The organism is Paludibacter jiangxiensis (genome assembly GCF_001618385.1).
GTDB classification, from domain to species: Bacteria; Bacteroidota; Bacteroidia; order Bacteroidales; family Paludibacteraceae; genus Microbacter; species Microbacter jiangxiensis.
Genome location: NZ_BDCR01000004.1, coordinates 922,744 through 980,414 on the forward strand (window position 1 = coordinate 922,744; position 57,671 = coordinate 980,414).

The window sequence follows — 57,671 nt, forward strand, 5'->3', positions numbered from 1 at the left end:
ACTCCCGTTTCAAACTACCGGCTACCGAGAATACACTATCGGTTGGCGATAATCTGAAAGATACAATCCACACGGTAGTACTTTGCAAATGCACCGAAACCAACATCGGTTACATTCAGTTCAATGGAGTAACCTGCCGTGAATTACTGCAACACCCCACCCCACCTAAACGCAAGATCGAATGTTTCGGCAACTCCATCACCTGCGGAACAGGCAGCGACCAGAGTCTGGTGGCTTGCGGTAAAGGCGACTGGCAGGATCAGCACAACGCCTATCTCAGCTACGGGGCATTGACAGCAAGGGCGTTGAATGCACAATATCACCTCACCTCTGTTTCCGGCATTGGATTGATCCATAGTTGTTGCGACATGGATATAGTAATGCCGCAGGTGTACGACAAAATCAGTCTGAGGGAGAATAAACTCACATGGAATTTTGCTCTTTACCAGCCGGATGTCGTTACCATTTGTCTGGGCCAAAACGACGGCATCCAGAACAAAGAGAAGTTCTGCATCGCGTATATTGACTTAATTCAAAAATTACGAAAAGTGTACCCCCGCACCCGGTTCGTTCTTCTTACAAGTCCGATGGCTGACGACAAATTGCTTCCGGTGTTAAAGGATTACCTTACTACGGTTGAGAATGCGATGCATAAAAGCGGTGACAAGAGAGTGACAAAATTCTTCTTCAGCCGGAGCTACAACAGCGGTTGCGATGCACATCCAGACTTGAAAGAACACGAGTTGATCGCCAAAGAACTAACTGATTATCTGCGACAACTGATGCACTGGCAATAACACATGAACGATGACCAATTATTTAAACGACATAAAAACTCTACTGGATCAAAAAGCCGCACAATACAATTGTCTGGATTTTATCGACACCGATCCGATCCAGATTCCGCACAGGTTTAGTCTGAAAGAAGACATCGAAATCGCAGGCTTTTTCACGGCCACCATTGCCTGGGGACAACGCAAAAGCATCATAAATAATGCCAACCGACTGATGCAGTTAATGGACAATGCTCCATACGATTTTGTGTGTAATGCTCAGGAAAACGACCTTGCTAGTCTGGAACAGTTTGTGCACCGAACTTTCAACGGACGCGACTGTCGTTTTTTTATTCAGTCGTTACGAAACATTTACCTCAACCACAACGGAATGGAGTCGGTTTTTACGAAAGGATTTCAAGATGAAGGAAACATTTTCGGCGCCTTAAAACATTTCCGTGAAGTGTTTTTATCGACTCCACATGAGCAAAGAATAAGGAAACACCTGTCGGACGTGGCGGCCAATTCGAGCGCCAAACGATTGAATATGTTCCTCCGCTGGATGGTAAGACAAGACGAAGCCGGAGTCGATTTCGGACTATGGAGGGACATTCCGATGTCGGCGCTGATGCTGCCGCTCGACGTGCATACCGGCGATGTGGCTCGCGCTTACGGACTGCTCGCGCGCAAGCAAAACGACTGGAAAGCCGTTGAAGAGATCACAGCCATCCTCCGGCAATTCGACCCTCACGATCCTATCCGTTACGATTTTGCATTGTTCGGCATAGGAGCGTTTGACAATCAGGGAATCGGCTAATGCGGCAAACTATCTGACAGGATTGTATTTCACACTAATCTCTCTACCCCATCCGTTGAGGATTTCAAGCACAGGCAAAACAGAATCCCCCATTTCTGTGAGCTTATATTCTACTTTGGGCGGAACGGTAGGATAAACAATACGCTCCACCAGTCCGGAAGTTTCAAGTTCCCGCACGGTTTGGGTAAACATCTTGTTGGTAATTCCCCTTAAACTCCGTTGCAATTCACCCGAACGCATCATCCCATCTTTGAGATGAAACAACACAATCGGCTTCCATTTGCCGCCAATCATGTCCATCACCAACTCCAGAGAACAGAAATATTCCTTCCCCTTAAAAATATATTTATTTATACGCCCCTCATTTCCCATAATTTACTCCTTTTGGTAACTATACCACCTTTTAGTAAGTACTTGCACATTCGGCATTAATCGCCGAAATTTGCAGCACAAAAGTACAAAAAAGAACATAACCCACTAAACAGATTAAAAAAATGCGAGTTGTAGCTATTAACGGAAGTCCTCACAAAGAAGGCAACACCTATCATGCGCTAACGATGGTCGGCAAGCAACTGGAACAAAACGGTATTGAACTGGAGATTGTGCATATCGGCAACAAACCCATCAGAGGATGTTCGGCCTGTGGCATGTGTTTCAAAAACAAAGACGAAAAATGTGCCATGAAAGATGATGGCGTAAACGATGCTATCCAAAAGATGAAAAATGCTGACGGAATCATTCTGGCCTCACCTGTTTATTATGCAGGAATTGCCGGCACCATGAAATGTTTTCTCGACCGCGCTTTTTACGTTTCAGGCAGTAACGGAGGTCTTTTTCGCAATAAAATTGGAGCTTCAGTAGTAGCTGTACGACGCACGGGAGGTTCGTTCACCTTCGACAATCTCAATCATTATCTACTCTATTCGGAAATGATGATCGCCTCTTCTAACTACTGGAACATCATTCACGGACGCACTCCCGGAGAAGTCCACGAAGATGCGGAAGGCGTTCAGATCATGGAAATACTGGGCAAAAATATAGCATGGCAAATTAAAATGAGAGAAGCTACTAAAGATACAATCCCAGCTCCCACCCCCACTAAAAAAGTAATGACCAGCTTCATACGATAGCCAACGCTTTGACACCAAAACAATCCATCTTTATCCCGCAATGATAGAGATGGATTTGTTTTAAAACCCGAACTCCTCTTTTTATTACCCATTCACATCTTATTTCAAGGTCCTTAGCAAGCCATATAAAATTCTAAAGAATATTAAGATTCATGGCTACAATTTGCAAAACACACCTCCGCAAATTACTTTTGTATCACTAATCAAAACACACAGCCTCTGACACACCTTTACTTTTCTTTATAACTATCTATGTAACAAAAACTTTGTTACTTTTCCAATATCTTAATTCAGTATAACATGGTAAAGAAAAGTTTATTCATCAGCTTTGTTTCAATGTTCATCTTCCTGACTGCGTCATACGGTCAACAATGGCAACATAGCTGGAACGAAACAACATCTCTGTCTCAAAAAGAGCACAAACACATCCTTCTCAATTTTTCAGGATCCGACTGGTGCCTGCCTTGTATGCGCATGCATAAGAATGTTTTCGGGTCAAATGAATTTACGGCTTTTGCGTCTCAAAATCTGGTTATGTACAATGCCGATTTCCCCCGCAACAAGAAAAATCAGCTCAACAAAGAGATCGAAAAGCAGAACAACGCTTTGGCCGACCTGTATAACAAAGAAGGCCACTTTCCTTTCACCGTCCTGTTAGATTCAAACGGCAAAGTTCTCAAACAATGGAACGGACTTTATACGGGAAGTGTGGAAAACTTCATTGCTGAAATAAAATCTCTATAAACACTAAGGCATCAAAACACCGAAAATGCGGTGAATTGCTAATGCTATATCTCTATGGCCAGGAAAATTGTACACAAACGCGGCATGAAACTGATGGGCAACCACTTCGAAATATCGGTGGTAGCTGCAGATGCTTATTGGGCGAGGCAACGCATCGATGCCGGAGTAAAAGAGATCAAGCGCATCGAAGCTCTGCTCACCACCTTTAACGACGAAAGCGAGACCAACAAAATCAATGCGTTTGCCGGTATCCGCCCTGTTGTGGTTAGTCAGGAAATAATACAACTAATCGAGCGGTCGAAACGAATATCGGAGGTAACACAAGGTGCTTTTGACATAACTTACGGTTCTGTTGATAAAAGTCTCTGGAACTTTGATACGCACATGACCTCGCTTCCGGATAAAAAGACTGCCAAAAAAAGTGTACGCCTGATCAGTTACAAAAACATAGAGATAGACACGACCAACTCAACGGTATTTCTGAAAGAGAAAGGAATGCGTATCGGATTTGGTGGTATTGGGAAGGGTTATGCTGCCGAAATGGCCAAAAACCTCATGAAACGTCAGGGAGTAGAAAGTGGTGTGGTAAATGCTTCGGGCGACCTCACCGCGTGGGGATACCAGCCGGACGGCATGCCATGGACTATCGGCATTGCCAATCCGAACCTTGCCCAGGAGATCTTTTCGTACATGAACATCACCGATATGGCTGTGGCAACTTCGGGCAACTATGAAAAGTTTGTGATGATTGACGGGAAACGCTATTCTCACACCATCGACCCCAAAACAGGCTTGCCAATTAACGGCATCAAAAGCGTGACTATCATCTCGTCAAACGCAGAAATTGCCGATGCCATGGCTACCCCGGTAACTATTATGGGGGTCAAAGCCGGGCTTCACATGATTAATCAAATCAAAAACATCGAAGCCATCATCATTACCGACGATGACAAACTCTACACGTCAAAGAATATCAATCTGATTATGTAACACCTAACAACATATTAATCAAAATGAAGCATTCAAAAACAATTATATTTTTTGCACTGTCAGTGCTATCTCTTAGCTCCTGTGTTTCAGTAAAAGAATACCAAAAGTCGAGACTAAACGACTCGGAGATGATTCTGAGCAACCGAAAAGTAGAGAAGGAAGAACTTAACTTTCAGGTAATCAAAGAAGGAGCTGCCGGAGCTAATTCCGGAAAATCGGGTGGCGGATGCGGCTGCAACTAAGCAATTAATAATTGATAATGAACCATTAGCAATGAAAAAATACTTATTCATCATAGTATTCTTGTTCTGTGTTGTATATAGTGCGTTTGCGCAGTATTTGAAAAAAGACACAACTTCTTATACAACAAAAAGTCTAAAACTGGACGAAGTCAATCTGGTAACAGGCTACTATTCTCAAACCGGAGATCACTCCACCACCCTTGGGGGAAGAGGTGACGAACAGGTCAAAGAAATTTCCTCGGCCATCGACCTCAAATTCGTAGGGTATACCAATCCGAATTATATTCACTCACTTACCGCCGGCTTCGGATATGCACACCACACGGCAGCTTCGGCAGCCTGGGTATCCAAAACGGGAGCCTCCCGAACGGCAGGAGACCGAATTTATCCCTCGCTGGAATGGTCGCTACAGAACGTTAAATTAAAGACAGAATACTCTCTGGGTGCGCAATATTCAGGTGAATTCAATTACAAATCACTCACTCTGAACTCCGGATTTACAAAAGCCAACTCTAACAACGGAGAATTCGGATTAAAAATGATTGCTTCGCTGGATCGTGTAACCATGATCAACGGAGAAACAATGGCAAAAAATGCTTCGATTTTAGTAACACCTCAGAAAAGCAGCAGTTACGAAGACGATGTTATGTCGTTTACCGGAACAAGAACCAGCGCAGTGTCGTCGGCAAGCGGAGTGACTACAAGCACAAACAAGAACGTTGTAACATCTGCGGCATCATCCTACAGAGAAAACTACGCCACCAAACCAAGAACCACACTGACGGCTGCTTTTTCTTACAACCAGATCATCAATCCGCGCATGCAGGTTGCGTTCCTGGCCGACTTTACCGGACAGTTCGGTTATCTGGGGTTACCATTTCACCGGGTCTTCTTCGCCGATGCCGACAGTAGTAAGATCGAGAAATTACCCAGTCAACGACTGAAACTACCGTTGGCAGTAAGATGGAATTATTTTCTGGGTGATAATTTTATTTTCAGAACCTATTACAGGTTTTATACCGACAGTTGGGGAATCAAGGCGCATACAGCTTATATAGAAACACCTATCAAACTATCACCATTTTTCTCTGTTGCGCCATTTTACAGGTATTACACCCAAACAGCTTCAAAATACTTTGAGCCTTTTGCACAGCATCAGACATCGGACGAATATTACACTTCCAACTATAGCTATTCGGCCTTTTCTGCCAACTTCTACGGTGTTGGAATACGTTGGATGCCATTGGAAGGCGGATTCTTCAAGTCGATTGAACTTCGCTATGGTCATTACAAACAAACCACCGGTCTGGTATCAAACACGATTACCTTGCATCTGAAATTTTAGGTCTATCGATTGTATATCAAACAAAAAAAGTCCCTATCAAATGAAAATAGTTCTTTGACAGGGACTTTTAATTATGAATGCAAACAAGGAAAGTTCGTTCATCTTGCAATGTTAAAACCTCCTTCAAGCAAAGACGGATTGTTTGTCTCTAACGTTTCACTGTGCTTTATAAGACACATGCTCCCTTAACAATTAGCTAAAGAGACATGGGAAGCACACTTTGGTTAAAATCTTTTTCCGATACAAATACCACAGCGTGGATATGCCGCATTAATAGGATCTCCAAACAAGCGTCCGGCTCCAAGATACAGTTCGCCGGAAACTCCTCCCCGCGTAAGCAGTTTGAAGCCTACTGCAGCTCCGAACCCTAAGCAGGTCGATGTATACGTAACATTTGTCAGTACAAATTCATTATTATAGTAATAACCCGAAAAGCCGTTTTCCTTTTGATGGACCAACGCCATGTTGCCCTCGATGAAGAAGCCTGCTGCTCTTTTTGTCTCTCCAAAATAGATTCGGCAATACGGCAAAGCTGAAAAACGATCTGTCATATCACCTACTTTTACAATCGAAAAGGCCATTGCCATTCCGACTCCCATATTGTCGCTTAGATAACGTTCGTAATTTATTTCCGGCATACCAGCAATAGCCATCAGGAAGTTCATTCGTACTTCATTGTTCTGCTGATCAACAGAAAAATCATTACGTTGACCAAATGCACTTTGGGAAAACATTAAAATTAAAACACCAAGAATAAGCTTTGTCTTCATTTGTAAACGAGTTGTTATTAATCCATTAAATTATTGAAACTATTCTCTCTTCTGATTCACACTAAAAAGCTTGAGCATTCGGTGCACGAAAGCACTTTTTGAGAGCAACAATTATAATATCACCCATCAATATATTGAGAGTTGTATGCCTAAGCCTCCTTTTATTTCACCGAAAAACGGTAAATCGTTCTTGATTTGAATTTTTCTCCAGGATTAAGTACCGTCGTTGGGAAACCCGGTTGATTAGGACTATCAGGAAAGTGTTGTGTTTCGAGAGCAAAAGCCGAACGGGTACTGGTTGGTTTCTCTCCATTGTCGATTGCTTTTTTCCATTGCATTCCACCCATACCCGAATAGAATTGCAAACCCGGCTGATCGGTAATAACTTCCATCACACGCCCGCTTTGGGGATCATAAACCGTTGCGCAAACTTTGGCTTTGCTGTTAAGTACGTAGTTATCATCATATCCCTGAAACACACCATTATTAAATGTTTCTCCAATTTTATATCCGATAGGATGAGGTGTGGTAAAATCGAACGGGGTATCTTTCACCGGACGAATTTCACCGGTAGGTATTCGTGCCGGAGTCGACGGAGTATATTTCGAAGCATTCATTGTAAGGATATGGTCGAAAATATAGCCTTTGCCTACTCCGTGAAGATTGAAATAAGCATGATTGGTCACATTGATTACCGTTTTTTTGTCCGTAGATGCTGCATAATCAATAATAATTTCGTTTTTATCCGTCCATGTGTAAGTAACCGAAATGTTGACTGTTCCAGGAAATCCCTCTTCCATATCAGGACTAACATACGAGAAACGGACTGCCGGTTGCTTGCTGCCTGTCACAACTTCAGAGCTCCATTCTTTGGAAAACCATCCGTTACGGCCACCATGTAATGTATTCGGACTATTGTTGGGCGTCAACTTATATTCAACGCCATCCAGTGTAAATTTCGCATTGGAAATCCGGTTGGCAAAACGGCCGATACTGGCTCCACCAAATGCATCGCCTCTCAAAAGTGATTCCAGTTTTTCCGATCCGGTAGTAACATTGTCTTTATTTCCATTTTTATCAGGTACTTCAATTCTGACAATGCGTGCGCCATAGTTGGTCAGTTTCAACACATTCCCTGCTTTATTTAAGAGAGTATAAAGACATACTTCATTCCCATTATGCTCTCCCAGCACTTCTTTGTTAACTTTCTGGCTTGCTTGTAAAAAAGCAATACTACACAACAGCAAAACGGCTGTACAAACTAATAATTTTTTCATCTGTATATGATATTATTTTTAAAGGTTGAACGAATAGATAATTCAAGCGTAGACATAAAAGCAACTAAGCGGACAAAACAAGAATTTCATCTTACGTAATTTCATCGGTTTTGATTTAACACTCCATTCATAATGCATATTCATTCCTAAATATGTAATAAAGCACAATACACCAATCCACGCGAAGCAGCAACAGAACATGTTACTCACTATTATAAAACAAGTTACAAACGCAATCACTTCTTTTTCACATGAAAGTTAAATGCGAAAGTTTATTCAATTAAAAGCATCTATATGAGAATCAATTATGACTTTTGAGGCTATATTTGAAAACTATGTTTTTCTCTTCTCAAACAAAATAAAGCTTGAAGTGTTTTCATGGTTTTTCAAAAAAACGAAACTATCCCAAATATCTAAAGAGAAAAATGGTAGTTGAGTCATCAATGACAAACTACAGAAAGGAGCGTAACCTGCTCCTTTCGCTATTTTTAAGTCCAGCTCTCCTTTTATAGACTGATTCTGCTATTTTCGTTTAAAGAGGCCGCTTAAATTTATCACCAAACTTCCAAGCAAAAGCACAATCAGACAAATCCTAACAATTTCAAAGTACTTAATCCGTTCAAATTGCTTACAGAATATCAGGGCAATAATGGTCAGAATGACTATTGGAACAGAAAGATACTGTAATGATTCAATTGTATTCTTTTTCATGGTGAACAGGTTTAAGGTTTCATCGATTCAGGCTTGAAGACTCTCTCAATTACTTCTCATTAAAGATACTTAGTTTTTCCACAAAACTCAATCTTTTTGCTGAGACATTGTTTTACCACTTCTAAAGCAGTTAACTACAGAATTACAAACCCCTATTTATCTTACACGACCACCGCACACCCATGTTCTCCGGTAATAATCTTCATCCAGATCACTTACAACAACACCTTTAGACGTGGATGTATGCAAGAACTTATGATCCTTCAGATAAATTCCCACATGGTTAACGTATGCCGATGACTTACCACTTGTATTAAAAAAAGCAAGATCGCCTTCTTTCAGTTTATCACGACTAATCCTCTCGCAATTTTTGCGGAGCATTGCTAACGAATTCCGTTCGATAGTTTTACCATAAACGGTTTTATAAATAGTATACACAAGAAAGGAACAATCCACCCCGCTATGCGACATACCTCCATCTACGTGCGGGACATGCAACCAGGAAGCTGCTTCTTTGTACAGGGCTGCATTATCGCTTCTGTCTCTATATAAGCCTAATGCCTCATATACTGCTTTATTTTGTTGCTTTTCAATATGTTTCGACGTACTGCATGACACAAACAAAAACAGTCCGAGACATCCGCACACGATACTATTAAAGTTTAACGGCCGTTTAATGATATCTGACATATTTTTCGCGAATTATTCATAATCGAATCAACTCACAAACTTACAATTTATTTAGCATTTTCTGCAAAAAACGACCACAATATCTCCTTCAAATGGAAGTTTGCGACACCATCTCACAAAAAAAGGTCTTTGGCAATACCAAAGACCTTTATCCACAACCCTATTTATTAAACCCGTTTATTTCAACGCTGCCAAAGCTGCAGTGTAATTCGGTTCCTGTGTTACTTCAGGCACCAGTTCTGTGTAAACAACTTTACCGTCTGCATCCACCACAACAACTGAACGAGCCAGTAACCCTTTCAATGGACCATCAACCATCAATACGCCATAATTGGCTGCAAATTCGGGATTACGGAATGCAGAAACTGTAACCACATTCTCGATACCTTCGGCAGCACAAAAACGACCTGCGGCAAAAGGCAAATCCACAGAGACTCCCAGCACCACTGTATTTTCAAGACCAGCTGCATCTTTATTAAACTGACGCACGGAGGCAGCACAAACACCGGTATCGATGCTTGGGAAAATATTCAGCAATACTTTTTTACCCTTAAAATCTTTCAATGATACTTCAGAAAGATCTCGTTTTACCAGTGTAAAATCAGATGCTACACTGCCAACTGCAGGAAGTTCTCCTCCTACATTTATTTTCAACTCGCCTTGTAATGTTACTGTTGCCATAATTTGTTTCTTGTTTAAAGTTTAGTAAATACTTTTTCTTTTAGCTATTCATTTTCGGTCGTTACCGATAAGATTTTCTTCAAATACTCTCTCAGAGTTACTATCTCGTAATCGCTCATTTTAATATGACACTTGATATGCGCCGGAATTTTTTCTGCCTCTTCCTCCAGCTGACGCCCCTTTTCTGTTAGTGCTATATCAACAGAACGTTCATCATCTACAGAACGTTTACGGGTAAGAAGTCCGTTGGCCTCCATCCGTTTCAACAAAGGAGTAAGCGTTCCGCTATCCAACCAAAGCAATTGTCCCAACTGTTTTACAGTAACGATTTCCCGCTCCCACAACACCATCATAACCAAATATTGAGGATAGGTAAGTTCAAGGCTCTCTAACAACGGCCTGTAAAAACCGGTTATTTGCCGTGACAAAACATATAAAGGAAAACATAACTGATTATCGAGCCTGAGGAATTCTGACATAAATACGTTCGTTTTGGTTGTGCAAAATTAATTGTAGCAAAACCAAAATGCTAATTATTATAGTTAAATATCACTAACGCATATTACAATCACTATTTTTCAAACATTTATAAACACATAACAAAATACCACACAGATATTTTTAATTGTGCAAAACCATTATAACACCCCAACACTACTATTAAAATCATTAATTATGGAAGGTCATGCAATCACATTGTTTCATGAAGGTTTGATGAAGAATCAAAAAAGAAAGAAAGAAAATTTGACCATCATTTGATTTTCCACTACCTTAGCACACGTTTTAAAATAACACTGTATTACCTTAAAAATACTCCCTTGTACTGATGTTTCACTCTACCGGAACATAGCACCTGGGGGCATTTATTTCACACATTAAAAAGCAATATGATGATAAAAAAATGCTTAACGCTACCTGTGATGTTGATCGTTACCTGTGCTATGTTATTTGCACAGAAAAGTACCCCCGCCGCAACTCCGTTAGAACGCCCGAAACTTGTTGTGGGAATTGTTGTTGACCAAATGCGATGGGATTATCTCTACCGCTTTTATAACAAATACGAAAATGGAGGTTTCAAACGCCTGTTAAATGAGGGATTTGCCTGTCAGAACACCATGCTCAACTATATTCCGTCGGTAACAGCAATTGGGCACACCACCATTTTCACCGGCTCAGTTCCATCAATTCATGGTATAGCCGGCAATGACTGGATTGACTACAAAACAGGAAAATCAGTCTATTGCACGGACGATCAGACAGAAAACAGTGTCGGTTCTGAAAGCAAAGCCGGCAAAATGTCCCCCCGCAAACTATTAGCCACAACCATTACAGACGAACTGCGCATGGCTACCAATTTCCAATCGAAAGTGGTTGGGGTTTCTCTCAAAGACCGGGCATCTATCATTCCGGCAGGACATAACCCTACCGGGGCTTTCTGGATGGATGACGCAACAGGCCGCTTTATCACAAGCACTTATTACATGAAGGAATTACCTGCTTGGGTTAATACTTTCAACGCATCAAAACCCATTGAAAAATTGCTTGCTAACGGATGGAACACACTGCTACCGATCAACGAATACACCGAAAGCACCGCCGACGACGTTTCATGGGAAGGTACCCTGAAAGGAGCCGCTAAACCCGTATTCCCTTACGATGCAAAAAAAGCCTATGAACTCGATCACGGAACATTGCGCCAGATGCCTTTCGGCAACACTCTCACACTTCAGTTTGCACGTGCTGCAATTGACGGCTATAAACTGGGGCAAGAAAAAAACTGTGACTTTTTAACCATAAACTGTGCATCTACTGACTATTCCGGTCATCTGGTAGGCCCCAATGCTATCGAAATCGAAGATGTTTATCTCCGACTTGACCGCGACCTTGCCGGTTTCTTTTCCTATCTTGATCAAAAAATCGGCAAAGGCAACTATCTTGTATTTCTCACTGCGGATCACGGTGCTGCAAACGCAGAGGGTTTTCTGGAATCAAATAAAATGCCAACAGGATTTCTCTCAAAAGGTTTTGATGCTTCTATCGGAGACATGTTAAAACAAAAATTCGGCGGAGACAAACTGATTATTTCCGTAGATAACTTTCAGGTATATTTCAACAAAGCACGTATCGATAGTCTCAACCTGGATTTTGATAAAATCAAAGCCGCTACAGTAGATTTTCTGATGCAACAGGATGGCATTCAGTATGCTGCCGATCAGGATAAGATTTCCACAACCTCCATCCCTGCGATTGTAAAAGAGATGATGATAAATGGTTATAACCAACAACGAAGTGGTTCGGTCGTTATGATCACCAAACCCGGATGGCTCCCCTACTATTCAAAAAAGGGGACAACACACAGCGTCTGGAATCCATATGACACCCATATACCACTTATATTTATGGGATGGAAAATAAAACCCGGTTTTACCACCCAAGCCACACATATGACTGACATTTCGGCCACAGTTGCTGCTCTGCTTCACATACAAATGCCTAACGGGTGCATTGGACAACCCATAACACCCATCTGCAACAAATAAAAAGCAAAAGGCTCCTGTCTGATATCCACATCGGGCAGGAGCCTTCTTCTTTATCGAAACCGCTCCCTTCTTCCTCTGGTTTATCCTCACACAGAACACAATAAAAGATAAAAACGAAAAAAATTACCACGAATATTATCCTTCTATCAAAATATTCGCTTATGTTTGCATAAAATTTCCGTGTACGGACACGTTTTTCAATCTCTAAATCCTCTAATCTTTATAGTAAACAAACTATTATAAACAATATCAGTAAAAGTTTATTCGGTTCAATACTGATAGAGATACCGGTTTCGGGATAAATACTACTTAAAATCACCGGACATAGAATAATTCTTTATCTATTTTTATAAATTTGCAGCAGATTTAATTTGTAACCATACACACCATTACACAAAAAACCATGAAACGAATCTTTTTGATTTCACTATCCTTTCTTTTGACCATCACTGTTTTTGCGCAAACACGCACCATGTATCTCAACTGGGCTGCAAACGTGGCTCAATCAGACATGAAACGCAATCCTGAAGGTTGGATGATCGATTTCAACAAAACTCCTAAATGGGACTATTGTCAGGGACTGATGTGTTCTGCTTTATTAAAATTAAATGCCCTCACAAAAGATAAAACCTACTATGACTATGTGCTGAAATTCGGAGACTACATGGTTGACAACGACGGAAATGTTCTCACCTATAAAGCATCAGAAAACAGTCTCGACCGCATCAACGGAGCCAAATTCATCTTTACACTCTACGACAAAACGCTGAAACTAAAATACTACAAAGCCATTGAAGCGTTCCGGGCACAACTCAAGACCCACCCCCGAACAAGCGAAGGTGGATTTTGGCATAAAGCCATATACCCAAATCAAATGTGGCTCGACGGCATCTACATGGCATCGCCTTTTTTAGCTGAATATGCAAAGCGCTTTAATGAGAAAGAAACATTTGATGACGTTGCAAAACAGATCCTTTTAATTGCCAAACACACATACGATCCCAAAACAGGACTTTACTACCATGCCTGGGACGAAAGCAAAACTCAGGAATGGGCAGACAAAATAACAGGCTGCTCTCCCAACTTCTGGAGCCGCAGCATCGGATGGTACATGATGGCCATTGTAGATGTACTGGACTATCTACCGCTGAATCACCCACAACGCCCCGCCATCAAACGCATATTCAGCAATCTGACCAAGAGCTTGTTAAAGTATCAGGACAAAACAACCGGACTGTGGTATCAGGTAACCGACAAACCCGGAGCTGAAGGGAATTATCTGGAAAGTTCTTCTACCGCCATGTTCATGTATGCCATTACCAAAGCGGCTAATAAGGGATATATAGAACCGAGCTATTTTGCCATTTCAAAAAAAACATTTAATCTTTTCATAAAAAATGCCACCCGCATCGACACTGACGGCTCCTACAACATAACCAAGGCCTGTGCTGTTGCCGGACTTGGAGGAACCCCCTATCGTAGCGGAACATATGATTACTACATTCACGAACCCCAACGTGATAACGACCCGAAAGTAATCGGACCTTTCATTCTTTGGTGCTGTCAATTAGCAATGATTGCGAAATAAAAAACAGGCTTTCCCATTGTGTATAATTAACCTTATATACAATAAAATATCAACATCATTGTTATTTAATTGAAAAAAATTATTACATTTGCGCTTTCGTGTTCGTGCACGCAATTATCGTGTTCGAGCACGGATGCATAAAAAAGGAAATGAGCAGAATAAAGCTCATGTCTGACCAGAAAGTTATTCGCCTAAATAACCTCAATTTCTTAAATTTAACAACCATGCAAACAAAAAAGAAAAGAAAACTCACACACTATCTGTGTATTATGGTTATGTCCACAATGGCTGTTACGGCCTGGGGACAAGCCAAGTCTGTTAGCGGAACCGTGAAAGACGGAAAAGGAGATGCCGTTATTGGAGCCAGTGTTGTCATTAAAGGCAGTAGTACAGGAACCATTACGGATGTAGACGGAAATTTCAATTTATCCATACCGGCCTCTGCCAAGGCTTTAGTAGTCTCCTACATCGGGATGGAAACACTTGAAGTTCCTATCACCGGAAAACCAATGACGATTACGCTAAAAGAAAGCTCCATTGCTCTGAATGAAGTAGTGGCAATCGGTTATGGCGTAGTTAAGAAAAGAGACCTTACCGGATCAGTTGCTTCCGTAAAAGCGGACGAAATAGCAAAAACATCTACCAGCAATGCAATGCAGGCAATGCAGGCTCGTGTTCCTGGACTGGACGTAATGCAATCGAGCGGTCAGGCAGGAGCTGGTGTACGCATTCAACTTCGCGGGAACCGTTCCATCACTGCAAGCAACTCTCCCCTTATTCTGGTCGACGGTGTGGAATACGGTTCAACCCTCGACATTAGCCCTTCGGATATCGAATCTATGGAAGTATTGAAAGATGCTTCTTCTACAGCTATCTATGGTACCCGGGGTGCTAACGGTGTAATCATCATCACTACGAAAAGAGGGAAATCGGGAGCTACCAAAGTAAGTGTCAATTCCTACCTCTCATTCAACTCTCCGACCAACGTACCAAAAGTTATGTACGGAGACAAAGAAGTTCAACGATTGGTTGACAAGGCCAATTATCAAGCCGATGCTCTTTCCGGAAAATGGGGCACAAGTAATTTGACTCCTCAAAATGTATTGACGGAAAGTCTGGCCGATTTCACTGAATATGGTATTTATCAGGACAAATCCTACACTAACTGGCTGGATATTATTATGCAAAACGGCCTGACTAAAAATGTGGAAACTTCAGTTTCAGGAGGCAACGAAAAAACCAATTTCAGTCTCTCTCTTGGTGGCATGTTCGACGAAGGTTTGCAGAAAAATGACAAACAAAACCGTTACAATGTCAAAATGAGCATCGACCATAAGATCAGTAAATATTTCAAAACCGGAGCAAGCATTTTGTATACTTATAAAGATAATGATGCTGCAAGCAGTAGCGTATATTCACAATCTTTGAAGATGACCTCTATCACTCATCCTTATACAGCCGACGGAACTCTCATTGCAGCTCCGAATCCCCGTTACGCTGCACACTGCAACCCGCTTCTCGATCAGATAGACGGAGCTTATGCAAACAATACAGAGTCGACCCGCTTCTTCGGCAGCAGCTATCTGGAAGTGACTCCAATTAAAAATATGGTTTTTAAATCAAACTTTGCTGTTGACCGTTCCACCAGCCGTAACGGACAATACATCGACTTTGAAAGTGTAGAACGCTATCAATCTCCTCACACAAGCTATATTTCCTTAGGGTCTAACAAAAGCACCGGCTTCACATGGGACAACACCCTGAACTACAACACTAACTTCGGAGGTTCAAAACACGACCTGACAACATTAATAGGACAAAGTCTAAATCAAAATGTATCAGAATCTCTCAACACCTATGGTTCATGCGGTGCCGAACACTATTACACCAATCTGTTTTATGATGTAACCAAAATTACTACTCCAACCGTTAAAAGTACGTATGTTAAGCAGTCAATGCTATCATTCTTCGGCCGTTTGAATTATAAATTTAACGATAAATATCTGTTAACCGCCTCTCTTCGTGCTGATGGCTCGTCAACTCTTGCCGACGGACACAAATGGGGGTACTTCCCATCCACAGCTCTTGCCTGGAGAATGAATGATGAATCATTCCTGAAAGATGTTAAATGGTTAAGTAATTTAAAATTACGTACTTCCTGGGGGATTTCCGGTAATGCCGCTGTTGATCCTTACAGCACTTTAGCTGCACTGGGTTATAACCCTGTTTATTATTATATGGGCACCAGTTCTATTGCCGGATATTTGCCAAGCTCTTTAGGTAATAAAGATTTGAAATGGGAAACTACTCAGGCCTATAACTTCGGCGTTGATTTCGGATTCCTCAATAATCGCATCTCCGGATCTATTGAATATTACACGAGTCATACCAGCGATTTATTGTATCAAAAAATTGCACCTGCTTCCTCGGTATATCCCAGCGTTATCGCCAATATTGGAGAAACCAAAGGCCATGGTATAGAAGTTGCGCTAAATACGCTAGTTGTAAAAAACAAAAACTTTTCTTGGGATATCAATTGGTCATATTCTTCATCAACTGATAAAATCACCAAATTAACGGATGGTGTAACGAAAAACATTAACGGAACTATAGGTCAAATTGTAGGTCAGCCCGTAAAAATCTACTACGACTACAAATCGAATGGTTGTTGGAATGTTGGAGAATATGCAAATTTTCTGACCGATTGGCAATCTCGTCATCAAGGGCAAACCATAGGCTATCCTTCTGGATATGGCACCCCCGGAACGCTCAAATTGATAGACAGCAATGATGATGGAAAATTTGATGATAACGATAAATACATCTACAATCAATCTCCTAAGCACATTATTGGCATGAACAACAATTTCACATACAAAGATTTCTCTTTGTCGGTACTTGTATATGCTCGTTTAGGTGGTTATATTTCTTATGGAATGAACTCTCAGCTCAACTACGAGTCGGCTAACTGGGGAGATATTGATTATTGGACACCAACTAACGTAACCGCCAAATTCCCGAGTCCGGGCGCTCCAAGTGCAATGTTCGCCAGCTACGGTTCGTCATTAATGTATGAAAAAGCTGATTATGTAAAAATCAAAGAGATCAACCTTAGCTATTCTCTGCCGAAGAAATTATTGTCTAACGTGGGCATTGAAAGATTAAAAATTTACGCCTCACTAAAGAATTTTATCACTTTCAGCAAAATAGATAATTATGACCCAGAACGCGGTGGTTCCATTGCCTTCCCTTTGGCAAAACAAGTAGTAGTAGGTCTTAATCTTGATTTCTAATCCTAAATATCAACTCAAAATGAAAAAATACATCTATATATCCTTAACAGCCTTAACCATTTCATTGGGATTTACATCCTGTAATAGTTTCTTGGAGGAAGATAACAAAGCCGGACAAACAGCCGATCTCGCTTACTCTACATCTTCCGGAATTCAAGGGTTAATGGCCTCCTGCTATAGCTTTTCGCGTGGATGGTACGGTAAAGAAGCCGGATTAGGTCTCTCAGAGATGGGAACCGACCTCTTTTACTATGGTTATGACAACAAGCAAAAGTCCTTGAACTCATACAACATCACGGCTCAGAGTCTCGATGACAACACTGCTGATAACCCATGTTTGGATCAATATTGGGAAATGTTTTATTGCGCAGTTGATGCTTGCAACAATGCTCTGGTTTATATTCCCAAGAACACGGCCATCAGTGCAACTGCCCGCAACCAATATCTCGGTGAGGCTTATTTTTTACGCGCCTTTTATTACTGGCACATGGTGAATATATGGGGACCGGTTCCTTACAACACTGTTCCTTTTGACAAGGTAGTAACCACAGCATCCCGTATGCCCGAAGAACAGGTTTACAGCAACATGTTGGCCGACCTGGACAAATCGATCGAAGCTTTCAATGCTGCTAATTACAAAGTAAAGACCGACGGCAGAGCCAACTACTGGGCTGCCCGTGCGTTGAAAGCTCGTGTATTGTTATATGCTGCTTCATGGTTAGGAAAAAACAGCATCACTACCAACACCAGTTATACAGGAAAAGATCTCTATGCCTTGGCACAAGCGGAAGCCGAAGCGGTAATCGGAAGTAATATTGCTTCATTCTACGATAATTATGCAGACACCTGGTCGATGAAGAACGAAGATATTGCCACCAACAAAGAATCAATTTGGGGTGTGAGATACGATTACGACCTGACAACAACTGTAAACTGCATTCCTTATCGTTACAAAACCGATGCAAGTGGAAGTACGTTGTCATACAATGGTTTGATTACCCGAACCGGTTACTCTCGCGGAGGTAGTGCTATGTTATTGATGTTTGTATCCATGTGGAACAACGGAGCATCTGATTTGGGTGGTGACGGCAAAGAAGTATTCGTTCGTACTTTAGGAACGGACAAAACCATGTACGTGACCAACACAAAAACCAAACAAAGTGTTTATGTAGCCGATACTTACTCACCTTACGGACGTGGATTCACCCGTTATCTCCCATCTGTCTATTTGTGGAAACTGTTTGACAAATACCGTGCAACCGACCAACGTACTAACGCTACCCTTTTGGAAGCGTATACCATCGCCAAAGGTTTGGAAGGTAGTTCTACAAAATACCCCAATATGCAGGACACAGCAATTTATTATTGTCCGTTAGACGGTAATTCTCCGGCAGGTCTTGCTAAACAGGCGTGGGCTAAGAACCGTTACCGTATTCAGTTCTTGAACAACGGAGATATTCCCGTGTACACATCTTCAGACCCGGCTACCGCTAAACCGACCGAAGCAGCAAAAGCAAGCTCTGATGTCTACAAAGATACCCGTTACAATACTTACAAAATCGGAGGATGGTGTTCTTATCCCGGCATCAAAAAATTCCTGGACAATGTATATGATCCCAAATATCCTACCAATGATATATCTTTTCGCGATGCTATCGTATTACGCCTTGCAGAAATGTACCTGATCAAGGCAGAGTGCCAGTTAGCAAGCGGAGATAATGGAGGTGCGCTTAATACCCTCAATCTATTACGTGCAAAACGTGCTATCTCGGGCAAAGACAACTCTATTTCCGGAACCGTAACCATCAACACTATTCTTGATGAACGTGCCATGGAGTTGTGCGGCGAACAACAACGCTGGTTTGACCTGAAACGTACACACACATTGGTTGACCGGGTAAAAGCTTACAACGCTCAGGCTTCGGGACAGGTGAAGGATATTCATTATCTGCGTCCGATTCCGCAAGCTCAAATCGATGCTGTTTCGAATAAAGAAGATTTCAAACAAAACACAGGATATTAATTATCGATTACGATCAACTCTCATAAAACAATAATCTGGCTTTTTAAAGTCAGATTATTGTTTTTATCTTTTCTACAGTATTTTTGTAACAATCTCAATTTAAGGCATGAAACGATTGATACTATTTCCTCTCTGGGCTTTTTCGCTTGTCCTTTTTGCACAAATGCCAGAAAACACACCTTCTAATATCCTGAAATATAAAGAGGTATGCAAAAGTCACATTTACAAAGAGATGAAAGGAATGTACCGCGAACCCGGCGGTGCGCTAAAATATCCGTTTCTTGCTCCCGGGAGTTCCCAATATCTCGATATGCTGTGGGACTGGGACTCGTGGTTAAGTAATGTTGCCCTGAAACAAATTCTGCTCGAAAACGGGACCGAAAAAGACAAACAACAGGCTCTTCAATACGAAGAGGGCTGCGTACTCAACTTCTTGAGCTATGGCGGCATGGATGGATGGATTCCCATCTGGATAGAGCGCAACGCTCCTTCTCGTGCCGAAATGCTGTCTAAACGAAATCCATGGAAAAGCAACATGCACAAGCCTCAACTAGCTCAACATGCAGCTTTCATCACCAAATACAACAATAATAACGCCGAATGGCTGCGCGAAAATTTCTATCAGCTGCAAGCATTTGTCGACAAATACCTCAACTTTCACAGGCACAAAGCTACCGGACTAATGTACTGGGAGACCGATGAAGCCATTGGTGTAGACAACGATCCTTCCACTTTCTTCCGTCCCGATGAAAGTTCGGCTTCTATCTTCCTCAACGTAATGATGTACAAGGAAGTGAAAGCCATGGCTTATCTGGCTTCCTGCCTCCACCTCGACGAGATCGCCCGTCAATATGAAAAAGAGGGAAACAACCTCTACAATGCTATACAAAATAATTGCTGGGATCCGCGTGATGGTACTTTCTATAGCGTAGATCTCAATCTTAGACCGGTTGAGAAGCCTGACATCAAATCGCTTCAACCGAACATGCTGATCCTGCACGTGGGGCAACCCCGGAACTACGATTGCCTCTTGCAACGTTTCGATGTATGGAGCAGCTTTCTGCCTATGTGGGCCGGTATTGCAACACAGGAACAGGCAAAACGGATGGTAGTTCATTACCGTGACACAGCGACTTTCAATGCTCCTGCCGGCATTCGTTCGCTATCGAAGCTTGAAAAAATGTACAACGTCCGTGCCAGTGGTAATCCCTCGTCGTGGCAAGGTCCGGTCTGGATTATTGCCAACTACCTGACATTCCGTGGACTGGTTAACTACAACTATACTGACGAAGCCCGCGAACTGGCTCAAAAGACAATTCTGTTACTTGGTCGCGATTATGAACGCTTCGGAGCTTTACACGAATATTATTTGCCCGAAAACGGAGAACCTGTGCTTAATACCGGCTTTCAGAACTGGAATCTACTGGTATTGAACATGATTGCCTGGATGGATGGCAAACCTTTCATCACTGAATTCTAAACACTAACCACATCAATAACCAATTTATTAATTATGCAAAAGAAACTTCTTTCATTATTTGCGGTAATTTTTCTCGCATCGTTTTGTAGCGTTTATGCAGGTCCCTGGGAGGATATGGCACAACTTGCCCAAAGCATCAAGCAGACCTCATTCCCCGACAAAAGTTTCAACGTCGTAAAATACGGAGCATCAGAAAAAAATCCAAGTATTAAGAATACGAAGGCAATCAATGCCGCCATCGTGGCCTGTAACAAAAAGGGCGGTGGTAAAGTAATCGTTCCCAAAGGCGTGTACGTTACCGGCCCGATAACTCTTTTAAGTAATGTCAATCTCTGTATCGAAGAAGGTGCCGAATTACGTTTCACCACCAATTATGCTGAATATCTGCCTACCGTACTCACCCGTTGGGAAGGTCTCGATTGCTACAATTATCACCCGTTGATTTATGCTTTCAAAGCAACCAACATTGCTATTACCGGCAAGGGAATCATCAATGGTCAGGGGTCAAACACGGCATGGTGGAACTGGAATGGCAACAAGCTGTTTGGATACAAAGATGGCGAACCTTCGCAAAAAACTACCGGTCGTGCGGCTCTGATGAAAATGAGCGAAGAGAATGTCCCGGTTGAAAAGCGCCAGATGGGCGAAGGGAATTATCTCCGCGCGCAACTCATCAACTTTGTACAATGCAATACAGCAAAAATCGAAGGCGTAACATTACAGAATTCTCCTTTCTGGGTAATCCATCCGCTTTTAACCAACGATCTGACCGTTCGCAACGTTACCATCGAAAGTCTCGGACCCAACAGTGACGGTTGCGATCCTGAGTCGTGCAAGAACGTATTGATTGAAGGCTGCACATTCGATGACGGCGACGACTGCATTGCTATCAAATCGGGACGCAACAACGACGGTCGCCGCTGGAACATCCCGAGCGAAAACATCATCGTGCGCAACTGTAAGATGAAAGCCGGACACGGTGGCGTGGTTGTAGGAAGTGAAATTTCGGGTGGCTACAAAAACCTCTACGTAGAAAATTGCGAAATGGATAGTCCCGAACTCGACCGCATCATCCGCATCAAATCGAATACCTGCCGCGGCGGTGTTGTCGAAAACGTATTTGCACGCAACGTTAAAGTAGGCCAGTGTAAAGAAGCCGTGCTGAAAATCGACTTGCAGTACGAACCTAACGAACCGTGCAAACGCGGTTATGTGCCGGTGGTTCGTAATGTCAATCTCGAAAATGTCACCTGCCAGCAAAGTAACTATGGTGTAAGCATCGACGGGCTGGAAGATGCCAACTGTGTAAACAACATCAACCTGAAGAATTGCGATTTTCGTGGAGTGAAATACAACTCGAACGATATTAAGGGTGCTGTAAACGTAAATTTCGAAAACGTACGCATCAATAACACCATTATTTCTTCGAAAAAAATCTCAACTGTGTTTTCTCCATTAACAAAATAAAGGACTTAAAAATCATTATTCGCCCAACTCATTGAACAAAGTCTTATACACCTTGTTCAATGAGTTTTGCTGTAACCTAAGCCCGCTTACTCTAAAAATTGAGTAATTTTGAAACTCTTAATTGTAAATCATCCTATTTATGTTTAAACACACATTTTTAACTCTTTGTGCCGGCCTATTCCTCTCCGTAAATGCACAAAACACCACCAATATCCCCGGTTATCTTTATACCAATCTTCCTTTTCAGATGGAACAGGTGAAAACTCCGGTTTTTCCTGCCAATAATGTATCCATCGTCGATTTCGGAGCAAAAAACGATGGAAAAACCGACAATACTCAGGCTTTTGCGAAAGCCATCAATGCCATTGTTGCCAAAGGCGGAGGAACAGTTGAAGTTCCTGCCGGAACCTGGGTTACCGGCCCTATTGTATTGAAAAGCAACGTGCGTATCAATACTGCGAAAGAGGCCACCGTCCTCTTTTCGACCGACAAAAGCCTTTACCCTGTCATCAAAGCCAACTTCGAAGGACTGGAGACCTACCGTTGCCAGCAACCCATCTCGGCAGATGGTGCCCAAAACATTGCCATCACTGGTGAAGGCACATTCGACGGCTCGGGACAGGCCTGGCGTCCGGTAAAGAAATCAAAAGTAAGCGAAGCTCAATGGAACGCGCTGGTTGCGTCCGGTGGAGTGCTTAGCGAAAATAAATCTACCTGGTGGCCTTCCGAAGGAGCCTACAAAGGCAGCCAGCTATCTACCGACCAAAATGTCCCCAATGTAAAAGATGAAGCCGGATGGCAAGCAATCAAGGATTACCTGCGCCCCATCATGGTCGATCTGGTGAATTGCAAAAATGTGCTGATAGAGGGGGTTACCATCCAGAATTCACCTTCGTGGACCGTTCACCCGCTCATGTGTCAAAATGTGATTATTTCCAACGTCAACATACAAAATCCTGCATGGGGACAAAACACCGACGGCATAGATATTGAATCCTGTAAAAACGTAGTTCTCTACAAAAGCACTTTCAATGTAGGCGACGACGGTATTTGTGTGAAATCGGGCAAAAACGAATCGGGCCGCAAACGCGGTATTCCAACAGAGAACCTCATTGTGGACGGATGTACAGTGTATCATGCTCACGGAGGTTTTGTGGTTGGCAGCGAAATGTCGGGTGGTGTAAAAAACGTGAAGGTTACCAACTGTAACTTCAAGGGTACCGATGCAGGTCTGCGCTTCAAAAGTACCCGCGGACGTGGCGGCGTTGTCGAAAACATCACCATCGAAAATATCAACATGAACGACATCGTGGGAGATGCCGTCTTGTTCGACCTGTTTTACGGAGGAAGTAAAAACAAGGACGAAAAGGTGAAAGCCGACGAAACGACACCTGTTTTCAAGGATATTACCATGAAAAACATAACGTGTAACGGAGCTAAAAGAGCGTTATTCTTCAACGGATTGCCGGAGATGAATCTCGAAAACATTTCGCTCGAGAACGGAATGTTTGTTGCCAATGAAGGAGGAAAAATCAGCGAATCGACCAATGTAACGCTGACTAACGTTGTGCTTAAAACTCCGTCGACACCCAATCTGATTATCAACAACTCTCAATACATCACGCTGGTCAACATCATGTTTCCTGACGCTAACAAACCTATTATCAATGTCAGTGGAATGAACAGTCAGTATATTTCCATACAACGTTCGGCCGGAATCACTTACAAAAACATTAACTGGAGCGACCACGCATCAAAAGATTCTGTTGAAGTGCGGGGTTGGTAAATAAATCCACCTGTATAACTGATACATTGTGTTGTTGAACACACACAATTTTCCAATCACTCATTATGAAGAAATTCTCAATATTGCTTTCTATCGTCGCGGTGCTGACCGTGCTGATTGCGGCGAAACCAAAGCCTATCAAAATATTTATGGCCGGCGATTCCACCATGGCCGACAAACCCATAGAGGGGAATCCCGAACGCGGATGGGGAATGGTGCTTCCCTCCTATTTCAACGAAAATGTAATCGTCGAAAACCATGCCCGCAACGGACGCAGCACCCGTTCATTCATCAGGGAAGGACGCTGGGATACACTGATGAGCCGTGTAAGTACTGGCGATTACGTAATCATTGAGTTCGGACACAATGATGAAAAGGTAGATACCGATCGCGGCACTACCCTCTACGATTTCAAGGCCAACTTCAAAAAATTTATTGCCGATGTACAGGCAAAAGGAGCCACTCCGATTATCTGTACCCCGATAGAACGTCGCAAGTTTGATGCAAACGGCAAATTTGTCGATCAGCACGGGCAATATCCCGAACAAATTCGTAAGCTGGCTAAAGAAGAGAATGTGGCCTTTATTGACTTGCAGCTTACCACACGGGCACTAATCGAAAGCAAAGGCCCGGAAGAGTCGAAGAAACTCTTCCTGCACATTGCTCCGGGCGTGTACAAACTGGCTCCCAAAGGCCGGGAAGACGACACGCACATGTCGGTAGATGGCGCCATGGAGGTAGCTAAAATGGCTGTGGAAGGATTCAAAACGTTGGGTCTTAAATCGCTTACCGATAATCTTCGTCCCGAGAAAGAGGTAAAAGTAACCTTTACCCAACCTTTTAACGAATTAAAATAACGGAAATACCATCAGCAATTGTGTACTTATAAACATTGAACACAAAACAGTATTATGATAAAATCTTTTTTCCTTGCGGGACTTTGTTCTATCTCTCTCGCAGTTAGCGGTCAAAACTATACTTCAAAGGTATGGCAACCCGATTTGGGCAACGGATTGTACAAAAATCCTGTTATCTATGCCGACTATTCCGATCCTGATGTTTGCCGTGTCGGAGATGACTATTATCTGGTAGCCTCTTCGTTCGCCAATGCCCCTGCCCTGCCCATTCTTCACTCGAAAGATCTGGTCAATTGGGAGATTCTCGGGTATGCACTTGATAAGGTTCCACCGACAGAACGTTTCGATAAGATGCAACACGGAAATGGTATCTGGGCGCCCAGCATTCGTTATCACAACAACGAATTTTATATATACGTAGGCGATCCCGATGCCGGATTGTATATGACCAAAGCTAAAAATCCTGCCGGTCCGTGGGAACCGCTCACCATGGTAAAAGAAGGGAAAGGATTAATCGATTGTTGTCCACTGTGGGACGAAGACGGACGCGCCTATATGGTGCATGCCTTTGCCGGAAGCCGTGCAGGGATGAAAAGTGTGTTAGCCGTATTCGAAATGAATGCCGAAGGTACCAAAGCTATCTCCGAAGACCGGCTGGTATTCGACGGACACCCCAATCATTCTACTACCGAAGGATCCAAGTTTTACAAACGCAACGGTTACTATTACATTATGTGTCCTGCCGGTGGCGTAAAACCGGGCTGGCAACTGGCCATGCGTTCGAAAAGCGTTTACGGACCCTACGAAGAACGCATCGTAATGGCTCAGGGAAAATCGGAAATCAACGGTCCTCATCAGGGTGGTTGGGTAGATACTCCCGATGGCAAACAGGATTGGTTTATTCATTTTCAGGATTTGTATGCCTACGGCCGCGTGGTGTTGCTGGAGCCAATGAAATGGGTGAACGACTGGCCGGTAATCGGCATCGACAAAGAAGGAAAAGGCTGTGGCACTCCGGTGTCCACCTATAAAAAACCGGATGTAAGCAAAACATACCCGGCGGTCAATCCGATAGAGAGCGATGAGTTTGACGAACTAACGCTTGGTAAACAATGGCAATGGCAAGCCAACCCGAATCCGCTGTGGGCTTTCTACGCCGGCAATAAAGGTTACATGCGTCTCTTCTCATGGCAGTTGCTGGGTGAAGCTAAAAACCTGTGGGATGCACCTAACCTTTTGTTACAAAAATTTCCGGCACCCAATTTCAGCGCAACGACCAAGCTGACATTTAACCCGATGTACAAAGGGGAGAAAACCGGACTGGTGGTAATGGGAATGGACTACGCCACCATCGGCATCGAAAACGGAGAAAACGGGCTGATTTTAACCCAAAATTCTTGTCTAAAGGCCGACAAAGGAGCAGCAGAAACCAACCATGCCTCAATTGATTTGAAACAATCAACCGTTTTTCTTAAGGTCGATATCAAACAGAGTCGAAACAAAAACAAAGAGGGCATTCTGCAACCGACAGGCACCTGCACGTTCAGCTATAGTCTGGATGGAAAGAAGTTCCTACCCTTCGGAGAATCGTTCAAAGCACGTGAAGGAATGTGGATAGGCGCAAAAGTGGGACTATACTGCATCCGCCCCAAGGCTATCAACGACTCAGGATATACCGATGTGGACTGGTTCCGCATTGACAAGTAAAATTTTTATATTTCTTTTCACAAAGGCTGCTTCATCGTTTTGTATGAAGCAGCCTTTTGTTTTACCTTTACAAACAAGCAAGTTACAAATCAGATCAAATCAGGCTATTTCTTATTCTTAGCTACTTTTTGTTGGCAAAATAAACGTATATTTGGCGTCGTGCATCACCCACATCATCGTTCGTCTGCGAACTCAATACTTTTGACTATGGCAACCATTATTAAAAGCGAAGAGCGGAACTTTAGCGAGAGTCCCAACAAAATAGACGGATTCAAAATCTTTACGGAACAATCGAGAGTTATGAAGGGGGTCAATCCTAAAAATCTCAATTTTGACATCCGCTTACTACAACCCCAACAATGCTCTGCTCCTTATCATTTTCATCGTTTTTCGGAAGAGCTGTTTGTAATACTTTCAGGCTCGTGTACGCTGAGAACTCCTAATGGTTTTGATACTGTTAGCGTGGGCGACATTCTGTTTTTTGAAATGGGAGAGTCAGGCGCTCATCAGCTTTACAACCACACGGATGCTCCGTGCACATTCCTTGACATCAGAACTTATATCGGATTTGATGTGTGCGAATATCCTGATTCCAACAAACTGTTGATTGCTCCTTCATTCGAAATATTCGCCAAGGATGCAACGCTGAACTATTTTGAAGGTGAGGAGAAAATTCCTGAAAAATGGAGAAACGAATGGAAATAAAAGCTCATTTATCAAACCCGGTCACACTACACATAATCTTATAATCAATTAAATATGAAACGAACACTATTTTTCCTTTTTGTTGCAGGGATAATTTCTATCAGCAGCCTTCATGCGCAACAGTTATACGCCGGAATGGGAGGAATAAAAACGCATTTTCAGATTTATTCCGACACTACGAATCTTGAAGTAACGGATCAGATACTTATTAAACAGGCCGAAAAAAAATCTTATCTCGATGCTGTTTATCAAGCTGGATATGGCTATGGATACGAGTCGTATCATCTGGAATTTGTCACCAACAAAGCCCTGATTGTAGAGAATTTCAAAAAGAGGGCTGGGAGAGACAATGAGAAGAAAATCAAGATGATCTTCATTGATGCCAACCACAAGGAGTTAGCCACAGTGACACGACCTTTCAGCTCAACAAATTCAACTTCTTCATCACAACCAGATAATAATTGTACCTTTTACTCCATTGATCTGATCAACATACCGCTTCTTTTGCTGGATAAAACCGCAACCATCAACCTTATCGCATTGGAAGCAATCTAAAAGTCAGTCTGTATAGGCGAAATACAATTCGTAATCAAATTAAATCTGGACATTTCAACGTCCTTGATAGTTTAGACAACAAAACCTTAATGCATAAGTCGGGGCCTTCGGTTGAAGGTGGAACGCAGCATTAAGGCTTTGTCTATTTATATACCTACCTTACTCACAAAAACCGAATAAGGATCAGCAAATCAAATTCACAACAGTTTGAGAATGGAATAGGTCTGTCCCGGAACAGTAACAGTTACCGTGTTGTCCTTTTTCTGTAACTTCAACGCTTTTCCTGCCAGTACTGATGTTTTCACATATTTCAGCGGGAGATCAAAACTAGCTGTGGCTTCTTTCCCCGACGGATTCAGAATAACAAGCACGACATCTTTGTTGTTGGCACGGGCATACACAAACGGGTAGGTTTTCGACTGTGCAAACAAGGGGATAAATTCGGCATAATTAGCAAGTGCCGGTTCGGTATGTTTCAGGGCAATCAGTTTACGTGTTTTGTTTAACAAGGAATTAGGAACCTTCTCTTCGTCTGCAACATTGGGCGCATTTATTGCGGAATCCACAGGCAAATATAGCTTTTCGGATGCTGCCGTCGAAAAGCCGAGATTTTTGCCCGATGTCCATTGCATGGGCGTGCGGGCTCCGTTTCGGGGACGGTAGGCTCCTTCCACCTGCGGCCAGTCGGAAGGCATTTGCTTCATCCCTATCTCGTTACCATAATAGATAAACGGAACGCCCGGCATGGTCAATCCGAATGCATAAATAATCTCCAGATCATCATCGCTGCGCTTGTTTCCTAGACGCGCATTATCGTGATTACCGAGCGGCAGGCTGATATAGCCTTTTCCTTTGGTCGGATTATACTGAACCATGAAGTTGTCGAGAAAATGTTTGATATCGCCTTTCCCTTCCACATCAAAATAGCTGTGACCTTCGGAAACTCCGTTCAGAATACGCCAGCCTTCTTTTTGGAAAAGGTCGTTGTAGCCGTCAAACCAATGGAAGAAGTCGGCATTGAAACAACCATCAAGCGCATCGAGAGGATAGGACCATTCGGATACCGTGAAAGCATTCGGATACTCATTTTTCAGCATCGCCCGCACCTCTTTCCAGAACTTTTTAGTGGCATCTTCATGCGTATTGAAAAACTGCTGATTACCCTGAATATTCGCGGTTTTGGCCAGTGCGCCCGCCATGTCGGCACGAAAACCGTCGGCACCGAGCGACATCCAGAAACGCACTACATTCTTCATCTCTTCGCGCATCGACATCACATCGGGATGGTCGGTCGGCAACTGCCATTTACAGGCAGTATCGGGCAATGCAAACCCATAATTGAGAGCCGGTTCACAATAGTAGAAATTCCGCATATACTGACCGTTGCGAGTGCCATATCCCTTTACAAACGAATCGAGATACCTGCGCGGAGGATTTGTCCAGATATTGTCCGTCCAGATATACCAATTTGAATAGCGGTTTTTCTGTTGCTGAGCGGAGGCGTTAAACCACGGATGATCCATAGACGTGTAGCTTGCCACAAAATCGAACAAGACATGAAGCCCTCTTTTATGAGCTTCTGCAAACAAAGTTTTGGCATCGTCGTTGGTGCCGTAACGGGGTGCTACCTTATAGTAGTCTGAAATATCGTATCCGGCATCACAAAACGGAGATTCAAAAAAAGGATTGAGCCAAATAGCATCCACGCCAAGACTTTTGATATAATCCAATTTTTGGGTAATTCCTTTGAGATCGCCTATGCCATCGCCATCAGAATCGTAGAATGTTTGAGGATAAATTTGGTAAAATACGGCATTTTTAGCCCAATCAGGACAATCGGGAATTGTGTAATTACCCGTTATTCTATTTGCTTCCTGCGTCTGACTTTCGACACGTTGAAATGAAAGCAGAGCAAGCAAAATAAAGAACACGATATGAAGACCGTTATTTTTCATGAGTAAAAGGTTAAAGTTATAACTGTAAGGAAGTTTCAAAGATACGATAACTTTAATAGCTGACCAATAAAAAAGCACTTTACTTCTCTGTGGCTTTGGCATTAAACCACACAAAAGCAAAGTGCTTCTATTTTCAATCATATTCCCGGGAGCATCCCGCTACCAGTAGAAAACCAGTATTTCCAGAGGCTATTTATCGGCGCTGACGTACGAAGAAACCTGGTCGGCAGGACCGCCAACATATTTCGGATAGTTGGGATAGGAACACAACAAATAACCCGCACCTTGTTGTTTCGGGCTGATCCGGCCTTTTGTATCGACCATCAGCGTTTTTGCCGGAGCCTGTCTCTTTTCCACCCAGTTGACCAGCATATCCATATTATCATCACCGTTGGGAGACGGGATATTTTTCACATCCACAGGCTTGCCTTCACCGTTCATCTTATAGCTGCGTCCCGACAAACCATGACCGGCTTGAGGCACAACGTACATACGAGCAAACTTGTCAATTGTAGGACGACCCATTTTGTCAAGCAGCGACTGGTAATAGTCAAGTTGAGCACCCGGCGATGCAATATTATCCATTGTGCCGATGGTAAGAATCATTTTTCCACCGTTTTTATAGAAAGCCGAAAGATCTGGATTGGTAGAATCAAGCCATTCAGAGAGCAATTTGCGACGATCATTCCATTTACCACCTTCAACATAATCGAGCGGGTTGGCCTTAATATCCTGCATAAGGAATCCTGTCACACCCAGTGTACCCATAAAATTGTGGATTTGTGCGTTTTCAGCAGCGCCCTCCTGTCCTTTGTAACGACGGCCGTCAATCATTCCAAAACCATCAGGTTCAATCGTGGGAAGCCACATGCCAAAGCTTTTTACGCCGTTGGCCAAAGGAGTCGCAAACTTATAGTTACTGTACACAAACTCCATCGTTTTGATCTGTTCATTGGTAAGTTTTGCCGATGTCGATTTATCCGACGGATCGGGATCAGTATTGTTCGGAGCACGCAATGCTGCCCAGGGATCTTTCGGGCCAATACCATCGTTTACGTTGAAAATAGCACGGGCAGCCATGTAGTTATTGATAATACCGTCGGAAAGGCCGTCAAGTTTGTCGCATTGACGCAAGAATTCGGCACGGATGGTGCTCACCTTGGCAGGAGTAACCCAGTTTTTTGCAGGTATTTCCCGAATACGAATCAGTTCGGGAGCCAACATCAGGCTCGAGAAATTGACAATAGGCACATTTGCAATAATGCCGTTATAATCTTTCGGATAACGTTGCGCAACGGTCAGAGCTTCGAGGCCTCCGTGCGAAGTTCCTACGTAGTAGTTGTAAGCAGGACGTTTCCCGTACAATCTTTGCATAATCACCATGGCTGCATCATGCGTTTTTTTCATCTGCATGTATCCCATGTTTTTGATCGCCTCATCATTCATCGCCCACTCATCGCCCGAAGTAGGTCCCGAAGCCAATGGTTTTTGCTGCGGTCCGCCGAAGCCCATGCCGCCGGCCTGGTGTCCGGAATCGCTTCCATAAAGCGCAAAGCCTTTATTGATCAATGGATTTCTACCTTCTCTTACCGTAATGGTTCCGTTCATACCTCCACCACCGGCTTGCATAGCATGTTGTGTCCAACTGGCCGGAAGGAGTACGCGGAAGTTAATCGGCCAGCCTTGTGGGTCGACAGGGAAGATGGAGCCTTCAACTACAGCATAAGCCGGAGTAGTTTCTGTTGCTTCAATCCAGCGCGGTTCATACAACTTTACTGATCCTACCGGCTCTCCTATCTGTGAAGGAGCAATGGAGGTACCGACTTTTGTCAAATCGGCCTTTGTGATGGAAATAGTCTTGTTCTGAGCAAAAGCCATATTTCCAATCAAAAGAAACGATACAAGAATAATACTACCTATTTTTCTCATGTTTTTAAGATTAATACCGAATGAAAGCCGCATGATAAAATTTCATCCTTTATACATACAAAAACGAATCATGCTCGTTCGCATTGATAATCAGATATCAACGCACAAACTATTTATTTACTTAATATATCAAAATTAGACCAATTGCAAATATACAATTTTACCCTAATTTTTTGGAAGGTATTTAAACACGATAACAGGACAGCATATTACCTGCCGTCCTGTTAAGAACAATATCCAATCACGAATAACCCTTCTACTTTTGAATCTTAAGTTGCAGAATATTGACCGAATAAGGAGCCAGTTTCTGCGAGAACGTGGTACCGATTCCCTTGATAGCAAATGTAGCCGGCACAATCTTTTTTGGTTCGCTGATAGTATTGGTATCTTCGGGCTTTGCACCTTTAATCACCACTATCGTCGCTTTCTTGTCCACTTTAGCCAACCCTTTCAGATTGATTTCCACCGGCTGTATCTTACCGGAAGCATTCACTACTTTCAGATAGATCATTCCGGTTTTATCGTCCTGCGTAGCCGAATAGAAGATCACCGGAACCGGAGCCGGTTTGGTACCGTTAATGCTGTCTCTCTTAGACAACGGAGGATTCTGAGTAGGAATATTAATCGCCGTTGCAGGTACTATTTTATTCCCCAAATATTCGCCAAACGCTTTCTGAACATAATAAGAAGGAGAACCGAAAGCTGTGAGAGCGTTGTAACCGATCAGGTCGGAATCCCATTGCCATGCTTTAGGAGCAGTTGATGTAGCAGTATTCACGTTGACAAAAAGCGGGGCATAGCACGACATGATAATAAGATCGGAATTGCGTTCCATACCTGTCATCCAGGCCGCATCACCCAACGCAGCATGAAGGTTGGTAGTGGGAGCTCCTTCGCGGGTAGCCCATTCGCCTACAAAAACCTTCGAACTTTTACGGTCGTATTTATCGTATTGAGAAGCATTGGCAAACATCTCCCACGAATTACGGTAGTAGTGTTCGTCCATCACATCCGGCTTTTTACCCGTCACTTTCAGATCGGGGTTCTGTGTATCGGTAATGGTTGAAATACAGGTCAGTTGCGGGTATTTTTTTTCAATCGCTTCGCGGAACTGTTTGAAACGGCCGTCGTAGCTGTTGGTACGGTCGAACCAATCTTCGTTACCAATCTCCACATAAGTGAGTTTGAATGGCTCGGGATGTCCGTCTGCGGCACGTTTTGCACCCCAGTAAGTCGATTTATCTCCGGTAACGTATTCTATTTCATCCAAAGCATCCTCCACGTACGGTTTGAGGAGCGGCCCTGCATCCACGTGGTCGCCATTGAGAGAATAACCGGCATATACTCCCAAAACAGGTTCTGCGCCGATTTCCTCACACCACATCAGAAATTCGTAAAGCCCCATCCCGTCGGTCGGACGATACCCCCAGGAACCTTTATGTCCCGGACGATTATCAATAGGTCCTAATGTTGTTTTCCAGGGAAACGCGTTCGCAAAATCGGGGCCTTCGAGGAAATTACCTCCCGGGAAACGCAGAAATTTCGGCTTCATATCCACCATCATCTGAGTCAGATCGATACGGTTACCATTCGGACGGTTATTATAGGTTGGCGGAAATAGCGATACTAAATTGAAGTAGTAGAGACCCGTGCGATCGGTTGAGATCACAAAGCGGGCATCGGTGGTAGGTTCTACATTGGCAGCGGTAGTCAATGTCACCTCATATTTTTTCCAGAAAGTGCTTTTTTCAAGCGTAATGGTTCCCGTTGCGTACACCGTTTTGCCATCATTGCTCTCAATAGTAACGGTTATCGGACCTGCGGTATTATTTTCGATAACGGGAGCTGGAGTGGCATTTTGCGGTCTTGCGGGCATACCCGGGCGACGTGGAAACTGCATGCTACCGGTACCTTTCATGTAAAACGAAGCTTTGTAAGTAGTCGACGGTTTTACCGGAATACCCCAGTAGCCTTCGTTGGCAACCCCTACCCGACTACCGCCTTTGGCTACGGTAAGTCGCAGGCAAGTGGTAAGCGCGGAGTTAATAGAGTGTCGTCTCTCGTCGAAAGGGACATTATCGGGATCAGCTGCAATCAATTTGATGGAGGCTCGGGAAGCTGTATCCTGTTGAACCAAACTCCATCCTTCCGGTTTGGTTTTATTGTCTTTGAAAATGCGGTTACGAATCAGTTCGGCATATAAACCACCGTCGTATGAGTGGTTGATCTCTTCGGTCATCAGGCCGTAAAGCATCGGACTTACATTGGCGCCGGGCTGCGTAAAATCCAGTGTTAATTTGGCTTTCTGAGCCGAAACAATGGGACAAAGCAACAACATTGCTCCCACTGCGATAGAACAAAGAAAATGCTTGTTCAGAGTCGTTTTTTTCATGGAGATATGGGTTTAACAGATAATAGAATCGAAACGGAAAAATAAAAAACAAAAGTTTAGACTACAAATGGGATAATCGGTTTAAAAACGGAACCAATTTTTATCAGATTGAACGGAAACGAACCATGTATATTTAACTAAAATCACTTTAGACAACAGATCATTTAACTCCCTAACTAAATCTCGAAACAATAAAAACAACCGGTTTTTACTTTATAACAAACAAAAACATGAAAAATCTTAATTATATTTGATCATTAATTTAATCTGGTACCATCCAACATTCTATGCAACGATTTTCTCTCTATATCCGCATCCGTTTTCTGCAGTACCATTTGTTCGGGCTTGGGCTATTGTTTGCCCTAACAAAAAAGAGATGGTTTTTCGAACGCAAAATAGCGGTTGGAGTTCTTTTGTTGACATTTATCAATCTGGTAACAACAGACAATAAGAGCATTGCACAGAACGGGAAACAAAATAAAATCAACAAGAACGATTCTATCCCGCATTTTTCTCCGGCGGACAACAGCCCGATACCAGATGCCACACCCGTCGATCCGCCTTCCTCAAAACAACCTGTTAACGAAGAGAGAAATCCGGACGTATTTTGTTATGTAATTGAAGAAATGCCTACGTTCCCCGGAGGTGACATTGCAGAATATCTTGCTAAGAACGTTGTCTATCCCCCAAAAGCAATTGAGCAAAAGCAGGAGGGAAGAGTGATTATTCAAATGACCATCGATTCAACCGGATATGTGATCAACCCCAGAGTTATGCGGGGTGTTTGTGCCGAACTGGACAGCGAAGCTTTACGGGTAGTAAAAGCCATGCCGTGCTGGATTCCGGGAAGAGCCCGTAATAAAGCGATCGGAATGCATTACATGCTACCCATCAACTTTCGAATAAATTCGCAGAAGAAATGAGACGACTCCCCTTTCATAACCTTGTCTGTTGTTTGCTAATTTCGCTGTTTGCGACAAGCTGCATCCATTTTCATCACGACAATGAAGATCAGGAGCCGGCTACACAACCTAATAGCAACCAACCTTCTAAGAGCACTATCCGTGAATACCATAACGATCCCTATTCGGATGTTTACACGGTCTGTGAAGAGATGCCTCAATTTCGTGATGGCGATGTTTCCGAATACCTGAAACAACACATCCGTTACCCTGCCGCTGCCGTCGAGCAAGGCATACAGGGAAGAGTTATCGTTCAGTTTATCGTGAATCGTTTCGGAAAAGTAATTGACCCGCAGGTAGTTCGGGGAGTAGACCCCTCACTGAACGAGGAAGCGCTTCGCGTAGTCCGCAATATGCCCAGGTGGAAGCCGGGACGACAACGAAATCAGGCGGTCAATGTAAAGTATACACTTCCTATACCATTCTGGCTCAAATGAAAAAAGAATTCCAACAATATTACGCACCTTCAAACAGGCACCTTATAGCAACAGTTGTCCTGATTCTGTCCATATCGATACCGGTCGTGCTTTGTGGCCAAAATCAGTCGAACAGTAAGCATCCGGTTAAGAACATCCTTAAAGCTCAAAAGCAGCCGCAATCCTCCGACACGCTCTGTTACCTGCTCCGGTGTAAGGTAACTGATAAATCGGATGCGTGGATCGATAAAGACATGCTTGAAAAACAAGATAGCGTTCAGATTACAACGTTAAACGGCATCCAGACTGAAATCGACCGAAAAAAGGCATTAGTAATTAAACACCAGAAACAATATAAAACAGAGGACAATTGGATTGGAGGTTTGGTTGTTGAAGAGATGCCCAGTTTTCCTGAAGGTGATGTTTCTAAATACATCCTCAAACACCTTATTTATCCACACAAAGCACTGAAAGATAAAGTCCAGGGAAGAGTCATTGTACAGTTCTGGGTTAACAAAGACGGTTCAATTGGAGAAGTCGAGGTTGTAAGAGGCCACACTCCCGAGCTGAACGACGAAGCAGTAAGAGTGGTGGAATCGATGCCCAAGTGGAAACCGGCCAGACAACGCAATCAGCCAGTTCGGTGCAAATATACTTTGCCTGTAAATTTCAGGCTACCAGAAGAAAGCGTGGAACTCATTTGTCCGGTTATGCCGATACCCGAATTTCCCGGTAATATCAGTGAATATCTTCAAAAGAATGTAAACTATCCCAAAAAGGCACTTAAAAAAGGCATTGAAGGAAGAGTTATTGTACAAATGGTGATTGAAAAAGACGGTTCTGTTATTGATGTTCAAGTTATCCGAGGAGTTAATCGCGATTTAGATGCCGAAGCTCTTCGTGTTGTTAAAGCAATGCCCCACTGGATTCCCGCAAAAGAAAATAACCAGCCAATCCGATGCAAATATACTTTGCCTGTAAATTTCATTTTACCCAAACCGGCTCAACCATGAAGACACTTTTATTTTGTTCTTTAATGATTTTGTCTCTAATGTTCTTTGGGTGTAAACCGAAACATAGCCCTGAATCCAAGTCCGAAATTGGAAGACAAACACACAATAAGATCGGCACATTAAACAACATCGATGCGGTAGAACTATCCCCCGTATTTCCTGAAGGTGATGTTGATGCTTATATACAACAACATATTCATTATCCTTCCATTGCCCGCGAAAGAAAAAAAGAAGGAAGGGTGATCGTACAATTTGTAATAAACAGAGATGGATCCATTTGTAACGTAGAGGTTATAAGAGGAGGTATCCCGGAGCTTAACGAAGAAGCTATCCGTGTCGTAAAATCGATGCCAAAATGGAAACCCGCATTCCTCATAAATACTCCGGTTAGGTGCAGGTATGTTCTTGCTATTACCTTCAAATTACCACCGACACCTGTAACTTTTCGATGTCCAGCAGAAACAAAATGAAAAAACTCACTCTCCATACCCGCATTCGTTTTCTAAAATACCAGTCGTTCGGATTTGGCGTTTTATTTGCCCTAACCAAACAGAGATGGTTTTTCGAACGGAAGATCGCAACTGGTATTGTATTGCTTTCGCTAATGAATTTACTAAACAGCTGTCATAACCCACAATCAAACAATCAAATAAATATACCAGATAGCATTAAGCCATCGAAAATCGCCAATCAACATAACACTTTGAATAATGAGGAAGGCATCATACCATCAAAAAAAAATAATCAACCGGCAAGTCTCAAATACCAGGCTTCAGGCAAAAAGCCCTCTGTGAATTATACCTGTTACCTGATTATTGAACCAATGCCGGAATTTCCGGGAGGATACGACTCTCTTCAGTCATTTATTGCAAGAAACCTTCAATATCCTCGTACTGCTCAGGAAAACGGAATACAAGGACGAGTCGTTGTTCAATTTACGATTGATACAGACGGATCTATTACGAATGTACATGTTATCCGAAGTGTAGATCCAGCTCTGGATAATGAAGCAATACGGGTTGTAAAAACCATGCCAAAATGGAAACCTGGAACCAATAAAAATAAACCTGTAGCCGTTCAATACACATGTCCGTTCAACTTTAATTTGAAATGAAAAAATTCACCCTAAATACCCGCATTCGTTTTCTAAAATGCCAGTCGTTCGGATTTGGCGTTTTATATGCTCTGACCAGACAGAAATGGTTTTTCGAACGAAAAATTTCAGCCGGAATTATATTATTGTCGCTGATGAATTTATTGGCTACCCACCATGCATTTTCAAAGAACCAATATAACATTACCAAAAGAGGAAACAAATCAACTAATTCCATAAAACAGCTCAATGACACAACTATCAATCAACCCATTATAACGGCTACTTGTTACGAAGTATATACACCGATCGAAGAGATGCCTGAATATCCCGGAGGAAATGATTCATTGCGACTGTTTATTCGCAACAACACACAATATCCAGCAAATGCAGTAAAACAAAAAATCGAAGGTCGGGTCATTGTTCAATTTACTGTCAATACTGACGGATCGATTTCGGAAGTCATTATTGTAAGAAGCATCGATCCCGAACTGGATGCCGAAGCCATACGGCTTATTCATGCAATGCCAAAATGGGAACCTGCAAAACAACAGAATCAGCCTGTCCAATGCAGATTTACATTGCCTATTAATTTCACTTTACCCAAGGGAACAAAATGAAACTCTCGCTCTACGCCATCACCTTCGAATCTTATTCGGCCTGCAACCTGCGGTGCGTCTATTGCTACAATACATGGAAGCGACCAGGAGGCGAGGATCCGTTTCGTTATTCGCACAAGCAGGCTTTGAAAACACTAAAAGAGCTTTACAAACAAGCTGACATCAAACAACTGTCGATTACCGGAGGTGAACCTCTACTCAACGAATTTGTAGCAGAGCTCATCTTGACGGCTAAGCTGAAAGGCTCCAACGTTTCCATCATTAGCAATGGCAACGGAGCACAAGACGGTAATTACCGCTTATACAAAGAACTGGGAGTCGATCTCTTTTTGATGCCACTACATTCCGCCCGTCCCGAAGTACACGATGCCATGACACAGACTCCGGGTTCCTGGCAAAAGAGTCTGAATTCCATCAAAAGCTGTACGGAGCTGGGTATTTACGTGGTGCCCATGATGGTGCTAACCCGTTTCAATATTGCGCATGCAGAAGAGACGCTTCGGTTTTACCATCAAAACGGACTGACCCGCATCATGGTGAACCGGTATAATATCGGTGGAGCCGGCATTCAGGACCAGCATCTTTCTCCCTCAAAAGAAGAGTTGCAGCAAACCTTTTCAAAGCTGGATAAAGTAGCAGAAGAGCTACAACTGACGGTATCGTCGAATGTTTGCACCCCGTTTTGCGTACTCAATCCCGACGATTATCCTCACATTGCTTTCGGAGCATGCAGTCCCGACCCGCTTTCGCGCCCACTCACAGTTGATGCAACGGGAAATGTACGCACCTGCAACCACTCGCCCATCGTGGCGGGAAATATTTTCAAACAAAATCTTGCTGAAATCCTGTTCGATTCACCGTACATCAACTCCTGGAGCGAAATTGTGCCCGACTATTGCATCTCCTGCAACATCTACTACAAATGTCGTGGAGGTTGTCGTGCCGCTTCCGAGCAACTCGGGCTGTCGCTACACCATGTCGATCCATTGGTTACCCTATAAAAAGATCACCAATTTTTAACAGGGAAGAGATGGAAACATTGACTCTTATCTATAAATTTGTGTTTTCCATAAAACAATAATCTTCAAACACATTGTTTATGCACCTACAGAATCAACATCTTTTATCGGAACCGGGCAAATGGTTAACACAATCGGAATTTACGGATGCTGACGGTCGGATATCCAAAGCCTCGGGCGAGACCCTGATTTCTATCAATGGTAGCGAACTCAAAAACAACAGCTGGATAGATCTTAATGGACGAAAACTTTCGAACGACTACACCATTACACAAATCAATGAACGGTTGTACAAATACGTCTCGAAGAATCCTGCCTTAGGCCTGCAAAAAGGAACTTTCAATATCGACCGGAACCGTATCTATTCGAAATTTGTCATCGAAAATACCGCTTTCAATGGCTTTGAAGTGATTGTGCGCCGGGGAAACTGTTGCTATAGCGAAGGTGCGTTATACGATGGAGATGTGCTGGTCAACATCTGGACTTGCGTAATGGAAAAAGCCTGAAACTGATGACCATTCAATATACCTCTTTCGCCTATACCGAATCCTATTGCCGGGCTGTTGATGTAGTGGCCCGTGAAAGGCAATACCTTGGTGCGACCGAAGGTTTTCCCCTCGATGCTTCGTTCTCCTTTGCCAAAACCATCATTGAGAATAATCTGGCACAATACTTTGCCATCGACAACAATCAGGTGGTGGGTTGGTGCGACATCATCCCCAAGAGCTACGAAGGATTGGGTCATGTCGGGGTATTGGGCATGGGTGTTATCTCTGAATACAGAGGAAAAGGGTTGGGAACATTGTTACTACAAAAAACAATCGAACACGCCCGCAACATCAATCATCTTGAAAAAGTTGAGCTGGACGTATTCGAATCAAATAGTTCTGCCATTGCCCGATACCGGAAGTTCGGGTTCGAGGTGGAAGGCAAAAGAGAAAATGGAAGAAAACTGGACGATGTCTACGACAATATACTGTTAATGAGAAAATTTATTTGAGCATGTTTTTTATTCTTCGCACACTTCACACGTCTTTTTTGCAATAATCTTTTCAACCACACGAATAATTCCTTCGGTACATTCTTCTACGCCAAGAATATCCGTACGCACGGAAAGATCGTATTTTGTTGCATCCATCCATATCTGACCGGTAAACTGATGCACATATTCCGACCTCTTTTTGTCGCTTTCCTGAATCATTTTCTGAGCCCGTGTTTCGGACACACTGCAATCTTCACACAGCCGTTGAATACGAAATGGTGTGCAGGCATGAAGAAAAAGGCTAATATGGTTGGGATGGTTACGCAGAATAAATGAACCGCAACGCCCCATTATTACTGCTGAGCGTTCGGTTGCCAAACGTTCGATCACTTCTTTCTCGGCCAGAAATAGCTCTTTATCGGTGGGAGGCAATGGCTGATGCTCTATCCGGTCGGGAGTGCGGGTAATCGATTGCAGGAAAGTCTGCCAGGCTGTGATGATCTTTTCGTCACGGTGCGCAATATCTCTTTCATGCAAAGATAGTTTCTGAGCCGTCTGGGAAATTATATCGCGATCGGCATACGAAATGCCGAAATGGTTTGCAAGTGCTTCGCCGATATAAGCTCCTCCGCACCCGAGCTGACGGCTGATGGTGATGATTAAAGGCATGTTCTGTGACATAATCAATTCCTCCTTAGTTTAAGCCCTGATTTTTTCGCAAAAGATACACATAAATCAGTCTGATTTGCAACTATTTTGCGTTAAAACATTTCCGCACTTTCATGTAAAGCCCGCAATTCCGGCAGAACTAGTCCTTAGCACAATTACAACCATATTTTTTCACACCAAACAAGACCGTTACCTTGAGCCCCACATAAAGAATATTCAACCGGTTAGAGCTGATGTTATTCAACAAATAACCATTGACAGCCGGAGTAAATCCTCCTGTTGTCGAGGTGTTGGCAAAAAGGGACGTTGGCTTATCTATCCCGGCTACAGGAGCAAATCCATAGTCGCAAATCATCGACAACCGGATTTTAGGCTTGTTCTTTATCGAATATTCTTCCGCATTTCTACCGAACGTATAACCGGCTTCTACCGAACCTGAAAAGATAGCATGCAAACGCAACGAACTGTTTACCGATCGTGTTTCGGTAAACAATCCATGATTGATCATGTTGCTCAATATTCCTGTGTTATTGTAGCCGATCAGATTTTCGTAATAAGCGGTCGAAGTGACTGTGGTGGTAGCCCGGCTTTGCCCGCCCAGATTGAGCATGGCCTTACCGCCTGCTGCAAAATAGAGTCCATTGGGCGACTCGTAACCGATCATTAACGGGATTCCCACATTCAGAATTTGCTGCATGTCGTGTGTATTCTGAAACGCAAAATGGCCATCGTACAAATTATTTTCCGTATCTAACATCGGAACAATCAACAAAGTATCTTTCCGGTTCATTCTTGAAGTCAGACAGGACAGTTCCAACCCTGTTTGCAGCAGCATATTATTCACAAAGTGCATCTCAAAACCAGCTCCGACGGCCCCACCTGCATTTCCAACAGCATTCGTAGCAGGAGCGTCGTTACTGATGCGGCTATATCCACCAGAGCCCCAAATCAGAAAATTATTCGTATTGACATTGGATTGAGCAGCGACATTCAAAGCATAGCATACCGACAGCACAATGACTACCGGCAATATCGTCAGGCGTAAGATTTCTCTTTTAATCATCATTTTACAATCAATAATTGTTTTTTGGTCTCGCCCTTGCTATTTGTAAGCACAAGCACATACGTACCTGCACTGTCAGGTGCACGCATGATGTTTTCTCCCTGATTCAATGCCTGCTGATTGATCTTCAACCCTGAGATATTGAGCAACACCCCTGAGCCCTGCCCGTCCATTTTTATGGTCACCGGACTTCTTCTCGACAACAAAGTCGGATATACCAACACATCGGTATGCAGGGTAGGTTGAAATGAACAGGTGAATAGCGAAACACCGTCAACGGCTCTGGTTACTTTCACCTGATATTGAGCATTTGTATCCAGTTGTCCGTTCTCAATATAAAGGTAAGCTTCGACAGCACCATCTATGGCCTGACCATTTTTATACCATTGGAAGCCTGAAAAGTCATACCCGCCATTGTAACTACTATTGAGCAATGCCAGTACGTCGTTCCATTTTTGCAGAATAATCGACGAGGAATAATTTATCGTAAAACTCACCGGCTGTTTCTTAGTCACCAGACTATTCTCAAAGACCACGGAGGCATTATAGGTATCAGGCGTCACGCCGGATGGCAATGGCACATCGATATAACCGTTGGCCGACTGTTTCAAAATATCAACAAAGCCGGCTTGTTGAGCTTTACTGTCAAACACCACAGAATGATAATCGACAGTGCCATAAGCAACATCGTAGCTTAAAGTAAAATTCTTATCGTTGGCACAAATCTGTGGTGAAGCTTTCATTGTGGCTGAAAAATCGGGCGATACCGTCAGTTTCAATGTCACAATACTGTCGCATCCGCCCAGAACACTAACAAGAGTTTGCTGATAATCTCCGGTAGCACTGTATTTCTTTCCATTCCACACATAGGGCAACTCATTCGTATAAACCGTAACCGCTTTTTCTCCTGTTAGCGGAGAATTAAGCACCTTCACGGTTGCTGTATCGGTAGCATCACAACCATCGGCACTTACATGGACAATATATTGACCTGTCTGGCTAAGAGATGCATTGGGCATCAGATAAGAAGGAGTTGTATTGGAAGGCGAAGTGACAATTCTGCCTCCCAGTCCATCCGGCACATTCCATGAATAGAGAACAGACGCCGGATCAACCGTTCGGGAAACAGTGAAAGAGGGAGTCAGATTAATCGTATTCCCCTGACATACATACACCGTTCTGGGATCGAATTTAGCCTGCGAAGAAGAGTATTCCGAGAAATATCCGAACCGGCAACCGGAACCCGACGTACCGTTGATAATACCCACGTGAAATTTATTGGTGCTATTGGCAAGCGTAACGGTTGCCTTTTCAGGAATTTGCGCTGTAGTGAATGATTTTCTGGCATACAAATATTTTCCGCCTGTTCCCGGAACACTACTGAAATCGGAAGCGGTAAGTGTGGCACCTGCACCACTGGAAGTTGATATCGTAAAATGACTTTCTCCTCCGGCTTCAACCAACACCGTAAGGTAATAATTATCAGAAGTTGACCGGGCCAGAGTCACTTCGCGTGAGCCGGTACACGACAATTGAGCCAACACGGCAAAGTCTGTCTCGCATCCGAAACCACTCAATTGCAGCACACTGATATTTTTATTGGCCTTTATGTAACAGGCGTCTTCGGAGAGTGTCATATTATACCGGTATATTTCTCCCACATTCGTGATTGTCGTCGTTTTTACACCGTTAATATAGACATCCGTATTGGGTTGTGTTGCCATCACAAAGACCTGATCTCCATAAGATGAACTTATCCCCACGCCAAAATTGCCCCTTACGGCGATATACTCCTGACCCAACAAACTCAAAGGAATAATCTGGTCTCCGCCTTCGTTATAGCAGGTACCTCCTATTGCTCCGCCATACATCGAGTCGTCACAAATGGTAATAGCTACAGGCTTGTCGGAAGTAACGCGGCTTCCTCCAAGATGATTTGCTGCCGCCTGAGAAGTTGCCACGGCAGCATACGTCTGTCCTTTGTTCAAGGTGATAGTAAATGAGACTCCGGCCGCATGACCTGAGATAGCATTTTTAGGAGTTATTGTCACCTTAGTATTATCCAAGGTAGCAACAATGTGAAATGAATTATATGGCTTAGGGTTGACTGTAGTAACATTGTCCAACAGGTTTTGCCCCGGAATAAGGAAAGATGTGCCCAGCGCATTTTCACCTTTCAGCGCGTAAATAGCCGGATTATGTAAGCCATTTTCTTCATAATAAACGGAGATGTATTGATCGGAGGTAATCAACAATCCTTTATTGTTCATGCTATTATCCGGGGCATCCTCTATCAGGCCGAGAAATGTCGTCAGATCACAAGAGCTTAAAGAATTATGGGGAATAGTCAATGTTATCGGAGTAAATCCGGTCGGATTTGCCGGTTGCGAAATAGTTACTTTAGCGTCGACCGAATTACCATTGACAAGGCGGAACAATATGGGGCTTTCTTCGTGTCCCGAAGAGAGGTCGGGCGCTACAAACCAGAATGTTTTACTTGTTTGTGCCTGCACACAATTGGAAACACAGATAAAACATTGCACTAATACAAATGCAAGAATAAAGGAGGTACGCTTTTTGACCATCTATTTGTGCTTTAATGGCTCCCTGCATCCTGACGTGTTTTTGCAATTATGACAGCTTTAAACAATACGAAAACTGCAATGACATTGCAATATATTGGCTCTTTTAGATTTAGGGTAACTTTACTTCACAAAGATAGAAAGATACCCAGAGACTACGAAAATTTATCTGCTTTATTTTATCTGTAGTCGGATCATAGATCCTCAAACTCTTTTGCGGCAACGGATTGTAATTAACAATCAGCACTAGCTAAATCCGACGGAACGGGGGTTCGGCGTAGGCTCCGTCGTTGTTAAAAGGAAAGCTCTTGCTTTCCAAATACCTATCAAATGTAGCGATATCTCTTTCAAACAAAAAAGCAACAGCTAATTAGGCCATCGCTTTTCGGTCTTTTGCAAGGCAGGAGCCTTGCTTTCATGTTCGACGTAGGCAGAGCCATACGCCGAGCCCCGATCAGCTTTACACGCTACGGTGAACCAAAGCTCTCTAACTTCATTTCGGTTCTCCGCTAGCACGGGTCGGGAGACCCGCACCAGCGGAGAAGATCCTTATTATCTATTTTTCGTTTTTTTCCAACAACAATGTGATTGCTAATCGTGGGTTTTTTATCGTACTTGAGGAAATATGATTCGCATTATCTATCGCACTTGATATTATTTGTTTTACGACATATCCAGCAGGAATTTGGGTTTCATCATATCCACTTACTTTAAAATCTTGAAATATAGTTATTACTCTCTGATTCATAATATTTCATTTACATTTATTTATTTAAATCATCATACTTTTGTGTCACTCAAGAACTAATGACATCCTCGGTAATCGCTGGTACATTCACATCTATTTCCAGATCTTCTTAACGCTTGCTCCTTTACTGGCTGAGAAAAAGATGGTGGCGTTGGACCAGACGAACCATATGTAGAGGTTTTTGCATGACATGTTTGGCATAATACCATAGCATTTTCTATTCCATTTCCTCCATCACGTCTTTTGTGATGAACTTCCAAATTTGACGTACGTGTACAACGTGGCATAATACATGAATTTTAATTTTACCTACTCTATTAAAGCTTTTCGGTTAACGCATATATTTTCATTGAGACTCTCACCTCCTGCTGTCGCACGATTGAATCGTGTGGCTATGCCTTTCTGTTCCGTCGGATTTGCAAATCCGACGGAACGGGAGGCTAATATTGGACTTTCAATAGTTTGGCAGCGCCTACTAGTTTTGCGCCATTGAGCTGTCCATAATACTCGTACATGATGTAACAATTTCGTTTGGCTTTATCCACCAAAACACTACCGGTTGATACATCCGAAAAAACAGGTTTGGGTTCGGCTGCTTGTATCAATCTGGCCGGATAGGGATTTTTGATATATGTATTCTTGACTTCCCCGTTACCATCAATTGAAAAAAGAAAATAATCTGATCCCCTCTGCGCAATGGCGGTAAATTCCTCGTCGCGAGAGTCGAGTTGGGTAAGAGATATTGGTTTTTGGTTGCCATTTTCCATAGGCAAAACGTCAATGCATTTTATGGGTTTGAAAACAGAATCAAGAAGGGTGTAGCACAAAGCCCTATCCACAGTATATGATTTCCCCGGAGGCTCAACATTGACATTGTCAGTACGTTTGGTTTCCACCAAGAAATACTTTCCTACTTTATGTATGGCCTGCGGGGTAATTAAATAATTCCGTATATTACCTGCCGCTTTACGATCAGGGAGGGCATAGTCCGTGGTATATTTAATATCTACATTGCCGTCTTTGTTGATGGTGAAATATTGATAGTCGCAGCTAAAAATCGATTTACCATAATCGTTTGCAAAGCTTAACTGCTGATCATTGTCTTCTATCACCAGAATGGGATTAATTATATTTCGATGAAATTTTCCATCACCAAAAGTAAATTTACACTGGTATTTTAGGTTGCCTTGGGTGTCAGTGTAGATCAGGTCATATTTATCTTCGGGGTAAATATCTTTTTTATCCTTGCCGTCTTTGTTGTACCCAAAGATTGAAATGTATCCTTTCAGGTTTAATTGCCGGTCATAAACCGGTTTGTTGACAACCCTAAGTTCGCGGGGAGCTTCAAAACTGTAGGTTATTTTAGTCACTGCGTTTGTTTTCAGGTCACAATTTACAAAAATATAAGTCGATTTGTTTTTACGGTTGAACAACCATAAAAAACCCTTGCTTCTGTTATAATCTAATTGGTTTTCAGCAATTTCATACGTGATTTCCGGCGTTTCGGATTTTATGCACACCAGATTCGTATCTTTTTTTTCGCTGATAAAACCGTTTAACGGATTATAATTGTATTTTACTGTGGTGAGGGTTATCCAGGGTTGCAAATTCTTCATTCCCAGCAAACCCGATCCATACAATCCTGCGTTATATAAGCAGGCAATTTCTTTTCCATTGACCGAAGCATATTTCATCGCTTCTGTCATTGTGTTCACAGATTTAATGGGCAACCATTCGCCCGAGGGTTTATCCAAATCAACAATGCCCGACATACGGCTATAATAGACCGTCTTTCCCTCGGGCACCTGAGATATGTTATGAAACACCATGGTTTTTTCGTTCGTTTGTTTCAACTTGTTTATTGCAATCTCCTTTTCCAAAACAATGGGAATATTGTAATCCGATTTCATACCCGGCGAGGCACTTCCGGTAAGCAATCTGCCAAAAAAACTTTTTTTCTTGTCACTGGCCTTTGCCTGTGCCATCTCTTCGGGACTTGAAATTCCCAATGACGCACCAATATTACTTGCAGCATAGAGGTAAATTGCCGATTTGTCAGCGTTGAAGTTCCATGTCATAAGATTACAACCCCCGTTGTACCCAATGTATGGAAAGGTTATAGAAAGCGTATCTACCACTGTCTGACTAAATGCTGCCGAGCAATGAATGATTAGCAACACAATTAAAATTTTTGCAGTTTTCATTTATTTAGGTTCTCCGGTTATTCTTTGGTATACACTGTCGTTTCTCCGTCATCGGTATAATCACCATCGTTATTATTGTCGGTTTTCAGGGTCATTTTAGATCCCGAAACTTCATATACCGATTTGACATTCTGGGACTGTCCGGTTTGCGAAAACAAAGAGGTAAAAACACTACTTCCTTCCTTATACATAACGATAGAACCGGTTGGATAACCTGTAACATCAAAGGTAGAAACACCAATTTCCGTCACTTTCATATTCAAGGCATTGCCACTCACGGTCATCGATCCGTTCAGTTTCATATAATCAATATACTTCCCGGTTGACGGATCACGAAGTTGAAGCAAGTCGCTAAAACCACTTTGAGTAAACGTAAATTTATCTTTACATTGAATCGAATTACCGCTTTCGGACACAGTGACAACCGCACTCCATGTGCCCATATAATCGGCACTAACTTCGTCATCTTTACTGCACGACGACAACATGATTACAGGCACTGCAATCATCAATAAGGCTTTACACCATCTTTTCATTTCAAACTTTCTCATCTTAAAATTCCTCCTGCTTTTAATCTTTAACTTTATAATAATCAATATTGCAAACGATCAAAATCGTCGTTTTCCTCTACACCGATAGAAGTAAAACTTTTGATATAGTTATTCAACTCTCTTTCTATGGCAGCTATATTTTTCCCTTCTGCCTGTGGCCTGAGGGATACAGTTGACTGCTCATCCTGTTTACAGAAATGGCTTACCGAGCCATAGTAGATTTTATTCGGATTTCGCGATTTCAACTGAAGAACGCGTGCCCTGATCTTATACGGAAACCCGACAATCGGCTCTTCAAACTCTTTTACAATCAACCATTCTTCGTATATCATAAATGTTTTGTTTTATTTATATCCGGGCTGGGCAGATACAGAGACATGTTCTTAAATCTTCTACCTCTTCTTATCTATTTCAACACATGTGATGCCAATACCTTATGAACATCGTAAACATTGACAGACTTATTGAATTGTTTGGTAATACTTGGTAGTTGTTCGCTCGAAATCCAAATTTTCAACTCCGCATCTAAATCAAATGTTCCTGCCGTCTCGATACTGAATCGTGATATGCTCTTATATACAATTGATTTATATTCAATTTTATTACCGGTAATTCCTTGCTTATCAATAAGAATAAGCCGTTTGGTTGTAAAAATAAAAAGATCACGAATCAATTTGAAGCCCAATTCTATTTCTTCTCCTTCAACGAGAAGTCTTCCATACTCTTTCTTCAACTCTTCCTGACTTACAGCTCCGGCATTACCGATTAATGAAGAAAATAATCCCATATTATTTTGATTTTAGGTTTAAGAATCTTCAAAAAAATTCCATGAGACAAGAAATTCCAAAGTCATGCTCACTTCAGGCTTAATACAGTTGCAAGCACAACGATCTATACTCTGCGAATTTCGAAAAGCAATAATTATCCTATAAGAAGTTGGTTAGGCAGGCGTCACAGAAAACCGGCGTATAAGCCGAAAACAGACTAAAAAGAGAGTCCTTTTCTGTGTTAATTTAGGGTATCAAATTTGAAACTATTTTTTTATAACACAAAATAAAACTATTTAATTTTATCATTTTTAACCAACATCGGTATTAAATCAGCAGAATCAACACACAGCTTAAGCTGAAAATCGGCCAACAATCTGCGCAGAGTACAGCAATAAATTCTACCTTTGTACCATCAGGTTCAAACTGGCATCATTGATTACTCACTTTAATAACCCACATACTATGTTTGTACTGATTCTCAAATATGTAGCTTCTATCGAAAAGATAGATGAACTGATACCCGCGCACCGGCAGTTTCTTGACAAATATTATCTTCGCAACAAGTTTATCTGTTCGGGAGCACAGGTTCCGCGCACGGGAGGCATCATACTGTGCAATGCTAACGACAAAGAAGAGGTGAAACAGATAATTGCCGAAGATCCGTTTTATATCTTCAAAGTTGCGAAATACGACATCTTAGAATTCATCCCATCAAAGTATGCTCCCGATTTCGAATCGTTTATATAAATCACATCATGAATACTACAGAAAAAAAACAACAATTAGCTATCGCTACATTTCAAAGCGGGTATAACTGTGCCCAATCCGTATTATCCACCTTTTCCATCAATTTCAGTCTGGAACGGGACAGTCTACTAAAACTTGCCTCTCCCTTCGGATCGGGCATTGCCAAAACACAGGAAACATGCGGTGCTGTTACGGGTGCTTTGATGGCTATCGGTTTGAAATACGGAAAAGGGACGAATGGAACTGAAGAAGACAAGCTCATCTCTTATGCACTTGCCCAAAAACTGATGACGGAATTTTCGCGCATACACGGATGCACGAACTGTAAGAAGCTGCTGAATGATCTGGATATGAACAACGAAAGTGAAATGGCCAAAATTAAAGAGCTGAATCTTTTCAATACAAATTGTATCAACTACATTCAAACCGCAGTAAAACTAACCGACGAAATTCTGGAAAATAATTAGTGTCCGGTATCTATCGATTCAAAATGGCATACATTTGTAAGAGAAACTCCGTATTGTAGCGGTTATGTCAACTCTACACTATAACAAACAACTGTTTATTGCAGGCCTTATCTTTACCCTGCACAACACAGAGGAAGTATTCGGATTCCGACAATTCCGTTATCCTGAAGGAATATTAAATCATATTCCGCATGGCAAAGAGATGACAACCGCCATTGTGCTGATCACTTTAATTGCATGGATAGCAATTATATGGACAACGGTTCAAACAAAGGCAGGTCCAAAAAAGTTTTTATTGACCACTTTGGTTACTGCATTTCTGTTCAATGCATTCATCCCGCATATTCTTGGAGCCATATATTTCGGAGGCTATTTCCCGGCAGTAGTCACAGCGGTAGCACTTTATTTACCTTATGTGTACTGTATATTACCCAAGTTGTATGACGAATTTGAAACCCGGAAAGCGTTTTTCAGAACTGTTGCTCAGGGCATAAGTCTGGCACTGTTTCTTGTATTTCTGACTCAAACTGCAGGATATTTAATTTGCAAAATATGATTGAACTTCCCAGCTATCTGATTTTACCCCGAAACGAATTGTATCGAATCAAGCCGCTGTGGGAGAAGCTCAACGAGATTCACCTCCGCGACTCAGTTCATTTCAAGGATCATTACTCTTCATTTACGTTTGAAAAGAGAATTATGACATGGACATCGCTGCCCGACGAGAGAGTGTGGATTTTGGTTGGAGAAGTAAATGATGAAATAGTAGGATATTGTGTCGCCACATCCACCGAAGACGGCAAGGGAGAGATAGATTCGCTTTGCGTGGACGAAGCATGGCAAAACAAAGGCGTGGGAGAAACACTTGTTCGGGAAAGCCTGGCCTGGCTCGAAAGTCGAACTTGTTCACCCATTCGTCTCATCGTCAGTTATGGGCATGAATCGGTGATGGGTTTTTACGAAAAACTGGGATTTTATCCAAGGGCAACTATTTTAGAGCTCAAAAATCCACAGGATATATAAAAACACATCAGAAACCGAGAAGATATTGCGCAGCAATCGTGTTCACATCTTTTTTTGACGTGTCATTAAAAGTCTTAAGTGTGTAGAAACACTGTACTTTGGAATTGGATGTCAGCCAATAATTTACTCCTGCCGACAAAGCTGTAGACTGCGACAATGAATTACTCCTGTCAGTTTTATAACTGTCGTACTTCAAAACCGGTTGTAATTTAGCTGTAAGGTAATAACCTGTAGTAAAATAGAATCCTACAGAACGGATTACATCCGTCTGCGCTGAAATATATTCACTACGCACCAGCAATTTACGGTCATCAAACTTCATTCCCACAGAAGTAAGGGTTCTCTTTATTTTTGATGATTGCGGACCATACTCTCCATCATAGTACGAGAGTGCGAACCGCAGCGGTTTCACCGGATTTACACAAAGCGTACCAACGAAGTCTTTATTCGTATTATTATCAACATTATACTGATTTCCATTCAGCAAATTCAAGCTATATTCCACCAGATTGAAACCGTTACGCTGAAAGAAATTTCCATTCACTGCAATACCGATATCACGTCCGCTGCACTTTACTCCCTGAAATTCGGTCACCAACGCTTTTATGGCCTGCGAGTTCTCCACAGTTTCGAGATCGATCACGGCATACGGATTTTCAAGGGTATACATTACCTTATACTGTCCTGCTTTTATTTCCAAAGATTTGTTCAGGCTCCATCGTGCATACGCATCCAGAATACGTGGCGAGCCTGCACATTCTAGTTGAAAATAGTACGTGAGATTTTTCAGCACATTTCCCTGCATGTTGATTTGCAAGCGACGAATATCAAAACCATTTTTCCCGATGTTGTAATTTCCCTCTTCGGAGGAATATTGATAACGAGCGTTGACAACACCACCTATTTTGGGCAATTTGTTTACGATTGTTTCAAGAGTGGTAAGACGTTTGTTTACCACAACCGAATCGGATTTATCGGTTTGCGCCGAAGCGACAAATGCAGACGCGAACATCGCGACAAAGAAAACACAAAGGAATCGATATAACATGAGGGGAAATAGAAATTTTGAGCGACAAAGGTAGTAAAATGAGTTTAATCGAAACGGCATTCGGACAACAGCTACCTTATATAAAACAAGTGTCCCGAAAATAAATTTTCGGGACACTTCGTGTGATTTAATCTATAGTTTAGAGTTTGCCTGCGTATTTCTTTTCGCGCAGCTCCTTAATGTCTTCGCGGGTAATGTATTCGTCGTATTCCATCTGCTTATCGATAATTCCGTAAGGAGTCAATTCGATAATGCGGTTACAAACGGTTTGCACGAACTGGTGGTCATGCGACGAGAGCAACACATTGCCTTTGAAATTCTGCAAACAGTTGTTGAACGCCTGAATCGACTCCATATCAAGGTGGTTGGTCGGAGAATCGAGCACCAGACAGTTGGCGTTCTTCAACATCATCTTGGCAATCATACAGCGCATTTTTTCACCTCCGGAAAGTACCGATGCTTTCTTCAGGGTTTCTTCGCCCGAGAACAACATTTTGCCCAAATAACCCTTCAGATAAACTTCGTGCGTATCGTTCGAGTATCCGGCGAGCCAATCCATCAGGTTAAGGTCGGTATTGAAGAATTCGGTATTATCCATCGGCAGGTAAGCCGGTGTGATGGTCACACCCCAGTTGAAGTGTCCCTTATCGGCTTTCATATTTCCGTCCAAAATCTCAAACAACGCTGTCATGGCACGCGGGTCGCGCGAAATGAATGCCACCTTATCGTTCTTCTCGATCATGAAGTTCACGTCATCGAACAGCACCTCGCCTTCAACGGCTTTAGAGAGGCCCGACACTTCGAGAATCACGTTTCCTGGCTCGCGTTCAGGAGTAAAGATAATACCCGGGTAACGGCGAGAAGAAGGCTTGATCTCCTCCACGTTGATTTTTTCCAGCATCTTCTTACGACTGGTAGCCTGTTTTGACTTAGAGGCATTGGCGCTAAAACGCGCAATAAACTCGAGCAACTCGGCCCGTTTTTCTTCCGCTTTTTTGTTCTGCTGTGCCTGCTGACGCGAAGCCAACTGGCTCGATTCGTACCAGAAGCTATAGTTACCGGTGTAGATTTCTATTTTCCCGAAGTCGATATCGACAACGTGTGTACAAACAGCATCGAGGAAGTGACGGTCGTGCGAAACAACCAACACTGTATTGTTGTAATTGGCCAGATAATCTTCGAGCCACATCACTGTGTCGAGGTCAAGGTCGTTCGTAGGCTCATCGAGCAGCAGGTTGTCGGGATTTCCGAACAGCGCGCGGGCAAGCAACACACGCACTTTTTGTTTACCGCTCAGGTCACCCATCTTCATGCCGTGAAACTCTTCCTTAATACCCAAACCGCTCAAAAGAGAGGCAGCATCGCTCTCGGCATTCCAGCCTTCGAGTTCTGCAAATTTCTCTTCGAGTTCCGATGCGCGAATGCCATCGGCATCCGAGAAATCGGCTTTGGCATACAAGGCATCTTTTTCGGTCATAATAGCATACAAAGTGCTATGACCCTGAATAACGGTATCGAGAGTAGTCAGATCGTCAAACTCATGGTGATCCTGCTTCAACACAGACAAACGTTCGCCTGGTTGCATCATGATGTTACCTTTGGTAGCCTGCAAGTCACCGCTGATAGTACGTAAAAATGTGGATTTACCGGCGCCGTTTGCACCGATAATACCGTAGCAATTGCCTGCAGAGAATTTCAGGTTCACATCCTGAAACAAAACCCGCTTGCCGAATTGCACGGCGAGATTGGAAACTGTAATCATTGATTCAATTTGAAAATGTGCCAATTTGAAAATGTGCCAATGAGAGAACAGCACACAACAAACAGCTTATACTTATTAGCAATATTTCTGAAGTTAATTTGGAGATCAGATAATTTGGAAATTTGTAGATGTGGGAATTTGAGAATTACAGAACAACGAGAGTGCTAACTGTTACACTGATCGTTTCTTCACTCAAATTCATTCATTTTCAAATTTTCAAATTCAAAAATCTTCAAATTGTTTTATTGTTTCGGCTTGCGTTTCTTGGGTTTGCCGTATTTGATTCGCATCAATTCGACATGACGCACCTTCTGGTTTACCTTTTTGTTTTTATCTATCTTTTCGTGGAAAGCACCCCCACCCTTCAACGGATTGGTGAGTTTCAAACGAATATTTTTTGTTATCTTCTTTTCGAGTTCGTCGGGAGTCAGTACAGCCGACAGTTCGAGTTCTTCCGGCAACTCGTGCATCGGAATCTGGTACTGCATCAACTCTTCCACAGCCAGCTGTCGTTCTTCTTCGGCTGGCGACACCAGCGAAACAGCAGTTCCCTCCTTGTCGGCACGTCCCGTACGACCAATACGGTGAATATATAATTCCGGTTCGTCGGGCATATCGAAGTTAATGACGTGCGATACATCGGCAATATCGAGACCTCGGGCAATCAAATCGGTCGCGATCAGCACCCGGTACGATCCCTCCTGAAAACGCCTTACCGTTTCAAAACGATTATTCTGCGCTTTATTGGAGTGAATTACCCCGATCTCGTCTTCGAATACCTCGGAGATACGCTCATAGATATTGTCCGCCAGTTTTTTGGTCAGGGCAAACACCAGAACGCGTTTGTATTGTTTGCTATGCGAAAGCATGAGCTTCAGCATATTTATTTTTGAGTTGAAATTGGGCAACAGATAAGCACTTTGTGTAATCTTATCCAGTGGCGTTCCCATCGGAGCTGCTTCAATACGTTCGGGCGTATCAAAAAAGTCGTGCATCAACGTTTCCACCTCTTCGGTAAGGGTTGCCGAGAAGAGTAGATTTTGCCGTTTGGTAGGCAAAAGGTCGAAAATACGAACCAATTGAGGTCGGAAGCCCAAGTCCATAATTTCATCTACCTCGTCAATAATCAGACGCTTCACCGACTTCAGGCGGATTACTCCGTTCAGTGTCAGATCGAGCAAACGACCCGGTGTAGCCACCAGCAAATCAACGCCATCCTTCACTAAAAGCACTTGCTTTGACATATTCACACCGCCATATACTCCGGCAACGCGGATATTCGTGTAGGCTGCCAGTTTTTTGGCCTCTTCCACCACCTGTAGCACTAATTCACGGGTAGGAACAAGGATCAAAATCTGAGGGTGTTTCTCTTTGGTGAACTTCCATTGACGCAAACAGGGAAGCAAAAACGCGACGGTTTTTCCCGTTCCGGTTTGGGCAATACCCACAACATCACGTCCCGACATTGCCACCGGAAAAGCTTTTTCCTGAATAGTTGTGGGATGAACGTAACCAGAATCATCAAGCGCGTTGAGCAATGGTGTATTGAGATTCAATTCTTTAAATGTAGTCATGGGCTATTGTCAATTGGGGTGCAAAGGTAGTGATTTTTGCCCGTAATTTATAGCACTCAATGCAAAGACAAATGAGTTCAAATAAATATTTCACCATTTAAAACGCTTAAAAGCCACAGCATTTCTCAATGCCATGGCTTTTCTTAATCACAAGTAAAACTAAAATCCTATTATCTAATGCATGAATTTTAATATTTAATTACCACGCAAACCATCTGTCACATCAAATGCAGCATCCAAATTAACATATTGACACATTTGCATATATTCAAACTGACAGGTTATTTACCGCTACGACTTTGTTCTTCGCTCGATGCCGTAGAACGGTTGGCGCGGGTTTTGAAAGAATCTTTCCCGAAACGATAAGTGAATGACACATTCACCGTGCGGCTGTCCCAGTGGTTGTTTACATTGAAATCAACATTCCCGTATTTTGCAAAACCGCCGCCTTTATTGGTATTGAAAATATCGTCCACCGACACCTTCAGAGTTCCTTTTTTGTCGAAAAGGCTCTTCTGTACTCCAAAGTCAACAGAGTATTGTTCATAGATGGTAAAATTACCCCAGAGCTGTTTCGAGCGATAACGTCCGGCCAGTTCCATGCTGATGTCGCAAGGCAGAGTAAAGCTTTGTGTTGAGTTTGCATTAAAGCTCCAGCGTTTGAATTTATCGGCAGTCGCATCGTTAGATGTTACCGATTTATACATTACGATTGCCGAAGCATTGAAGTGCCACCATTTGGTAACGTCGAGCTGAACGGTCTGCGAAGCATTCAGGTCAATCGACTTGCTCAGATTATCTTTGGTTTGATACATCACTTTGGTAATATCGTTTTGTCTGATTACATCGGTAAACAAATCATTGGTACGGTTCATGCCGACAGAAGTAATGAATTTACTTTTGTAGGTATAATTCAAACCAAGAGAGTGTGTAAACTGCGGACGAATAAACGGATTTCCCTGATTATAGGTAAATTGATCAAGCAACCACATGAACGGATTTAGTATCTGATAACCAGGACGTCCAATGCGATAGCTGTAGGTCAATCCCAGTTGATTATTTTCATTCAGGTCACGCTTAATAAACAGAGACGGAAACAGATCTGTATAATGTTTTGTATCCACACGGTTCATCGATTTTGAATCACCTTTCGAGTTGGTATTCTCCACACGCAGACCCAGTTGTACTGATGTTTTACCGAATTGTCCTCTGGCGCTGAGGTAAGCCGCATTAATATTCTCTGTATAAATAAACTGGTCGTACGGTTTCAGTCCGGTATTCCACACCACGTTTGTCGGGTCGTTTACCGTAAACTCGGACTGGCTGTTTGTTTTCACAAAACTGGTTTTCAAACCGCCTTCGATTGAGAATTTTTTCCCGATAGGATGCACGTAGTCGGTTTTTGCCGTAAAAATATTGATGATACGGGGCTGATAGCCAAGTATTGTAGAATTGAGATTCATATCATTCCCGTTTCCATCCACATAACTACCATGCTGATCGGTCGAAGAATGGTATTTGAAGCGTGCATAATCGGCATCGAATGTCAATGAAGTTCCGGTGCTATCAATATCCCATTTATAATTTCCATTGAATGTTATATTGCTCCAGTGTTCGTTTTCGCCCGATTTGGTATGAAGCGCAGAGTCGAGCTTCATTGTATTGTCAAAGAAAGAGGTTACCGAATTTGTTTTGCCATTACTATGCCCGTCTGAACCTCGAACCATGAAACTAATTACCTGGTTTTTTGCAATATAATAGTCGGATCCAATTTTATAATTATGTCCGTTACCATCATAGTCGCTACGGTTATATATCTGTTGAACGGCTCCTACGTAAGGCCCTGTAACATAATTCCTGACGGCATCCATCGTATTCCAGCCACTCCATCCGTTGAACGAATAGTTACCG

Annotated in this window: 51 protein-coding genes (2 of these 51 only partly in view); 31 read left to right on the forward strand and 20 right to left on the reverse strand. The window is 42.7% G+C overall.

Going from position 1 to position 57,671, the window contains the following annotated elements; genetic code table 11:
* A protein-coding gene (locus tag PJIAN_RS13935) for an SGNH/GDSL hydrolase family protein (protein WP_068706106.1) crosses the window boundary here: on the forward strand, positions 1 to 797 show its 3' portion. It extends 268 nt beyond the left edge of the window; the window shows 797 of its 1,065 coding nt (coding positions 269–1,065); its start codon lies beyond the left edge, outside the window; its stop codon occupies positions 795 to 797.
* A 10-nt stretch (positions 798 to 807) separates the two neighbouring features.
* Positions 808 to 1,590 (forward strand): TIGR02757 family protein, encoded by a 783-nt coding sequence (locus PJIAN_RS13940; protein ID WP_068706108.1) that lies wholly within the window; start codon positions 808 to 810, stop codon positions 1,588 to 1,590.
* Positions 1,591 to 1,599: 9 nt separating this feature from the next.
* Here the strand turns inward: PJIAN_RS13940 and PJIAN_RS13945 are convergent, their stop codons facing one another.
* Positions 1,600 to 1,962 (reverse strand): winged helix-turn-helix transcriptional regulator, encoded by a 363-nt coding sequence (locus PJIAN_RS13945; RefSeq protein ID WP_068706110.1) that lies wholly within the window; start codon positions 1,960 to 1,962, stop codon positions 1,600 to 1,602.
* Between the two features lie 122 nt (positions 1,963 to 2,084).
* On the opposite strand from PJIAN_RS13945, the gene PJIAN_RS13950 reads away from it, so the two are divergent.
* From PJIAN_RS13950 to PJIAN_RS13970, 5 genes are all read left to right on the forward strand, one after another.
* Positions 2,085 to 2,720 (forward strand): flavodoxin family protein, encoded by a 636-nt coding sequence (locus PJIAN_RS13950; RefSeq protein WP_068706112.1) that lies wholly within the window; start codon positions 2,085 to 2,087, stop codon positions 2,718 to 2,720.
* Between the two features lie 300 nt (positions 2,721 to 3,020).
* A complete protein-coding gene (locus tag PJIAN_RS13955) occupies positions 3,021 to 3,464 on the forward strand; it encodes a thioredoxin family protein (RefSeq protein WP_068706114.1) in 444 nt (147 codons plus the stop codon).
* Positions 3,465 to 3,518: 54 nt separating this feature from the next.
* Positions 3,519 to 4,454, forward strand: a complete 936-nt coding sequence (locus PJIAN_RS13960; protein WP_068706116.1) for an FAD:protein FMN transferase — start codon at positions 3,519 to 3,521, stop codon at positions 4,452 to 4,454.
* A gap of 23 nt (positions 4,455 to 4,477) precedes the next feature.
* On the forward strand, positions 4,478 to 4,696 hold the full coding sequence (locus PJIAN_RS13965; RefSeq protein WP_068706118.1) for a DUF4266 domain-containing protein: 219 nt from the start codon (positions 4,478 to 4,480) through the stop codon (positions 4,694 to 4,696).
* Between the two features lie 31 nt (positions 4,697 to 4,727).
* Positions 4,728 to 6,041, forward strand: a complete 1,314-nt coding sequence (locus tag PJIAN_RS13970) for a DUF3570 domain-containing protein (RefSeq protein ID WP_068706120.1) — start codon at positions 4,728 to 4,730, stop codon at positions 6,039 to 6,041.
* A gap of 224 nt (positions 6,042 to 6,265) precedes the next feature.
* On the opposite strand, the gene PJIAN_RS13975 is transcribed toward PJIAN_RS13970, so the two are convergent.
* The 5 genes from PJIAN_RS13975 to PJIAN_RS13995 form a co-directional block, all read right to left on the reverse strand.
* Positions 6,266 to 6,811: a DUF3575 domain-containing protein gene (locus PJIAN_RS13975; RefSeq protein WP_068706122.1), complete on the reverse strand. Its 546-nt coding sequence runs from the start codon at positions 6,809 to 6,811 to the stop codon at positions 6,266 to 6,268.
* 161 nt (positions 6,812 to 6,972) lie between these two features.
* A complete protein-coding gene (locus PJIAN_RS13980) occupies positions 6,973 to 8,088 on the reverse strand; it encodes an aldose epimerase family protein (RefSeq protein WP_068706124.1) in 1,116 nt (371 codons plus the stop codon).
* An 867-nt stretch (positions 8,089 to 8,955) separates the two neighbouring features.
* Positions 8,956 to 9,489 (reverse strand): C40 family peptidase, encoded by a 534-nt coding sequence (locus PJIAN_RS13985; RefSeq protein WP_068706127.1) that lies wholly within the window; start codon positions 9,487 to 9,489, stop codon positions 8,956 to 8,958.
* A gap of 177 nt (positions 9,490 to 9,666) precedes the next feature.
* Positions 9,667 to 10,170: a thiol peroxidase gene (gene tpx, locus PJIAN_RS13990; protein WP_068706129.1), complete on the reverse strand. Its 504-nt coding sequence runs from the start codon at positions 10,168 to 10,170 to the stop codon at positions 9,667 to 9,669.
* Positions 10,171 to 10,214: 44 nt separating this feature from the next.
* Positions 10,215 to 10,649, reverse strand: coding sequence for a MarR family winged helix-turn-helix transcriptional regulator (locus PJIAN_RS13995; RefSeq protein WP_068706132.1), 435 nt, complete (start codon positions 10,647 to 10,649; stop codon positions 10,215 to 10,217).
* Positions 10,650 to 11,057: 408 nt separating this feature from the next.
* Between PJIAN_RS13995 and pafA the strand changes: the two genes are divergently transcribed.
* The 11 genes from pafA (at position 11,058) to PJIAN_RS14050 (ending at position 28,171) form a co-directional block, all read left to right on the forward strand.
* On the forward strand, positions 11,058 to 12,710 hold the full coding sequence (pafA, locus tag PJIAN_RS14000) for an alkaline phosphatase PafA (RefSeq protein ID WP_068706134.1): 1,653 nt from the start codon (positions 11,058 to 11,060) through the stop codon (positions 12,708 to 12,710).
* 403 nt (positions 12,711 to 13,113) lie between these two features.
* Positions 13,114 to 14,298 carry a glycoside hydrolase family 88/105 protein gene (locus PJIAN_RS14005; protein WP_068706136.1) on the forward strand — a complete coding sequence of 395 codons (1,185 nt, stop codon included), beginning with the start codon at positions 13,114 to 13,116 and terminating at the stop codon, positions 14,296 to 14,298.
* A 224-nt stretch (positions 14,299 to 14,522) separates the two neighbouring features.
* Complete coding sequence (locus PJIAN_RS14010) at positions 14,523 to 17,591, forward strand: SusC/RagA family TonB-linked outer membrane protein (RefSeq protein WP_068706498.1); 3,069 nt, start codon at positions 14,523 to 14,525, stop codon at positions 17,589 to 17,591.
* A gap of 19 nt (positions 17,592 to 17,610) precedes the next feature.
* Positions 17,611 to 19,614, forward strand: a complete 2,004-nt coding sequence (locus PJIAN_RS14015) for a RagB/SusD family nutrient uptake outer membrane protein (RefSeq protein WP_068706499.1) — start codon at positions 17,611 to 17,613, stop codon at positions 19,612 to 19,614.
* 106 nt (positions 19,615 to 19,720) lie between these two features.
* Positions 19,721 to 21,094 (forward strand): MGH1-like glycoside hydrolase domain-containing protein, encoded by a 1,374-nt coding sequence (locus tag PJIAN_RS14020; protein ID WP_068706138.1) that lies wholly within the window; start codon positions 19,721 to 19,723, stop codon positions 21,092 to 21,094.
* Positions 21,095 to 21,127: 33 nt separating this feature from the next.
* On the forward strand, positions 21,128 to 22,561 hold the full coding sequence (locus PJIAN_RS14025) for a glycoside hydrolase family 28 protein (RefSeq protein WP_068706140.1): 1,434 nt from the start codon (positions 21,128 to 21,130) through the stop codon (positions 22,559 to 22,561).
* Between the two features lie 139 nt (positions 22,562 to 22,700).
* Positions 22,701 to 24,347 carry a glycoside hydrolase family 28 protein gene (locus PJIAN_RS14030; protein WP_084252427.1) on the forward strand — a complete coding sequence of 549 codons (1,647 nt, stop codon included), beginning with the start codon at positions 22,701 to 22,703 and terminating at the stop codon, positions 24,345 to 24,347.
* 65 nt (positions 24,348 to 24,412) lie between these two features.
* Positions 24,413 to 25,204, forward strand: a complete 792-nt coding sequence (locus PJIAN_RS14035; protein WP_068706142.1) for a rhamnogalacturonan acetylesterase — start codon at positions 24,413 to 24,415, stop codon at positions 25,202 to 25,204.
* Between the two features lie 54 nt (positions 25,205 to 25,258).
* Positions 25,259 to 26,911, forward strand: coding sequence for a glycoside hydrolase family 43 protein (locus PJIAN_RS14040; RefSeq protein WP_068706144.1), 1,653 nt, complete (start codon positions 25,259 to 25,261; stop codon positions 26,909 to 26,911).
* Positions 26,912 to 27,118: 207 nt separating this feature from the next.
* Positions 27,119 to 27,616 carry a cupin domain-containing protein gene (locus PJIAN_RS14045; protein WP_068706146.1) on the forward strand — a complete coding sequence of 166 codons (498 nt, stop codon included), beginning with the start codon at positions 27,119 to 27,121 and terminating at the stop codon, positions 27,614 to 27,616.
* A 54-nt stretch (positions 27,617 to 27,670) separates the two neighbouring features.
* Positions 27,671 to 28,171, forward strand: a complete 501-nt coding sequence (locus tag PJIAN_RS14050; RefSeq protein WP_068706148.1) for a hypothetical protein — start codon at positions 27,671 to 27,673, stop codon at positions 28,169 to 28,171.
* Between the two features lie 197 nt (positions 28,172 to 28,368).
* Here PJIAN_RS14050 and PJIAN_RS14055 read toward each other — a convergent pair whose 3' ends face one another.
* The 3 genes from PJIAN_RS14055 to PJIAN_RS14065 all read right to left on the reverse strand — a co-directional run bounded on the left by PJIAN_RS14055 (position 28,369) and on the right by PJIAN_RS14065 (position 34,447).
* Complete coding sequence (locus PJIAN_RS14055) at positions 28,369 to 30,126, reverse strand: alpha-amylase family glycosyl hydrolase (RefSeq protein WP_172795621.1); 1,758 nt, start codon at positions 30,124 to 30,126, stop codon at positions 28,369 to 28,371.
* Positions 30,127 to 30,315: 189 nt separating this feature from the next.
* Positions 30,316 to 32,055 carry a tannase/feruloyl esterase family alpha/beta hydrolase gene (locus tag PJIAN_RS14060; RefSeq protein ID WP_068706501.1) on the reverse strand — a complete coding sequence of 580 codons (1,740 nt, stop codon included), beginning with the start codon at positions 32,053 to 32,055 and terminating at the stop codon, positions 30,316 to 30,318.
* A gap of 256 nt (positions 32,056 to 32,311) precedes the next feature.
* Positions 32,312 to 34,447: an alpha-L-arabinofuranosidase family protein gene (locus tag PJIAN_RS14065; RefSeq protein ID WP_068706152.1), complete on the reverse strand. Its 2,136-nt coding sequence runs from the start codon at positions 34,445 to 34,447 to the stop codon at positions 32,312 to 32,314.
* Positions 34,448 to 34,734: 287 nt separating this feature from the next.
* On the opposite strand from PJIAN_RS14065, the gene PJIAN_RS14070 reads away from it, so the two are divergent.
* From PJIAN_RS14070 to PJIAN_RS14110, 9 genes are all read left to right on the forward strand, one after another.
* On the forward strand, positions 34,735 to 35,370 hold the full coding sequence (locus PJIAN_RS14070) for an energy transducer TonB (protein ID WP_068706154.1): 636 nt from the start codon (positions 34,735 to 34,737) through the stop codon (positions 35,368 to 35,370).
* Positions 35,367 to 35,846, forward strand: a complete 480-nt coding sequence (locus PJIAN_RS14075; RefSeq protein ID WP_068706156.1) for an energy transducer TonB — start codon at positions 35,367 to 35,369, stop codon at positions 35,844 to 35,846. The genes PJIAN_RS14070 and PJIAN_RS14075 overlap by 4 nt, the downstream gene beginning before the upstream one ends.
* A complete protein-coding gene (locus PJIAN_RS14080) occupies positions 35,843 to 36,838 on the forward strand; it encodes an energy transducer TonB (RefSeq protein WP_068706158.1) in 996 nt (331 codons plus the stop codon). The genes PJIAN_RS14075 and PJIAN_RS14080 overlap by 4 nt, the downstream gene beginning before the upstream one ends.
* Positions 36,835 to 37,308, forward strand: coding sequence for an energy transducer TonB (locus PJIAN_RS14085; RefSeq protein WP_068706160.1), 474 nt, complete (start codon positions 36,835 to 36,837; stop codon positions 37,306 to 37,308). The genes PJIAN_RS14080 and PJIAN_RS14085 overlap by 4 nt, the downstream gene beginning before the upstream one ends.
* Positions 37,305 to 37,952 carry an energy transducer TonB gene (locus PJIAN_RS14090; RefSeq protein WP_068706164.1) on the forward strand — a complete coding sequence of 216 codons (648 nt, stop codon included), beginning with the start codon at positions 37,305 to 37,307 and terminating at the stop codon, positions 37,950 to 37,952. Before PJIAN_RS14085 ends, PJIAN_RS14090 begins: the two co-directional genes overlap by 4 nt.
* Entirely contained in the window at positions 37,949 to 38,551 is a 603-nt protein-coding gene (locus PJIAN_RS14095; protein ID WP_068706166.1) for an energy transducer TonB, read from the forward strand. The genes PJIAN_RS14090 and PJIAN_RS14095 overlap by 4 nt, the downstream gene beginning before the upstream one ends.
* Positions 38,548 to 39,552 carry a radical SAM/SPASM domain-containing protein gene (locus PJIAN_RS14100; protein WP_068706168.1) on the forward strand — a complete coding sequence of 335 codons (1,005 nt, stop codon included), beginning with the start codon at positions 38,548 to 38,550 and terminating at the stop codon, positions 39,550 to 39,552. The genes PJIAN_RS14095 and PJIAN_RS14100 overlap by 4 nt, the downstream gene beginning before the upstream one ends.
* A 98-nt stretch (positions 39,553 to 39,650) precedes the next feature.
* Complete coding sequence (locus PJIAN_RS14105; protein ID WP_068706170.1) at positions 39,651 to 40,076, forward strand: hypothetical protein; 426 nt, start codon at positions 39,651 to 39,653, stop codon at positions 40,074 to 40,076.
* Positions 40,077 to 40,081: 5 nt separating this feature from the next.
* Positions 40,082 to 40,570, forward strand: a complete 489-nt coding sequence (locus PJIAN_RS14110; RefSeq protein ID WP_068706172.1) for a GNAT family N-acetyltransferase — start codon at positions 40,082 to 40,084, stop codon at positions 40,568 to 40,570.
* A gap of 9 nt (positions 40,571 to 40,579) precedes the next feature.
* Here the strand turns inward: PJIAN_RS14110 and PJIAN_RS14115 are convergent, their stop codons facing one another.
* From PJIAN_RS14115 to PJIAN_RS14150, 7 genes are all read right to left on the reverse strand, one after another.
* Positions 40,580 to 41,233: a cytidylate kinase-like family protein gene (locus tag PJIAN_RS14115; RefSeq protein WP_068706174.1), complete on the reverse strand. Its 654-nt coding sequence runs from the start codon at positions 41,231 to 41,233 to the stop codon at positions 40,580 to 40,582.
* A gap of 127 nt (positions 41,234 to 41,360) precedes the next feature.
* Positions 41,361 to 42,287: an outer membrane beta-barrel protein gene (locus PJIAN_RS14120; protein WP_068706176.1), complete on the reverse strand. Its 927-nt coding sequence runs from the start codon at positions 42,285 to 42,287 to the stop codon at positions 41,361 to 41,363.
* Positions 42,284 to 44,869 carry an IgGFc-binding protein gene (locus PJIAN_RS14125; protein ID WP_153802582.1) on the reverse strand — a complete coding sequence of 862 codons (2,586 nt, stop codon included), beginning with the start codon at positions 44,867 to 44,869 and terminating at the stop codon, positions 42,284 to 42,286. Before PJIAN_RS14125 ends, PJIAN_RS14120 begins: the two co-directional genes overlap by 4 nt.
* A 1,185-nt stretch (positions 44,870 to 46,054) precedes the next feature.
* Entirely contained in the window at positions 46,055 to 47,818 is a 1,764-nt protein-coding gene (locus PJIAN_RS14135) for a hypothetical protein (RefSeq protein WP_153802583.1), read from the reverse strand.
* 17 nt (positions 47,819 to 47,835) lie between these two features.
* Entirely contained in the window at positions 47,836 to 48,369 is a 534-nt protein-coding gene (locus PJIAN_RS14140; RefSeq protein ID WP_153802584.1) for a hypothetical protein, read from the reverse strand.
* Positions 48,370 to 48,410: 41 nt separating this feature from the next.
* The gene (locus PJIAN_RS14145; protein WP_068706187.1) at positions 48,411 to 48,701 is read right to left on the reverse strand and encodes a hypothetical protein; all 291 of its coding nucleotides are present in this window, start codon (positions 48,699 to 48,701) and stop codon (positions 48,411 to 48,413) included.
* Positions 48,702 to 48,775: 74 nt separating this feature from the next.
* Positions 48,776 to 49,156, reverse strand: coding sequence for a PH domain-containing protein (locus PJIAN_RS14150; RefSeq protein WP_068706189.1), 381 nt, complete (start codon positions 49,154 to 49,156; stop codon positions 48,776 to 48,778).
* Positions 49,157 to 49,601: 445 nt separating this feature from the next.
* Here PJIAN_RS14150 and PJIAN_RS14155 point away from each other — a divergent pair, with 445 nt between their 5' ends.
* The 4 genes from PJIAN_RS14155 (at position 49,602) to PJIAN_RS14170 (ending at position 51,376) form a co-directional block, all read left to right on the forward strand.
* Positions 49,602 to 49,886, forward strand: coding sequence for a YciI family protein (locus PJIAN_RS14155; RefSeq protein ID WP_068706191.1), 285 nt, complete (start codon positions 49,602 to 49,604; stop codon positions 49,884 to 49,886).
* Between the two features lie 8 nt (positions 49,887 to 49,894).
* Positions 49,895 to 50,353, forward strand: coding sequence for a C-GCAxxG-C-C family protein (locus PJIAN_RS14160; RefSeq protein ID WP_068706193.1), 459 nt, complete (start codon positions 49,895 to 49,897; stop codon positions 50,351 to 50,353).
* Positions 50,354 to 50,417: 64 nt separating this feature from the next.
* Positions 50,418 to 50,909, forward strand: coding sequence for an HXXEE domain-containing protein (locus PJIAN_RS14165; RefSeq protein WP_068706195.1), 492 nt, complete (start codon positions 50,418 to 50,420; stop codon positions 50,907 to 50,909).
* On the forward strand, positions 50,906 to 51,376 hold the full coding sequence (locus PJIAN_RS14170) for a GNAT family N-acetyltransferase (protein ID WP_068706197.1): 471 nt from the start codon (positions 50,906 to 50,908) through the stop codon (positions 51,374 to 51,376). The genes PJIAN_RS14165 and PJIAN_RS14170 overlap by 4 nt, the downstream gene beginning before the upstream one ends.
* Positions 51,377 to 51,383: 7 nt before the next feature.
* Here PJIAN_RS14170 and PJIAN_RS14175 read toward each other — a convergent pair whose 3' ends face one another.
* From PJIAN_RS14175 to PJIAN_RS14190, 4 genes are all read right to left on the reverse strand, one after another.
* The gene (locus tag PJIAN_RS14175) at positions 51,384 to 52,424 is read right to left on the reverse strand and encodes a porin (protein WP_172795622.1); all 1,041 of its coding nucleotides are present in this window, start codon (positions 52,422 to 52,424) and stop codon (positions 51,384 to 51,386) included.
* A gap of 139 nt (positions 52,425 to 52,563) precedes the next feature.
* Entirely contained in the window at positions 52,564 to 54,186 is a 1,623-nt protein-coding gene (locus PJIAN_RS14180; protein ID WP_068706503.1) for an ABC-F family ATP-binding cassette domain-containing protein, read from the reverse strand.
* 242 nt (positions 54,187 to 54,428) lie between these two features.
* Complete coding sequence (locus tag PJIAN_RS14185; protein WP_068706200.1) at positions 54,429 to 55,760, reverse strand: DEAD/DEAH box helicase; 1,332 nt, start codon at positions 55,758 to 55,760, stop codon at positions 54,429 to 54,431.
* Positions 55,761 to 56,041: 281 nt separating this feature from the next.
* A protein-coding gene (locus PJIAN_RS14190; RefSeq protein WP_084252431.1) for an outer membrane beta-barrel family protein crosses the window boundary here: on the reverse strand, positions 56,042 to 57,671 show its 3' portion. The gene runs 812 nt beyond the window's last position; the window shows 1,630 of its 2,442 coding nt (coding positions 813–2,442); its start codon lies beyond the right edge, outside the window; its stop codon occupies positions 56,042 to 56,044.

What these genes read in the sequence shown, in the direction of transcription:
- PJIAN_RS14115 (WP_068706174.1), bottom strand. Translation starts at nt 41,233, where the DNA reads ATGTCACAGAACATGCCTTTAATCATCACCATCAGCCGTCAGCTCGGG.
- PJIAN_RS14175 (WP_172795622.1), bottom strand. Translation starts at nt 52,424, where the DNA reads ATGTTATATCGATTCCTTTGTGTTTTCTTTGTCGCGATGTTCGCGTCT.
- PJIAN_RS13960 (WP_068706116.1), top strand. Translation starts at nt 3,519, where the DNA reads ATGGCCAGGAAAATTGTACACAAACGCGGCATGAAACTGATGGGCAAC.
- PJIAN_RS13980 (WP_068706124.1), bottom strand. Translation starts at nt 8,088, where the DNA reads ATGAAAAAATTATTAGTTTGTACAGCCGTTTTGCTGTTGTGTAGTATT.
- PJIAN_RS14015 (WP_068706499.1), top strand. Translation starts at nt 17,611, where the DNA reads ATGAAAAAATACATCTATATATCCTTAACAGCCTTAACCATTTCATTG.
- PJIAN_RS14020 (WP_068706138.1), top strand. Translation starts at nt 19,721, where the DNA reads ATGAAACGATTGATACTATTTCCTCTCTGGGCTTTTTCGCTTGTCCTT.
- PJIAN_RS13945 (WP_068706110.1), bottom strand. Translation starts at nt 1,962, where the DNA reads ATGGGAAATGAGGGGCGTATAAATAAATATATTTTTAAGGGGAAGGAA.
- PJIAN_RS13940 (WP_068706108.1), top strand. Translation starts at nt 808, where the DNA reads ATGACCAATTATTTAAACGACATAAAAACTCTACTGGATCAAAAAGCC.
- PJIAN_RS14145 (WP_068706187.1), bottom strand. Translation starts at nt 48,701, where the DNA reads ATGATATACGAAGAATGGTTGATTGTAAAAGAGTTTGAAGAGCCGATT.
- PJIAN_RS14140 (WP_153802584.1), bottom strand. Translation starts at nt 48,369, where the DNA reads ATGAGAAAGTTTGAAATGAAAAGATGGTGTAAAGCCTTATTGATGATT.
- PJIAN_RS13995 (WP_068706132.1), bottom strand. Translation starts at nt 10,649, where the DNA reads ATGTCAGAATTCCTCAGGCTCGATAATCAGTTATGTTTTCCTTTATAT.
- PJIAN_RS14125 (WP_153802582.1), bottom strand. Translation starts at nt 44,869, where the DNA reads ATGGTCAAAAAGCGTACCTCCTTTATTCTTGCATTTGTATTAGTGCAA.
- PJIAN_RS14170 (WP_068706197.1), top strand. Translation starts at nt 50,906, where the DNA reads ATGATTGAACTTCCCAGCTATCTGATTTTACCCCGAAACGAATTGTAT.
- PJIAN_RS14135 (WP_153802583.1), bottom strand. Translation starts at nt 47,818, where the DNA reads ATGAAAACTGCAAAAATTTTAATTGTGTTGCTAATCATTCATTGCTCG.
- PJIAN_RS14065 (WP_068706152.1), bottom strand. Translation starts at nt 34,447, where the DNA reads ATGAAAAAAACGACTCTGAACAAGCATTTTCTTTGTTCTATCGCAGTG.
- PJIAN_RS14045 (WP_068706146.1), top strand. Translation starts at nt 27,119, where the DNA reads ATGGCAACCATTATTAAAAGCGAAGAGCGGAACTTTAGCGAGAGTCCC.
- tpx (WP_068706129.1), bottom strand. Translation starts at nt 10,170, where the DNA reads ATGGCAACAGTAACATTACAAGGCGAGTTGAAAATAAATGTAGGAGGA.
- pafA (WP_068706134.1), top strand. Translation starts at nt 11,058, where the DNA reads ATGATGATAAAAAAATGCTTAACGCTACCTGTGATGTTGATCGTTACC.
- PJIAN_RS14055 (WP_172795621.1), bottom strand. Translation starts at nt 30,126, where the DNA reads ATGAAAAATAACGGTCTTCATATCGTGTTCTTTATTTTGCTTGCTCTG.
- PJIAN_RS14180 (WP_068706503.1), bottom strand. Translation starts at nt 54,186, where the DNA reads ATGATTACAGTTTCCAATCTCGCCGTGCAATTCGGCAAGCGGGTTTTG.
- PJIAN_RS14080 (WP_068706158.1), top strand. Translation starts at nt 35,843, where the DNA reads ATGAAAAAAGAATTCCAACAATATTACGCACCTTCAAACAGGCACCTT.
- PJIAN_RS13985 (WP_068706127.1), bottom strand. Translation starts at nt 9,489, where the DNA reads ATGTCAGATATCATTAAACGGCCGTTAAACTTTAATAGTATCGTGTGC.
- PJIAN_RS14120 (WP_068706176.1), bottom strand. Translation starts at nt 42,287, where the DNA reads ATGATGATTAAAAGAGAAATCTTACGCCTGACGATATTGCCGGTAGTC.
- PJIAN_RS14075 (WP_068706156.1), top strand. Translation starts at nt 35,367, where the DNA reads ATGAGACGACTCCCCTTTCATAACCTTGTCTGTTGTTTGCTAATTTCG.
- PJIAN_RS13975 (WP_068706122.1), bottom strand. Translation starts at nt 6,811, where the DNA reads ATGAAGACAAAGCTTATTCTTGGTGTTTTAATTTTAATGTTTTCCCAA.
- PJIAN_RS14060 (WP_068706501.1), bottom strand. Translation starts at nt 32,055, where the DNA reads ATGAGAAAAATAGGTAGTATTATTCTTGTATCGTTTCTTTTGATTGGA.
- PJIAN_RS14160 (WP_068706193.1), top strand. Translation starts at nt 49,895, where the DNA reads ATGAATACTACAGAAAAAAAACAACAATTAGCTATCGCTACATTTCAA.
- PJIAN_RS14155 (WP_068706191.1), top strand. Translation starts at nt 49,602, where the DNA reads ATGTTTGTACTGATTCTCAAATATGTAGCTTCTATCGAAAAGATAGAT.
- PJIAN_RS14010 (WP_068706498.1), top strand. Translation starts at nt 14,523, where the DNA reads ATGCAAACAAAAAAGAAAAGAAAACTCACACACTATCTGTGTATTATG.
- PJIAN_RS14185 (WP_068706200.1), bottom strand. Translation starts at nt 55,760, where the DNA reads ATGACTACATTTAAAGAATTGAATCTCAATACACCATTGCTCAACGCG.
- PJIAN_RS14110 (WP_068706172.1), top strand. Translation starts at nt 40,082, where the DNA reads ATGACCATTCAATATACCTCTTTCGCCTATACCGAATCCTATTGCCGG.
- PJIAN_RS14105 (WP_068706170.1), top strand. Translation starts at nt 39,651, where the DNA reads ATGCACCTACAGAATCAACATCTTTTATCGGAACCGGGCAAATGGTTA.
- PJIAN_RS13950 (WP_068706112.1), top strand. Translation starts at nt 2,085, where the DNA reads ATGCGAGTTGTAGCTATTAACGGAAGTCCTCACAAAGAAGGCAACACC.
- PJIAN_RS14025 (WP_068706140.1), top strand. Translation starts at nt 21,128, where the DNA reads ATGCAAAAGAAACTTCTTTCATTATTTGCGGTAATTTTTCTCGCATCG.
- PJIAN_RS14085 (WP_068706160.1), top strand. Translation starts at nt 36,835, where the DNA reads ATGAAGACACTTTTATTTTGTTCTTTAATGATTTTGTCTCTAATGTTC.
- PJIAN_RS14095 (WP_068706166.1), top strand. Translation starts at nt 37,949, where the DNA reads ATGAAAAAATTCACCCTAAATACCCGCATTCGTTTTCTAAAATGCCAG.
- PJIAN_RS14100 (WP_068706168.1), top strand. Translation starts at nt 38,548, where the DNA reads ATGAAACTCTCGCTCTACGCCATCACCTTCGAATCTTATTCGGCCTGC.
- PJIAN_RS13965 (WP_068706118.1), top strand. Translation starts at nt 4,478, where the DNA reads ATGAAGCATTCAAAAACAATTATATTTTTTGCACTGTCAGTGCTATCT.
- PJIAN_RS14040 (WP_068706144.1), top strand. Translation starts at nt 25,259, where the DNA reads ATGATAAAATCTTTTTTCCTTGCGGGACTTTGTTCTATCTCTCTCGCA.
- PJIAN_RS14030 (WP_084252427.1), top strand. Translation starts at nt 22,701, where the DNA reads ATGTTTAAACACACATTTTTAACTCTTTGTGCCGGCCTATTCCTCTCC.
- PJIAN_RS14035 (WP_068706142.1), top strand. Translation starts at nt 24,413, where the DNA reads ATGAAGAAATTCTCAATATTGCTTTCTATCGTCGCGGTGCTGACCGTG.
- PJIAN_RS14165 (WP_068706195.1), top strand. Translation starts at nt 50,418, where the DNA reads ATGTCAACTCTACACTATAACAAACAACTGTTTATTGCAGGCCTTATC.
- PJIAN_RS13970 (WP_068706120.1), top strand. Translation starts at nt 4,728, where the DNA reads ATGAAAAAATACTTATTCATCATAGTATTCTTGTTCTGTGTTGTATAT.
- PJIAN_RS14050 (WP_068706148.1), top strand. Translation starts at nt 27,671, where the DNA reads ATGAAACGAACACTATTTTTCCTTTTTGTTGCAGGGATAATTTCTATC.
- PJIAN_RS14150 (WP_068706189.1), bottom strand. Translation starts at nt 49,156, where the DNA reads ATGGGATTATTTTCTTCATTAATCGGTAATGCCGGAGCTGTAAGTCAG.
- PJIAN_RS14090 (WP_068706164.1), top strand. Translation starts at nt 37,305, where the DNA reads ATGAAAAAACTCACTCTCCATACCCGCATTCGTTTTCTAAAATACCAG.
- PJIAN_RS14070 (WP_068706154.1), top strand. Translation starts at nt 34,735, where the DNA reads ATGCAACGATTTTCTCTCTATATCCGCATCCGTTTTCTGCAGTACCAT.
- PJIAN_RS13955 (WP_068706114.1), top strand. Translation starts at nt 3,021, where the DNA reads ATGGTAAAGAAAAGTTTATTCATCAGCTTTGTTTCAATGTTCATCTTC.
- PJIAN_RS14005 (WP_068706136.1), top strand. Translation starts at nt 13,114, where the DNA reads ATGAAACGAATCTTTTTGATTTCACTATCCTTTCTTTTGACCATCACT.